This window comes from Halomonas sp. TH-94 (genome assembly GCF_057473365.1).
On the sequence record NZ_JBYCKL010000001.1, the window covers coordinates 1 to 56,067 of the forward strand.

Genomic DNA, 56,067 nt, shown 5'->3' on the forward strand with positions numbered 1-56,067 from the left:
GCCCTGCCCCAGGCCGAAGCCGACGCCTGGCCGGAGGCCGCGGGTCGGCGTATCGGTATTCCGCGACGCTGAGGAGGTTCCGACGCGTTCCACCCGAGCAGCCCATACAAACACTACTGAACATCAAATTGACACAAGTGTACATATCCATCTACTGTGGCCTAAGTCACACCAGATGGAGGCCTGGGCATGGCCAACGACCCGCTGCTGCAACCCTTTCAGCTCAAGCACCTGACCCTCAGAAACCGGCTCATGATGACTGCCCACGAGCCGGCCTATCCCGAGGACGGAATGCCCAAGGCGCTTTATCGTGAGTATCACGTCGAGCGAGCCCGGGCCGGCCTGGGCCTGACCATGACTGCAGGATCAGCAGCGGTAGCCAAGGACAGCCCCCCGGTGTTCAACAACATCCTCGCCTACAAGGACGAGGTGGTGCCCTGGATGCGTGAGCTCACCGACGCCTGCCATGAGCACGGCACCGCAGTGATGATCCAGCTGACACATCTGGGCCGGCGCACCCGCTGGGACAAGGGCGATTGGCTACCGGCGGTCTCGGCTTCTCATCGCCGCGAGGCTTCACACCGCGCCTTTCCCAAGCAGGTCGAGGAGTGGGACATCGAGCGCCTGATCCGCGACTACGCCGATGCCGCCGAGCGCATGCACGCCGCCGGCCTCGACGGCATCGAGCTGCAGGCCTACGGCCACCTGATGGATCAGTTCTGGTCGCCGCTGACCAATACCCTCGAGGGGCCTTACGGGGGCGATCTCGACAACCGGCTGCGCTTCACCTTCGACGTGCTGCGTGCCATTCGCCAGCGGGTCGGCGAAGCGTTCATCGTCGGGGTGCGCTATACCGGCGACGAGATGCTGCCGGGTGGGCTCACGGCAAGCGACGGGATGGCGATCTCGCGGCGCCTGAAGGAGAGCGGCCTGGTCGACTTCCTCAACGTGGTGCGCGGGCATATCGACACCGACGCCGGGCTCACCGACGTGATCCCCATCCAGGGCATGCCGAGCGCCCCACACCTCGACTTCGCCGGGGAAATCAAACGCCAGGTGGACTTCCCCACCTTCCATGGCGCCAAGATCCAGGACGTCGCCACCGCCCGCCATGCCATCGCCTCGGGCAAGGTCGACATGATCGGCATGACCCGCGCCCATATGGCCGATCCGCACATCGTGCGCAAGATCATGGAAGGCCGCGAGGAAGAGATCCGCCCCTGCGTCGGCGCCAATTACTGCCTCGACCGCATCTACCAGGGCGGCGCCGCCTACTGCATCCACAACGCCGCCACCGGGCGCGAAACCAGCATGCCCCACACCATCCCCACGGCCGCGAAAAAGCGCCGGGTGGTAATCGTCGGCGCCGGCCCCGCGGGGCTTGAGGCCGCTCGAGTCGCCGGCGAGCGGGGTCATGACGTCGTGGTGCTGGAAGCCGCCAGCGACGCCGGCGGGCAGGTGCGCCTCACGGCGCAGAGCAAGCGCCGCCGCGAGATGATGGGCATCGTCGACTGGCGCCTGGCGCGCTGCGAGGCACTCGGCGTCGAGATCCGCTACAACGTCTGGGCCGAGGTCGGGGACGTGCTCGCCGAGAAGCCGGACGTGGTGATCGTGGCCACCGGCGGCTACCCCATGGAAGACCAGCCTGAGGTCGGCCGCGACCTGGTGGTCAACACCTGGGACATCCTCTCCGGCCACGTGGCGCCGGGAAGCCGGGTATTGCTGTTCGACGATGCCGGCGATCATGCCGCCATGCAGGCGGCGGAGATCATCGCCGCCACCGGGGCCCAGCTCGAGATCATGACGCCGGATCGCACCTTCTCGGCGGAAATCATGGCCATGAACCTGGTGCCCTACATGCGCGCCCTGCAGCGCCCCAACGTCACCTTCACCCCCACCTACCGGCTGAAGTCCGTGGAGCGGGACGGCAGCGAGATGCTCGCCAGGATAACCAGCGACTATGCCGTTCAGGATCAGTCGGACCTGGACCAGGAGCGGCGCATCGATCAGGTAGTGGTCAACTACGGCATCACGCCGATGGCCGACGTCTACTTCGATCTGAAGCCACATTCCAGCAACGGCGGCGAAGTGAACTACGACGATCTGATCGCCGGCCGGCCCCAGGCGGTTGTCCGCAACGCCAATGCCGGCTTCCAGCTGTTTCGCATCGGCGACGCCGTCGAGTCACGCAATACCCATGCGGCGATCTATGATGCCCTGCGGCTGGTGAAGGATATCTAGGCCCTCTACGAAAGTGCCTGCGCTTGCCCATACTGCGTTAAAAATCGACTTAAAGTACTCATTTACACCACGTAAACTCCGTCTTTTCGCCGATTTTTGCCTTGTCTGGCCTGCGCTCGACGACTTTTCGTACAAGGCCTAGTGAACGGAGACATCAGCTGATGCCGAGTGGCAGTGAACACGACACCAAATGGAAAGGCTCCCGCGATGCCTGGCTCGACGCCGCCTTCGAACTGCTGCTCGATTCCGGCGTGGATAGTGTACGCATCCTGCCCTTGGCCAAGCGGCTCGACGTCTCGCGAACCAGCTTCTACTGGTTCTTCAAGGATCGCGAGGCGCTGCTGGAGGCCCTGGTCGAGCGCTGGCGGGAGCAGAACACCCAGGGCCTGGTGCGCCAGACCGAAGCCTACGCCGAGAGCATTACCGAGGCGATCCTCAACGTCTTCGACTGCTGGCTGAAGCCCGAACTCTTCGACTCCCCGCTGGAATTCTCCATGCGCAGCTGGGCACTGCAGTCGGAAGCGGTGGCCAAGGAGATCGACAAGGCCGACGAGGTGCGCATCGAGGCGCTAACCCGCATGTTCGAGCGCTTCGGCTACGCGCCGCTGGCCGCCAACGTGCGCGGCCGCACCATCTACCTCACCCAGATCGGCTATATCTCGATGAAAACCCAGGAAGCGATCGAGGTACGCATGCAGCGCATCCCCGCCTACGTCGAGATCTTCACCGGGCAGGCACCGCAGACCCGCGAGCTGCAGCGCTTCCAGGCTAGGCATGGTTATGTGTGGGAAGCCATCTCCTAGTTACACCCCCGCCCATCAACTGCTGCCCAAGAAAGCTGAACGCCAGGGCCTGCATATGGGCGCGCTGACGGTTGTCGGCCGCCCCACCGTGGCCGCCCTCGATATTCTCGTAGTAGAGCACCTCATGCCCCTGCTCATGCATGCGTGCCATCATCTTGCGTGCATGGCCCGGGTGAACGCGGTCGTCGCGGGTGCTGGTCATCAGCAGCAGTGGCGGGTAATCGGCGCCCGAGTCGAGGTTGTGGTAGGGCGAGTAATCGCGCAGGAACTGCCAGTCGTCGCTATCCGGGTCGCCGTACTCGGCCATCCAGGAAGCGCCGGCCAGCAACAGGTGGTAGCGGCGCATGTCGAGCAGCGGCACCTGGCACACCACGGCGCCCAGCAGGTGCGGATAGCGGGTGAGCATGTTGCCTACCAGCAGGCCGCCATTGGAGCCACCCTGGATGCCCAGCCGCTGCGGTGTGGTGACGCCACGCGCGATCAGATCTTCGGCCACCGCGGCGAAGTCCTCGAAGGCCTTGTGGCGCCTCTCGCGCAGCGCGGCCTGGTGCCAGCGCGGGCCGTATTCGCCGCCGCCGCGGATATTGGCCACCACGTAGACGCCGCCCTGAGCAAGCCAGGCGCGCCCCACACCTGGGCTGTAGCCGGGCAGCAGCGGCACTTCGAAGCCACCGTAACCGTAGAGCAGCGTCGCATGCTCGCCGTTCGGCTCCAGGTCGCGCCGTGCCACCTGAAAGTAGGGAATCGGCGTGCCGTCCTGGCTGGTGGCGAAGTGCTGGGTAACCTCCAGCCCTTCGGCGTCGAACAGCGCCGGAGCCTGCTTGAGAACTTCCATTTCCCCGCCGATATGACCGAGCAGCAGGGTGGTGGGCGTCAGGTAGTCGCTGACGATGACGAACACCTCGTCGCTCTCTTCGTCGTCCACCGCGCTCACGCTGACGCTACCCAGCGTCGGTACGCCGGCAAGCGGCTCTGGCTGCCACTGCCCCGCTTCGGGAGTCAGCACGTAGAGCCGATGCTTGACGTCGTCGAGCACGTTGAGAATCAGGTGGCGGCGGGTCCAGGTGGCATCGGAGAGCGAGGTGCGTTCGGTGGGGGTGAACAGTACGCGCAGAGCGCGCTCGCCGCCCATGAAGGCTTCGAAGTTGGCGATCAACAGGGCACCGGCGGGATGCGTAGTGCCATCCACCTCCCACGGCTCGCGCAGCTCGATCATCAGCCACTCGCGGTGAACGTGCTTTTGCGCCGAGTTGGGCACCTCGATGCGGCCCAGGCTGCCGTCGGCTTCGCGCAGGTAGAGCTCGTTGTCGTAGAAGGCCCGGGCGCGGCTGACGAAATCGCGCTCGAAGCCCGGCGTCGAGTCGTGCATGGCTCCCGCAGCCATATCGTCGGGCTCGGCCTCGAAGATCGTCTCGGCATCGGCCATGGGCGTACCGCGTCGCCACTGTTTGACGATGCGCGGGTATCCGGAGCTCGTCATCGAGCCCTCGCCGAAGTCGGTCTGGACATAGACCGTATCGCGGTCGATCCAGCCCAGGCTGCCCTTGGCCTCGGGGCGGTGAAAGCCCTCTTCGACCCAGCGCTTCTCCACCAGATCGAACTCACGGGTGACGTCGGCGTCCGCCCCGCCGCGGGAGAGCGACACCAGGCAGTGGCGCCAGGGCTCGCCGGGCGACTCAGGACGCAGGCAGTGGGCGCCGTGCCACACCCAGTTCTCGCCCTCCTCGGCGTTGAGCGCATCGAGGTCGATCAGCACCTCCCACTCGGGCCTCACCTTGCGGTACTCCTCGAGCGTAGTGCGCCGCCACAGCCCGCGGGGGTGGTCGCGGTCCTGCCAGAAGTTGTAGAAGTGCTCGCCGCGCTTGACCACGAAGGGTATGCGGTCGTCGGCCTCGAGGATCGCCTGAAGATCGTCGCGCAGTTCAGCGAAGCCGGGCGAGTCGGCCAGCCGCGCCTGACTCTCGGCGTTGCGTTCCGTCACCCAGGCCAGGGCGCGTTCGCCCTCGATCTCTTCCAGCCAGAGATGGGGGTCGTGCTCGTCGTGTGGGGCAGCCATGCGAATCTCCCGGTGGGCGTGGTTTGCCCCACCAAGCTAGCCTGCCCCGGCCGCCGGCTCAATGACATCGAGCCGCGGGGGGTAAATCAGCGTTCGAAGATCACCGTGCGACTGGCGTGCAGGAAGACGCGCCGCTCCACGTGCAGCGCCACCGCACGCGCGAGGGTGAGGCACTCGATGTCGCGGCCCTTGGCAACCAGGTCCTCCGGATAGTCGGTATGGCTAACCGGGGCCACGCCCTGGGTGATGATCGGCCCCTCGTCAAGATCGTCGTTGATGTAGTGCGCGGTGGCACCGACCAGTTTGACGCCCTTCTCATAGGCCTGATGGTAGGGGCGCGCGCCCTTGAAGCCTGGCAGCAGCGAGTGGTGAATGTTGATTGCACGGCCGGACAGCCTGGCGCACATCTCGCTCGAGAGTACCTGCATGTAGCGGGCCAGAATCACCAGCTCCGCCCCGCTCGCATCGATGACCCGGCGCACCTGAGCCTCCTGCTCGGGCTTGGTGTCGGCCGTGATCGGGAAGTGGTGATAGGTTATGCCGTGCCACTCCGCCAGCGACGCCAGGTCGGGGTGATTGGAGACGATGGCGCGAATCTCGATCGGAAGCTGGCCGGTGCGATAGCGGTAAAGCAGGTCGTTGAGGCAGTGGTCGGCCTTGGAGACCATGATCACCACCGGGAGGCGCCGCCCCGGCGGCGTCAGTTCGAACGCCATCTCGAACTCGTCGGCGCGCTCGGCGAAGCCGGCCTGGAAGGCTTCGGCATCGAAGTCATGCGCTTCGGGACGGAACTCGGTACGGATGAAGAAGCGCCCGCTCGGCTCGTCATCGAAGGAGTGCTGCTCGGTGATGTAGCAGCGCTGCTCCTTGAGAAAGCGGGTTACCACCTCGACGGTGCCGAGCCGGCTCGGGCACTGGGCGGTCATGATCCAACGGTTGTTCTTGTCTTGCATGTCTGCTCTCTCCCGGATGGGGCCGGCTGACGCCGGCCCCATGCTGTCAGGCCTCGACACCGATGGCGTACTCTTCACCGGCGTCCAGCAGCCAGCGATAGAGATAATCGGCGAAGCTACGGCGTATCACCAGCTCCCAGCGCGTTTCGTCGGGCCGCCGCAGTATCAGACTGCTCTTGGCGAATACCGTGGTGACACCCTTGCCCACCGGGAAGGCATCGGGGTGCACGTCGTAGATCGTCGATTTCATCAGCAACTCGCGAGCCTTTTCCCCCGATAGCTCGAGCAGCGTCTGACCGCCGCTGACATTGACGATGGCGAAGTGAGCATCGCCCAGCGCCCCACGCAGGCGTTGTTCGAGAGCGAACTCCTCACCGCCGGGCACGATCATCAACCACTCGTCCGGCGACAGCCACTGGATCGAGCGCTCGCCGCTCTCGTCCCGACTCAACGTATTGGGTCGTGCCGGCAGGCCGAAGCCGAGCACCTGGCGCACCGCCTCATCGAGAACGATGGCACCGCCGCGCAGGATCAGGTGGCCGAGCATGGCCCGCTCCCGCAGCACGACGCGGCTGGCGGTGCCGACGCTCGGGCGACCGCTGTGGTGGTATGACCAGGCCAGCGAAGACTCCGCCGCCACCTCGGTTTCGGGGCGCACGTCGTAGACGTTGGCCCAGGTCGCAGTGTGATCAGACATGCTGGCGCTCTCCCTTGGGGTCGACGAAGATCGGACTAACGATTTCGGCCTCATGAATCTGGCCGTCGGCCATGGGCAGATAGACGGTCTCGCCCATCTTCTGATGACCGCCCTTGACCACGGCCAGGGCGAAGCCACTGTCCAGAACCGGGCTGTAGTAGCTAGAGGTCACGTGGCCCACCATGGGCATGGGAATGGCGTGCTTCGGATCGAAGACGATCTGGGCGCCCTCTTCCAGCACCACTTTCGGATCCTTGGGCTTGAGGCCTACCAACTGCTTGCGGTCAGTGCGCTGGGTGTCGGTGCGCGACAGCGCACGCTTGCCGATCCACGAGTAGGGCTTGTCGTAGCCGACCGCCCACTGCATGCCCAGGTCTTCCGGGGTGACCGATCCATCGGTGTCCTGGCCGACGATGATGAAGCCCTTCTCCGCCCGCAGCACGTGCATGGTCTCGGTGCCGTAGGGCGTCAGGCCGTACTTGTCGCCATGCTTGAACAGGGTTTTCCAGACGTGCATGGCGTAGTTGGCCTGGACGTTGATCTCGTAGGTCAGCTCGCCGGTGAAGGAGATGCGGAACACCCGCGCCGGCACGCCGGCTACCTGACCTTCGCGCCAGTCCATGAACTTGAACGTGTCGCGATCGAGGTCGATATCGGTTATCTCGGCCAGCAGATTGCGCGCCTCGGGCCCGGTAATCGTCATGGTCGCCCAGTGGTCGGTCACCGAGGTGAAGGTCACGTTCAGTTCGGGCCATTCGGTCTGATGCCACAGCTCCAGCCACTCCAGTACCGCGGCGGCGCCACCGGTGGTGGTGGTCATCAGAAAGTGATTCTCGGCCAGACAGCTGGTCACACCGTCGTCGGTGACCATGCCGTCGTCCTTGCACATCAGCCCGTAGCGGCACTTGCCGACGGCCAGCTTCTCCCACTTGTTGGTGTAGACACGACCCAGGAACTCACGGGCGTCGGGGCCCTGGATGTCGATCTTGCCGAGGGTCGAGGCGTCGAGGATGCCAACCTTCTCGCGCACCGCCAGGCACTCGCGGGCCACCGCCTCGTGCATGGTTTCCCGCTTGCCGTTCACGCTCCGCGGAAAGTACCAGGGACGCTTCCACTGTCCGACGTCCTCGAACTCGGCGCCGTTCTCCATGTGCCACTGGTGCAGCGCGGTATAGCGTTCGGGGTCGAACAGCTCACGGCAGTGACGACCGACGATGGCACCGAAGGTGACCGGCGTGTAGTTGGGGCGGAACACGGTGGTTCCCACCTCGGGAATCGTCTTGCCCAGGCAGCGCGCGGCGATGGCCATCCCGTTGATGTTGCCGAGCTTGCCCTGGTCGGTGCCGAAGCCCATGGCGGTGTAGCGCTTGACGTGCTCGATGGACTCGAAGCCTTCACGGGTGGCGATTTCGATGGCCGCCGCGGTGACGTCGTTCTGCAGATCGACGAACTGCTTGGGCGCGCGCAGGGTCCGCTTCTCGTGAGGCACCTGATAGAGCGCGCAGGCGGCACCTTCGCGGCGGGCGTCGACCTGCGGCAGCTTTATCTCACCGGCGCTCATGCCGATAGCCTCGAGGGCTCGTGCCGCCATGGCCACACCATCGGCCAGCCCTTCGGCCAGCGCATGAATGCCGCGGGCGCTACCGGCGGCGTGCACGCCCTTCACCAGGCTCGGCACGAAACCGAGGATCGTGTCGCTCCAGGTCGGCCGCGCACCGGTGTGGGAGGCCAGGTGGATGACCGGGCTATAACCACCTGAGCTGGCGACGGTGTCGCAGGCCAGGGTCTCGGCCTGACCGGTAACCTTGAATGCCGCAGCATCGATGGTCGCGACACGGGCCCCGCTGACACGGTTGCTGCCCTTGGCCTCGAGCACGGCACTGCCGGTGATGATGCGAATTCCACGGGCGCGGGCCTGCTCGACCCATTCGCCGTCGGGGGCTTGGCGGGCATCGACGATGGCCACCACCTCACGGCCGGCCTCGTGCCAGTCCAGGGCGGCGCGGTAGGCATAGTCGTTGCTGGTGGAAAGAACCAGCTTATTCCCGGGCACCACGCCGTAGCGGCGGATATAGGTGGAAACTGCACCGGCCAGCAGATTGCCCGGAATGTCGTTGCCCGCATAAACCAGCGGCCGCTCGTGGGCACCAGTGGCCAGAATGACCTGGCCGGCACGCACCCGATGCATTCGCGAACGAGCCGGACGATGGCCGCCGACCGACGGCGCCGTCTCGCCGAGATGTTCGGTGCGCCGCTCGTGCAGCGTCACGAAGTTGTGGTCGTGATAGCCATTGGCGGTGGTACGTGGCAGCAAGGTGACGTTGTCGAGCCCGGCGAGTTCCGCCAGCACCTGCTCGGCCCATTGGCTGGCAGGCTGACCATTCAGCAGATCGCGACCGTCCAGCAGCGAGCCGCCCATCTCCTCCTGCTCGTCGCAAAGTATGACCCGGGCGCCGCTGCGTGCCGCCGTAAGCGCTGCCGCCAGACCGGCCGGCCCGGCACCGATGACCAGTACCTCACAATGCTGATGAAGGTGGTCGTAGGTATCCGGATCAGCTTCCATGGGGCTGCGACCGAGCCCTGCGCCCTTGCGGATGTACTTTTCGTAGGTCATCCACATGGAGGCCGGAGCCATGAACGTCTTGTAGTAGAACCCCGGCGGCATCAGGTTGCCGCCCAGCTTGCCGATCATGCCCATCACATCGCGCTGCACGTTGGGCCAGCCGTTGGTGCTGCGTGCCACCAGGCCGTCGAACAGTGCCTGCTGAGTGGCGCGTACGTTGGGCACCTGGGCCGCCTCGGTGCTGCCCAGCTGAACCAGCGCATTGGGCTCCTCGGCGCCGGCGGCCACGATGCCGCGCGGACGCGAGTACTTGAAGCTGCGGTTGACGATATCCACCCCATTGGCCAGCAGCGCCGACGCCAGGGTATCGCCGGCATGGCCCTGATAGCGCTTGCCGTTGAAGGTGAAGCCAAGCTCGCGCGAGCGGTCGATGCGACCCCCTGCCTTGAGGCGGTTCGGCTGTTTCAAGGTCTTGCTCATGCTTGCTCTCCCTTGGCTGCTACCTCAGCGGCTCTGCTGGCACCCACGGTCTGTTGGCCGCCATCGGCGACCTGCACGCCACCCTGCTTTTCCTGATTCGCCAGGCTCTCGGCAGTGATACGGGGCTGCTCACCCATCTTGTAGGTTTCGAGGATCTCGTAGGTCACGGTGTTGCGCGTGGCATTGAAGAACTTGCGGCAGCCCACGGCGTGTACCCACAGCTCATGGTGGATGCCGCGCGGGTTGTCGCGGAAGAACAGGTAATCGCCCCACTCCTCGTCGCTGCAGGCCTCGGGGTCCGCCGGTCGGATGATGTGCGCTTGGCCCTTGGGGTGAAACTCCTCTTCCTCGCGGAGCTCCTCGCAGTAGGGGCAGTAGATATGAAACATGGTATTGCCTCCTTAGTGCGCCACGCCGGCGGCGCCGTGCTCATCGACCAGCGCTCCGCTATGGAAACGGTCGATGGAAAAGGGCGCCGCAATGGGATGGGCCTGACCCTTGGCCAGGGTCCAGGCGAACACGTTGCCCGAACCCGGGGTAGCCTTGAAGCCGCCGGTCCCCCAGCCGCAGTTGAAGAACAGACCCTTCACCGGTGTGGCCGAGAGAATCGGGCAGGCGTCCGGACAGGTATCGACGATGCCTCCCCACTGCCGGTTCATGCGTACCCGCGAGAAGATCGGGAACATCTCGACGATGGCCTGCAGGGTGTGCTCCACGGTAGGGTAGCTGCCGCGCTGGCCGTAGCCGTTGTAGCCGTCGATACCGGCGCCGATGACCAGGTCGCCCTTGTCGGTCTGGCTGATATAGCCGTGCACATGGTTGGACATCACCACGGTGTCGAGAATCGGCTTGAGCGGCTCGGAGACCAGCGCCTGCAGCGGATGGGATTCCAGCGGCAGGCGAAAGCCGGCCATCTTCGCCAGCACGCCGGAGTTGCCCGCCGCCACGCAGCCGACGGTCTTGGCCTCGATGTCGCCGCGGTTGGTGTGCACCCCGTAGACGCGGCCGTCGCGAATCTTGAAGCCGGTCACCTCGGTGTTTTGCAGCAGGTCCACGCCCAGCGCATCGGCGGCACGGGCGAAGCCCCAGGCCACGGCATCGTGGCGTGCCACCCCCGCTCGCGGCTGCCAGGACGCCCCAAGAATCGGATAGCGCGCATTTTTCGAGCAGTCCATGATCGGCACGATTTCCTGGATCTGCGCGGGGGTGAGCACCTCGCCGTCAATACCATTGAGCCGATTGGCGTTGACCCGACGCTGGATGTCGCGCATGTCCTGCAGGGTGTGACCGAGGTTCATCACCCCTCGCTGGGAGAACATGACGTTGTAGTTGAGGTCCTGGGAGAGCCCTTCCCACAGCTTCATCGAGTGCTCGTAGAGCGCCGCCGCCTCGTCCCACAGGTAGTTGGAACGCACGATGGTAGTGTTGCGTGCGGTGTTGCCGCCGCCCAGCCAGCCCTTCTCGACCACCGCCACGTTGGTGATGCCGTGCTCCTTGGCCAGGTAATAAGCCGTAGCCAGGCCGTGGCCGCCGCCGCCGACGATGATCACGTCGTACTGCTTCTTCGGCGTGGGGTTGCGCCACTGGCGCTCCCAATTCTCGTGGTGGCTGAGGGCGTGCTTGGCCAGCCCGAAACCTGAATAGCGTTGCATGTTCTCTCTCCTCGACCGGCCCCGCCGAACAGGGCCGGACAATGGGTTCAGGCGATGGCGGGTGCGTCTGCCTTTGCCGAAGCGTCGCCATACACGGGATGCCGCTCGCAAAGCTCGGCGACCTTCGCACGCACCTCGGTCTCCACGGCATCGCTGTTGCCTTGCTCGGCCAGCACGTCGAGGATGTCGCAGATCCAGCCGGCCAGCGCTTCGCAGTCGTCCACACCGAAGCCACGCGAGGTCACCGCGGGGGTGCCGATACGCAGGCCGGAGGTGACGAAGGGGCTTTGCGGATCGTTGGGCACGGCGTTCTTGTTGACGGTGATGTGCGCCCGGCCCAAGGCGGCATCGGCATCCTTGCCGGTCACGCCCTGGCGGATCAGCGAAACCAGGAAGAGATGGTCGTCGGTGCCGCCGGACACCACGTCGTAGCCGCGCGCGACGAACACCCCGGCCATGCCGCGGGCGTTGTCGATGACCCGCTGCTGGTACTTGACGAACTCCTGGCTCATCGCCTCCTTGAAAGCCACCGCCTTGGCGGCGATGACGTGCATCAGCGGGCCGCCCTGCTGGCCGGGGAATACGGCGCCATTGAGTTTCTTGTAGAGATCCGCATCGCCGTGGGCCGAGAGGATCAGGCCGCCACGCGGGCCGCGCAGGGTCTTGTGGGTGGTGGTGGTGACCACGTGAGCATGAGGAATCGGGCTCGGGTAGAGCCCGGCAGCGATAAGCCCCGCCACGTGCGCCATGTCGACCATGAACCAGGCACCGACCTCGTCGGCGATGTCGCGGAAGCGCCGCCAGTCCACCACGCGGGAGTAGGCGGAGAAACCGGCGATGATCAGCTTCGGCTGGTGCTCGCGGGCCAGGCGCTCGACCTCTTCGTAGTCGATCTCGCCGGTCTCGGGGTTCAGGCCGTACTGCACGGCGTGGTAGTGCTTGCCGGAAAAGTTGGGCGCCGCACCGTGGGTCAGGTGGCCGCCGTGAGCCAGGCTCATGCCGAGCACGGTATCGCCCGGCTTGACCAGCGCCATGAAGGCGGCGGCATTGGCCTGGGCACCGGAGTGGGGCTGAACGTTGGCGTAGTCGGCGCCGAACAGATCGCAGGCACGGTCGATGGCCAACTGCTCGACCACATCGACGTGCTCACAGCCGCCGTAGTAACGCTTGCCCGGATAGCCCTCGGCATACTTGTTGGTCAGTTGGGTGCCCTGGGCCTCCATCACCGCACGGCTGGCGTAGTTTTCCGAGGCGATCAGTTCGACATGCGCCTCCTGGCGAGCGACTTCGTCGGCGATGGCGGCGGCAACCTGAGAATCGAATGCGGCGAGACCGACCTGGTTCATGACTGACTCCTATTGTTGTCGGATATGGCAGGGGTTGCCTCGAATCTATCGGCTACCTGCCCAGGTGAAAAATTTGAAATCCTTATGCTTGGATTAAAGGCAACCGGGAGCAGGAAAGATTGAACAAATGCGACAGGCTTGCTGAATGCCCGAGTCGGGACGGCCGCCCAGGCATATTGGCTCGGGCTGGTGAAGCACGCGCGAGGAGATGCGCTCAAAGCCGCATGAGGCGGATGGGTGGAGCAGGCCGGCTCAGAGCGCCGGACGGCCCTCGACGTGCAGAAAGAAGGGATCGACCCGGGCGCCTCCCGGCTCGCTGACGCTCTTGCGCATTTCCGACGGCGTCATGTCGAAGGCGCTGCGAAAGTGACGCGAGAAGTGGGCGGTATCGGCGAAGCCGCAGCGCTCGCCGATTTCTGTGATGCTTTTGCCGGTATAGTGCAGCAGCCACACGCCGTAGCGCAGGCGCAGGTCGCGGGAGAACTTCTGCGGGCTGACGCCGAGCGTCTCCTTGAAGCGGCGCTCCAGATTACGCCGTGAGGTACCGACCCGCTCGGCGAGCACCTCCATGGAGATCATCTCCCCCAGGTGCTGCTCGAGCAGTGCAATGGCCTTGCGCACCACGCGATCCTCGATCTTGCCGAACACCACCGGCTGAGGCTGGGGGTGAATCCCCGTTCGCGCCTCGTCGAGCAGCATGATGTGCAGGCTCTTCATCGCCCAGGCCTTGCCCAAGTGACGCTCGATCAGATAGGCGGCCAGGTCCGCTCCCGCCGCACCGCCGGCACAGGTGAGACGGTCGCCGTCGTCGATGAACAAACGATCGGCAACGGGCTCGATGGCAGGAAAGCGATGGATCATGTCGCGGTGGTGATACCAGCTCACGCAGCAACGGCGTCCCTTCATCAGCCCCGCCTGAATCAGCGCAAAGACCCCGGTGCACAGCCCTACCAGCGGCACCCCGGCATCCGCCGAGCGACGCAGATAGGCCAGCGCCGTGGAGTCCACGCGGTCGCGCTCGTCCTGCACCCCGCCGATCACCACGATGTAATCGAAGCTCACCGGATCGCGGAAGGTCTCGCAGGGCGAGATCGCCGCCCCGCAGCTGGAAGTGGCCTGCTCCCCCGTGCTGGTCATGAAGGTCCAGTGGCAGCGCAGCTGGCGGCTGCGGTCACCCTCGTCGGCCGCCAGACGCAGGCAGTCGACGAAGGCCGCAAACGGCAGCAGCGTGAAGCGGTGCAGCAGGACGAAGCCGACCGAGAGGGGCTCGCCCCTGAGAGGAAGATTCATGACAACTCCTGCATCGCGAAGGGCACCGGGGGACGAACCAAGCCCGTCGCCTCGACTCTATCGGATTTCACGTGGCAGGCAAGGGGCAGCGCCGTGAACCCGGACCAACGTCTCCGACAATGAGCCGGAGACGTTGGCAGTCTCAGGAGAGTCCCTGGCTTAAGGAAAACTGCCGCGCCATGAGAGAGACGCCGACATAACAAACCGACGAGGCCACGCATCCTGTCAGCGGCCCGATCAGCCAACCTACATCGGCGAACAGCATCATGTAGCCGCTGGTAAAGAACCCCACCAGCATGGCGATGAGAGCGCCCCAGGCACTGCCTTGCCAGAAAGTGGAGATGAATACCGGCCCGATCATACTAGCTAAGAGGGTGCCGGAGCCCAGAATACCCAGCCAGGAGAGCATAAATGGCGGGGCGTAGAGCATCATCAACAGGGCTAGCAGCCCGAGAGCCACCACTGCGGCCCGGTTGATCGCCAAGGCCAGGCGTTCGCTGGAGACCGGCCCAAACAGCGAGAGACGCAGGTCATGCGAGGTCGCCGAGGCTACCGTGTGGAGCAACGAGTTGGCCGTGGATTTCATGGCAAAGATGATGAAGAGCGTGATGATGCCCTGAATGGCCGGATGCATAAACTGCTCGAGATAGACCGGCATGGCCATGTCAGGGTCAGCCAAATCCGGTACGTGCATGCGAACGTAGAGCCCGACGATGGGGATCAGGCTTAGCAACGCTCCGAGAATGGCGACGTAGACTCCCACCTTGTGTAGCTTGACGTCAGGTCTCATGGCCATGAAGCGGATCGCCATATAGGGCAGGACGGCGGCAAACAGGAAAGCGTAAGGCAACACCAGGAAAACGGTTGCGATGGAGTCGCCATAGTGCGCACCCGTCGTAGGATTGAGCAACTCGGGGTCGATAGCGTTCAGCGAAGCTTCCCAAGTGCCAAGATCCACAGAGGTCAGAATCTGTACGAGGATGATGACGGCGGCCAGCGCCATGCCACAGACCATGACGGTATCGGTCCAGGCGACGGCTGCCAAGCCGCCAAGCATGGTGTAGACGATGATCACCGACACCATCAAGAAAGCGCTCTGGTTGAGCTCAATCCCCAGCCAGCTGGCCCCCAGCAGCCCTACCGCCTTGATTTGGCTGATCAAGAACACTAGCAACAGCAGGATTGTGATGAACGCGGCCACGCCCTGCAGCACCCGCCCCATCGAACCGCCACCGTGGCGCTGGGCGATATACTCAGGGATGGTATTGCTGCCCATTTCAAGGGCACGGCGCTGCAGGAAGCGTGCGAAGTAAAGCACGGCTATCATCATTGCAGGAGCGAAGAAAAAATTGCCAAGCACCTCGATGGCACCAAACTGATAGGTTACACCGGGTGAACCCATGAAACCCCAGCCGCTGAAGCCGGTTGCGACGATGGTCCCTGCCGCCACGAAGGCACCCAGCGAGCGGCCCGCTACCAAGAAGCCACCCTCATCGCTCTTGTTCATGTAGCGCGATGAGAGGTAGCCCAGATAGATCAGCAGGCCGAAGGTTAGAAAAAGCAGGCCCCAGTTGAACAACTTGTAAGCGTCCACGGCTATCTCCTCAATGAGCTATTGCTTGAATTTCGCTTGAGTTCTCTTCGGAGATAGACCGCACCTGAATGTATAATCATATAGCAGGTCAGCACCAGAAAGGTGCTCAGTACCCAGGAATTCATTTGCACACCTCTTTGTTCTTGGTTTGGCAGAAATGCATCCCTGCCTACGAGCTAGCATCCTTGATTAACTCAAGATATTTTAGGCTCTATAAAGCTGCCAATTTGTAACTCAAATACCTCCATAAACCACAACAATGGCTTGCTGCATGAAGAACATACCAACAGATCTTCTACGCACCTTCGTCACCATAAGAGACCTCGGCGGATTCACCAGTGCCGGCGAATTGCTTGGCCGCTCACAGCCTGCCATAAGCTTGCAGATAAAGAAGCTGGAGGCCTTGCTGGATACCAAGATTTTCCTGCGAGGAACAAGTCTGGATCTCACTGAAGATGGGGAGCATCTCTATCAGGCCGCCAAACAGATCCTGGAAATCAATGACAGAGTCGTAGCTCGGATCAGCGGAGAAAATGTCTCTGGACGTGTCAGGCTTGGGATTCCAAATGATTTCGAGCTCGCCTTTCTGCCAAAAGCATTGCGCAACCTGGCGAGAACATACCCCAATATCACGGTCGAAGTAGACTGTGACATCAGCAAGGTGATTACCCAACGCTTTCAGAAGCACCTTTACGACGTATGCCTGGTCATGGAACCTGAGAAACAAGGAGAAGATCGAGATATTCGAGACTATAGGAACGATCAGTTAACCTGGGTAATGAGTCATGGCAACCTCACCGAGACGGAAATCCTTCCTTTGGTTACCTACCCTCAAGGCTGCATTTACCGGGCGATGCTTGAACGCTCCTTGGCGCAGGCGGGAAAGCCCTACCGTATCGCCTATACCAGTCCCAGTCTGCTGGGAATCATGTCGGCGGTTGAGGAAGGGCTTGGGCTGACGGCAATGGCTTCATCGGTGGCGCCCCCTCATCTCTCGAAGGCGATCGAAACAGAGCACCTGCCAAGACTCGGATCTGTCAGCATTGGCCTTTATTACCGCGAGCGGGATCTTAGCGTGGCAACCCGGCACGTTCTCGATTTCCTGCGTGCCGGGCTGGCCAATCTGACGCCGCACCTCATGCTAGATGGTCGCTAACCTCGTATACAGTCACCTGACGATGTTGTGCTCCGGCCCATACGGGAAGCCGGTGATGTTCTCGGCCCCGTGCTCGTTGACGACGAGAATATCGTGCTCGCGATAGCCACCGGCGCCCGGACGACCTTCCGGCACCATGATCATCGGTTCCATGGAGACCACCATGTTGGGCTCGAGCACGGTCTCGATGTCCTCACGCAGCTCGAGGCCTGTCTCACGGCCGTAGTAGTGGCTCAGGGTGCCGAAGGAGTGGCCGTAGCCGAAAGTGCGATACTGCAGCAGATCGTGCTTGGCAAAGATCTCGTTGAGCTCGTGGGCTATGTCGCAGCAGCGCACACCAGGCTTGATCAGCTCCTGGCCGCGACGGTGGACCTCGCAGTTGGCCTCCCACAAGCGCAGGTGCTCGTCAGAGGCGTGCTCGCAGAACAGGGTGCGCTCCAGCGCCGTGTAGTAGCCTGAGATCATCGGAAAGGTGTTTAGGCTAAGGATGTCCCCAGGCTGCACGCGGCGGCTGGTCACCGGGTTGTGGGCACCGTCGGTGTTGATCCCCGACTGGAACCAGACCCAGGTGTCCATCAGCTCACTGTTGGGGTAAGTCTTGGCGATTTCACGCACCATGGCGGCTTGGCCGGCCAGCGCCACTTCGTATTCCGGCACACCTGCCTTGATGGCATCGCGCACGGCCACGCCGCCCACGTCGGCGATGCGCGCGCCCTGGCGGATCAGGGCAATCTCTTCGGACGACTTGATCATGCGCATCTGCATGGTCGGCACGCCGATATCGGTGAGTTCCACCTCGCCGAGTGCGGAGAGCAGTTTCTGCTGGTTCTGCAGCGTGAGGTGGTCAAACTCGACGCCGACGCGCCGCTTCCCTTCACAGAGCTGCTTTACCGCCTTGAAGAAGTTGTCCTTCTGCCAGTCGGTGTAGACGACGTTGTCGCCCAGGCGATTGCGCCGATAGGGCTGGCCCCCGTCGATGTTGGCGGTGACGGTGGTAAAGCGATCCTGGGTGACGACCAAGCCATAATCGCGCCCGAACTTGCAGTAAACAAAATCACTGAAATAATTGATATTGTGGTACGAGGTCAGCACAACGGCGTCGACGCCATTGGCCGCCATGTAGTCCCGAAGTCGCCTCAGACGCCTCTGCATTTCGGCATCGGAAAATGTCGGCATAACCTTGTCGCCATTGGGGATCTCGATCAGCGATGGAAGTTGCATCTTGTTGTCTCCTTCGTCTTTTCACGCGACACATGTCGCAGATTGGGAACCGACCTTTACTGTCACGCCAGGCTCATCGGTATCACCAAGTTCACTGAACTGCATAATCGAAAGGCGGTATCTGGTTTCCAGAATCTTCACTAGACACATGATGTGATTGAACTCGTCGTCTTCGGCCAGGAAGTCGATGCCGAACATGTTGATGCCGAGGCAGGCCACTTCGTAGGTTTTATTCACGCGTAGAAACGCGCTGGCATTGCGCCTCAATTCACCGGCGTCCTGTAACACCATCGAGTCGGAAGCCACTCTCAGTACCAGTCGCCAATGTTTCATTTTCGCGTTCTCCAGCCGTCTGAAATGACTATGGCCAGCACGGCTCAGCAACACCAATGACTAGTGCAAATAGGGCCATTGACGACAGCAATGCCGACAGCGAGGCCGCGGCATGCCGCAGCGCGGGGCGAGTGAAAACAGGGCGGGGGAAGGCAAGCAGACCACAGCGGCAGCCTGGCGGCTGCCGGGTCATAGGCGAACGAAGGGATAGTCAGGGGTTAGGGTCAGCCCCCGGTCATGTTCATGAAGCGCACCACCTGTACATCGCCGTCGGTGGTGAAGTGGTGGCGCTCGGGTTTTTTCTGCATGGCGGCGACGATGGCGGCCTTGAGCCGTTCGAGGTCGCCGGGGTGGCGGCGCATCACCGCACGCAGGTCGACGGAGTGCTCGTTGCCCAGGCACAGCAGCAGGCGGCCCTCGGCGGTGACCCGTACGCGGTTGCAGGCGGCGCAGAAGTTGTGGCTGTGGGGCGAGATGAAGCCGATGCGCGAGTCGCTGTCGCTCATGCGGTAGTAACGCGAGGGCCCCAGGGTATTCTCGGTGGTGGGCAGCAGCGTGTGGCGCGCTTCGATGGCGGCGCGCACGTCGTCGCTGGAACAGAAGGTCTCCGCGCGGTCGTGGCTCATGTTCTGGCCCAGCGGCATCTCCTCGATGAAGCTGATGTCGACGCCTTCGGCGCGGGCGAACTCCACCAGGTCGAGCACCTCGTCGTCGTTGCGCCCCTTGAGGATCACCGCGTTGAGCTTGATGCGCGTAAAGCCGGCGTCACGAGCGGCGCGAATGCCGTCGATCACCCTGGCCAGGTCGCCGGTACGGGTCAGGGCCCGGAAGCGCTCGGGGTCGAGCGAGTCGAGGCTGACGTTGAGCCGCTGGAGCCCGCCCTCACGCAGGGCACGGGCGTGCTTGACCAGCCCGGCGCCGTTGGTGGTCATGCCGAAGTCGCGCAGGCCCGGCAGCGCGCCTAGCTTGCCGACCAATTCCTCGATGCCGCGACGCACCAGCGGCTCGCCGCCGGTCAGACGGATCTTCTCCACGCCGAGCTCGACGAAGGCCCGCGACAGCGTGGCGATCTCCTCCAGGGTCAACAGCCTGGCCCGAGGCAGGAAGGTCATCTCCTCGGCCATGCAGTAGACGCAGCGGAAGTCGCAGCGGTCGGTGACCGACAAGCGGACGTAGCGCACGCTGCGGCCGAAGCCATCGATCAGACTCATGCGTTCTCCTCGGTTCTTGCTTCGACATGGGCCGCGGCGCCCATCGGCAGTCGGGCTATCAGCTCGCCGACCTGTTCGGCCACCTCGTTGACGGTCTCGTCGTCGTAACTCTGGCCGCGACGCTTGCGAAAACCTTGTTCGTAGAGCTTGACGTGTGCGGTGGCCTTCACCCCGGCCGTGGCCAGGCAGTGGGTCACACAGTGCATCTGACAGCCGTCGATGGCGACGATGGGACGGCCGGAGCGTGCGATGCGTACCAGCCCGGGCACACCGCCACCTACGCCTGAGATGCAGGACATCTCGGCAATACCGGTGTGATCGAGCCTCACCGCTACATCGTTGGCCAGTTGCGCCACGTCGGAGCAGCCGGAACAGGAGTAGACCAGGGTACGAGGCTTGTTGGCGGTTCGGGGCATAGCGTCTCCCAACTTCCATCAGCGCTAACGCTCACCACGAAACGGTGGTGAGGATCAGTCGTCTGCCAGCATGGCGTCGCGCAGCTTCTGCTCGTCGAGCACCGTCAGCCGCTGGCGGTCGATGCCGATCACACCGCCGTCGCGCAGCTTGGCCAGCAGCCGTGACAGCGTTTCCGGCGTCATGGCGAGCTGGGCGGCGAGCCAGCGCTTGGGGATAGACAGGCGCACGACGCGTGGAGTACGGCTGCGCCCGGAAGGCAGTTGGCGCAGGATATAGCTGACCAGCCGCGACATGGCGTCGGCCTGGGTCAGCAGGGCCAGGTCCTCGAGCCGCTCGGTGAGCTCCAGCGCCAGTCGACTCATGAACTCGGCACGGCAGCTCGGCTGGCGGTCCATGATCTCGCGACAGCGCTGGGCGGGAATCGCCAGCACGTGGGTACGCCGCAGCGCCTCGGCGGAATAGAGATAGACACCGGCGCTGGAGACCATGCTCAGCTCGCCCAGGGTGCCGCCGCGCTCGACGCAGCGTATGGTGGCCAGGCGACCGTCACCGGCGCTGCGCGCCAGGCGTACCGCACCGTTGATGACGATGTAGAGCCAGTGGGCCGGGGCGTCCTGACGGAACAGCCATTCGCGGGTCTTCAGCGACTGCAGCTCGGAATCCTGCAGCAGCGCCGTGACCTCTTCCTCATCCAGCTCGCTCAGCCACGGCACGCCGTTGACCAGTTCGCGCAGCTGCTTGGGCTTGAACAGTAAGTCAGTCGACGAACTGTCCGGCGGGTAGATAGGGGTATTCATGACCTTCCTCCACGTCGGTATCGGCGGCCATCATCAGATAGCCCTGCGCCTGGCTGGCTGCATGCAGCATATGGGAGCCCTGCCCGCCGGCCAGCAAGGCTACCGGATGGCCGCCTTGCCAGTCGATAACGACGCGTAACAGCTCGCGCCGCCCCGGGCTTCCCCGCCGCGAGAAGCCGGCGTGGACGCGATATTGTTGTAGTGGCCCGACGGTGCGCCCCTGGCAGCCCTGCACGAAGGGTCTGGCCAACAGGTGCCAACCCACCAGCGAGGCCACCGGATTTCCCGGTAGCCCCAGCAGCGGCACGCCTTCCGGGGAGCCGTCATCCAGGTAGCCAAAGGCGAACGGCTTGCCCGGCTTCATCGCCACGCCATGAAACAGAAGACCGCCCAGCTCATCCAGCACGGGCCGCACGTGATCCTCCTCGCCCACCGATACCCCGCCGGTGCACACCACCAGGTCGGCACCGTCCCGGGCGGCGATGAAGGCCTGCCGCAGGGCGGCGGGATCGTCGGCGATGATGCCGAGATCGAGCACGTCGCAGTCGTCCTGCTCCAGCAGCGTCTTCAGCATCACCCGGTTGCTGTTGTACACCAGCCCGCCAGCGAACGGCTCGCCCGGCTCGATCAGCTCGTCGCCGGTGGAGATCAGCGCTACCTTGAGGCGCGGCAATACCGGCACTTCGGCGATGCCCTGGCTCGCCAGCAGCGCCAGCGCCGCGGCATTCAGCGTCCATCCCGCCGACAGCAGCGGCGCGCCCTCGCGATACTCCTCACCACGACGGCGAATGTTGGCGCCGAACTTCGCTTCGCCGACGACGTGCATTCGCCCCGCCTCGTCGAGACGCACCCGCTCCTGGGGCACCACGCAATCGGCCCCTTGCGGAACCGGTGCGCCGGTGAAGATACGTGCACAGCCACCCTCGGGAAGAGCCGCCGTGCCGGCCCCCGCCGGTATCCGCATGACCACCGGCAGGCCGGCTTCGGAGAGTTCCGCCAGGCGCAGGGCATAGCCGTCCATAGCGCTGTTGTCGACGCCGGGCATGTCGAGCCGCGCGCTCAGATCGCGAGCCAACACGCGTCCGGCAGCCAGTTCCAGCGCCACGAGTTCCTCCCCCTGTACCGGTTCGGCCGCGGCGATCATGCGTGCTCTTGCCACGTCCAGATCGAGCAGTCCCTTGGCAAGGGTGGCACAGCTCATGCGCGTGCTCCTTGACCATGGTCAGGCACTTTCGGTAACTCCCGAGTGCCGCACGCCTGCTGCTCGGGCATGACCATGGCGACGAAGTTGCAGGGCCGGGTCCGTGCATCGAGCTGGTTTTCGAGGATGCCGTCCCAGGCCGTGGCACAGGCCTTGGGCGAGCCGGGCATGGCAAAGATGAGAGTGCGATTGGCGACCCCGCCCACGGCCCGCGACTGAATGGTAGAGGTGCCGATACTTTCGAAGGAGAGCTGGCGGAACAGCTCGCCGTAGCCATCCACCGAGCGGTCGAACAACGGCGTGAGCGCTTCGGGCGTGGTATCGCGCACGGTGAAGCCGGTGCCGCCATTGACCAGGACGACCTGCACGTCATCGCGCACCACCCACTTGGAAACCACCGCGCGGATACGGTAGATGTCGTCGGGCACGATGCGACGCTCCACCAGCGCATGGCCGGCCTCGGACAGACGCTCGCTGAGCAGGTCTCCGCTGCCGTCCTGGTCGAAGCCGCGAGTATCGGAGACTGTCAGGATGGCGATGCCGAGCGGCACGAAACGGGCGTTGGCGTGAACATGGGCCATGAAAATCTCTCCTATTGCATCAGGCTTCCGGCAGCATCGTCGTCGAGCTCTATCCCCTCGACACCGATCTCGGTTTCCAGCGCCAGCAGGTAGTGGCGCAGGGCGCGGCGAGTCGCCTGTTCGCGCAGGGTATGGCGTACTCGCTCGGCGACCTGTTCGAACGGCAGGCGCTCGCCGCCGGCGCGCTCGTCGATGCTCACCACGTGCCAGCCATAGCGCGAAGCCAGCGGCCGGTCGTGCAGCCCTTCGGGAAGGTGTTGCAGGGCACGGTCCAGCTCGGCCACGGTCTGTCCCGGCGCCAGCCAGCCCAGCTCGCCGCCTTCGCTCTTCGAGGGACAGGCGGAATGGCGCATGGCGAACTCGGTGAAGCGCTCGGGGATGCGTCCGAGTTCTTCGAGCAGCGTCTCGGCCAACTGATATTGAGCATCGCGCCCTTCGGTATCGTCGGGTGCGGCGGCCAGCAGAATATGGCGAACGGCCATGCGGGTCGGTGCGCTGAAGCGCTCGGGGTCGGCGTCGAAGTAGCGACGGCAGGCTTCCTCGTTCGGCTCGGGCACCTCCAGCTCCTGCTCCAGCAGGGCGGCGATGGCGACGTCGTTGTCGCCTTCGTCGGCGGCATCGGCCGTCACCAGGCCAAGCTCCACGGCGCGCTGACGCAGCAATTCGCGAACGACCAGTGCGCGTGCGGCCTGAAGCTGCGCCTCGTCGGCGGTGGCCGCCGGGTGATACTGCATCTCCCTGGCGATGCTCTCTTCATCGATGGCCTTGGCTCCGACCTTGATGGGCGGCGGAGCGGCGCGTCCGGGCAGCTGTTCGATCTCGATCATTTGCATGTCATTCACCTCGATTGATCCTGCTGGAACCTGCGCTCGCTAAGCTGAGCGAGCGCAGCCAGCTTTTACCTCAAGCCCTGCGGCGGACGATCTGGTAGCGCCTAGTCACGTAGCCGAACGGCACGCTCCAGACGTGAACCAGCCGCGTGAAGGGGAACAGCAGGATGATGGTCAGGCCCACGAAGATATGCAGCTTGTAGATCCAGGAGACCTCTTCCATGTAGTAGGCAGCGCCGCCGCCGAAGAAGACGATCGCCTGCGCCCAGCTGGCCAGGGTGACCATCATCTCGCCGTCCATGTGGCCCAGCGAGAAGAGGATGGTGACCATACCCAGCGCCGCCTGAAACACGATCAGACCGAGGATGGCGGTATCCATGACGCTGGAAGAGGCACGCACGCGAGCGTTGGTGATACGGCGATGCAGCAGCATGGCGCCCCCCACCAGGCACATGGCACCGGCGATGCCGCCCACCACGATGGCCAGAAGCTGCTTGGTGCTGGGGTCGAGGAAGCGGTCGTACATCCAGTGCGGCGTCAGCATGCCGAACAGGTGGCCGAAGAAGATCACGATGATGCCGACATGGAACAGGTTGCTGGCCAGCCGCATGTTCTTGGTCGTCAGCATCTGGCTCGAGCCGGTCTTCCAGGTGAACTGGCCATGGTCGTAGCGCATCAGGCTGCCGATCAGGAATACGGTGCCCACCAGGTACGGGTAGTAGCCGTAGATCAGGTGGTTGAAGTAGGTGGAAATGGCGTCAAACATGACAGGTCTCCTGTTAACCGTTCACACGAGGTGCATTCGCCTCGGGTGACATGATCCGCACCGTCTGGCTCGGGGTCTGCCGCTTGCGCTCGGCCAGTCGCCGCCCTTCGGCGGACTGCAGCGCGCAATCCTCGTCGGATTTGGCGGAGAAACGCACCGCCTCCTCCTCCCATACCGCGTCCAACGCTTCGGGGGTGTCGTCGCGCTTCTCGCCGACCACCGCCTCGCGCTGCGCCTCGACGTCGTCTTCGGCATCGATCAACGCCAGCAGGGCACGGGTGACCAGGGCCTGGTCGGCGCCGCGCTCCTCGAGGCGTGCGGTGAGCAGCGCCAGGATGTGGCGTATCTCGCCCAGCCAGCGGCCGATCTCTTCATCGCTGCGGGTGGAGAGATACTCCAGGAACAGCGGCAGATAGTCGGGCAGCTCGCGAGCGTCGAGCTCGAAGCCGGCGGCCTTGTACTCGTCGATCAGGTCGACCATGGCCTGGCCGCGGTCGCGGGATTCGCCGTGGACGTGTTCGAACAGCAGCAGCGAGTGGGCGCGGCCCTTGTCGAACAGCGCCACGTACTCGGACTGCAGCTCCAGCAGATCGGCCTCGGAGAGGCGCTGACACCAGCTCATCAGGTCGGCCTTGAGCGCCGCCGGCAGGCGGCGCTCGACGTAGAGCGCTTCGATCAGCTCGTCCACGGCGCCCTGCAGCGCCTCGGTGGGGTAGTCCAGCAGGCGGGCCAGCACGCGCAGGCTGCGCATGCCAAGCTCGGGCTGAACGGCGATATCGGCGGACAGTTGCAGCGCTGCATCAGCCATTGTGAGTCTCCTTGGTACCAGTTTTCGGGTCGAAGACGTCGACCGGCTTCACCAGCGAGCTGGTCTGCTTGCGGCCGTTGAACAGGCTCGGTTTGCTCTCGCCGTGGCAGCCATCGCCGAAGCTGAAGCCGCAGCCGCCGCGCTCGGGGAACGCTTCGGTGGCCATTTCGCGGTGGCTGGTGGGGATCACGAAGCGATCCTCGTAGTTGGCAATGGCCAGATAGCGGTACATCTCCTCCACCTGGGCTTCGCTCAGGCCGACGGCGTCGAGCACCTCGGTGTCGTGCTTGCCTTCGACGTGACGGTTGCGCATGAACACGCGCATCGCCATCAGCCGCTTGAGCGCCAGCACCACGGGCTCTTCCTCACCGGCGGTGAGCATGTTGGCGAGGTACTGCACCGGGATGCGCAGCGACTCGATCTTGGGCAGCACGCCTTCGTACTCGACCTTGCCGGCCTCGGCGGCCGACTGGATCGGCGACAGGGGCGGCACGTACCAGACCATCGGCAGGGTGCGATACTCGGGGTGCAGCGGCAGCGCCAGCCCCCAGTCCATGGCCATCTTGTAGACCGGGCTCTCCTGGGCGGCCTTGATCACGTTGTCGGCAATGCCGTCACGCTTGGCCTGGGCGATCACCTCGGGGTCGTTGGGGTCGAGGAAGATCTCGCGCTGGCGGTGGTAGAGGTCGCGCACGTCCGGCGAGCTCGCCACTTCCTCGATACGGTCGGCGTCATAGAGCAGTACGCCGAGGTAACGAATGCGGCCCACGCAGGTCTCGGAGCACACGGTCGGCATGCCCGCTTCGATGCGCGGGTAGCAGAAGATGCACTTCTCGGACTTGCCGGTCTTCCAGTTGTAGTAGATCTTCTTGTACGGGCAGCCGGAGATACACATCCGCCAGCCGCGACACTTGTCCTGGTCGATCAGGACGATGCCGTCCTCTTCGCGCTTGTAGATCGCGCCGCTGGGGCACGAGGCCACGCACGTCGGATTCAAGCAGTGCTCGCACAGGCGCGGCAGGTACATCATGAAGGTGTTTTCGAACTGACCGTAGATGTCGGCCTGCACCTTCTCGAAGTTCTTGTCCTTGCGCCGCTTGGCAAACTCGGTGCCGAGGATCTCCTCCCAGTTGGGGCCCCATTCGATCTTCTTCATGCGCTCGCCGGAGATCAGCGAGCGGGGGCGCGCCACCGGCTGGTGATCGCCCTGCTTGGCGGTGTGCAGGTGCTGATAGTCGAAGTCGAACGGCTCGTAGTATTCGTCGATCACGGGCAGGTCGGGGTTGGCGAAGATGTTCGCCAGCACCCGCCACTTGCCACCGATACGCGGCTCGATCTTGCCGTCGGGGCGACGCAGCCAGCCGCCCTTCCACTTGTCCTGGTTCTCCCACTCCTTGGGATAGCCGATACCGGGCTTGGTTTCGACGTTGTTGAACCAGGCGTATTCCATGCCTTCACGGCTGGTCCAGACGTTCTTGCAGGTGACCGAGCAGGTGTGACAGCCGATGCACTTGTCGAGGTTGAGGACCATGCCTACCTGGGAACGAATCTTCATTTCACGGTCTCCTGCACGCTGTCGTTGCCTTCGCCATCCAGCCAGTCGATGTTCTTCATCTTGCGGATGAGGACGAATTCATCGCGGTTGGAGCCAACGGTGCCGTAGTAGTTGAAGCTGTAAGAGAGCTGCGCGTAGCCGCCGATCATGTGGGTCGGCTTCGGGCACACCCGGGTCACGGAGTTGTGCATGCCGCCACGGGTCTTGGTGACCTCGGAGCCCGGCACGTTCACCTGGCGCTCCTGGGCGTGATACATCATCACCATGCCGTCCTTGACCCGCTGACTGACGATGGCTCGCGCCGTGATCGCGCCGTTGGCGTTGAACAGCTCGATCCAGTCGTTGTCCTCGATGCCGATCTCCTGGGCGTCGTTCTCCGACATCCAGACCACCGGGCCGCCGCGGTTGAGGGTCAGCATCAGCAGGTTGTCGCTGTAGGTGGAGTGGATGCCCCACTTCTGGTGCGGCGTGATCCAGTTCAGCGCCTTGGTCGGGTTGCCGTTGTCCTCCGGCATGGTGAAGCCGGTGATCGTCTTGGTGTTGATCGGCGGACGATAGGTCAGCAGGCTCTCGCCGAAGGCACGCATCCAGGGGTGATCCTGGTAGAACTGTTGGCGGCCGCTCACGGTGCGCCATGGAATCAGCTCGTGCACGTTGGTGTAGCCGGCGTTGTAGGAGACGTGCTCGTCTTCCAGTCCGGACCAGGTCGGGCTCGAGATGATCTTGCGCGGCTGGGCCACGATGTCGCGGAAGCGGATCTTCTCTTCGTGCTTGGGCGTGGCCAGGTGGGTGTGGTCGCGTCCGGTGATCTTGGACAGCGCGTCCCACGCCTTGACCGCTACCGCACCGTTGGTTTCCGGCGCCAGGGTCAGGATCATCTCGGCGGCGTCGATGGCCGTCTCGATCTTCGGTCTGCCCTTGTGCGGCCCTTCGGTCTTGCGATAGTTCAGCTTGCCGAGCAGCTCGACCTCGGACTCGGTGTTCCAGGCGATGCCCTTGCCGCCGTTGCCGATGGTCTCGAGCAGCGGCCCGATGGAGGTGAAGCGCTCGTAGGTTTCCGGGTAGTTGCGCTTGACCTCGATCAGTGCCGGCATGGTCTTGCCGGGGATCGGCTCGCACTCGCCCTTCTTCCAATCCTTCACTTCAGGCTGGGCCAGCTCCGCCGGGGAGTCGTGCTGGTGCGGCAGGGTGACCAGATCGGTCTCCTCGCCCAGATGGCCCACGCACACCTCGGAGAACGCCTTGGCGATGCCCTTGTAGATATCCCAGTCGCTGCGCGACTCCCACGCCGGGTCGGTGGCCGCGGTCAGCGGGTGGATGAACGGGTGCATGTCCGAGGTGTTGAGGTCGTTCTTCTCGTACCAGGTCGCCGTCGGCAGCACCACGTCGGAGTAGAGACAGGTGGATGACATGCGGAAGTCCAGCGTGACCACCAGGTCGAGCTTGCCTTCCGGCGCCTCGTCGTGCCACTTCACCTCTTCCGGCTTCTGGCCGCCCACCTCGCCCAGGTCCTTGCCCTGGATGCCGTGGCGGGTACCCAGCAGGTACTTGAGCATGTACTCGTGGCCTTTTCCCGAGCTGCCCAGCAGGTTGGAGCGCCACACGAAGAGGTTGCGCGGGAAGTTCTGCTCGTTGTCCGGATCCTCGGCGGCAAACGCCAGCTCGCCGCTCTTGAGCTGCTGGACGGCGTAGTCCTTGGTCGACATGCCGGCGGCCTCGGCGGCCTTGGCCAGGCGCAGCGGGTTGGTACCGAGCTGCGGCGCGGAGGGCAGCCAGCCCATGCGCTCGGAGCGCACGTTGAAGTCGATCAGGCTGCCGCTGTAGTCGGCCGGGTTGGCCAGCGGCGAGAGGATTTCCTTGATCTCGAGCTTCTCGTAGCGCCACTGGGAAGAGTGGTTGTAGAAGAACGAGGTGGAGTTCATGTGGCGCGGCGGACGCTGCCAGTCGAGGCCGAAGGCCAGCGGGGTCCAGCCGGTCTGCGGGCGCAGCTTCTCCTGGCCGACATAGTGGGCCCAGCCGCCGCCGCTCTGACCGATACAGCCGCACATGATCAGCATGTTGATCAGGCCGCGGTAGTTCATGTCCATGTGGTACCAGTGGTTCATCGCGGCACCCACGATGACCATGGAGCGACCCTGGGTCTTGTCGGCGTTGTCGGCGAACTCACGGGCGATACGGGCGACCTGCTCGGCAGGTACGCCGGTGATCTTTTCCTGCCAGGCCGGCGTGTAGGGACGGATCTGGTCGTAGGAGGTGGCGCCGTCGTCTTCGCCTTCCTTGCCGAAGCCACGGTCGATGCCGTAGTTGGCGCACATCAGGTCGAATACGGTGACGGCCAGGATCTCAGTGCCGTCGGCCTTGGTCAGGCGCTTGGCCGGCAGGCTGTGGAACAGCAGCTCATTGCCCGCCACGTGGTCGAAGTGCTCGTGGGCGATGCCGCCGAAGTAGGGGAAGGCCACCCGAGCCACATCGTCGTGGCTCTCGGCCAGGGTCAGCAGCGGCTTGATCTCTTCGCCACTGGCATCACGCTCTTCGAGGTTCCACTTGCCCTGGTTCTCTTCCTTCTCGCCCCAGCGGAAACCGATGGAGCCATTGGGCACGACGAGGCGGTCGGACAGCTCGTCCCACGCCACGGTCTTCCACTCGGGGTTGTTTTCCTGACCCAGGTTGTCGGCAAAGTCGCTGGTACGCAGCTGCTTGCCGGGCACGAAGCTGCCGTCCTCGCGGGCTTCGAGTTCGACCAGGAAAGGCATGTCGGAGTACTTGCGCACGTACTCGGTGAAGTAGGTGCTGGGCTTGTCGAGGTGGAATTCCTTGAGGATCACATGGCCCATGGCCATGCCGAGCGCGGCGTCGGTACCCTGCTTGACCGACAGCCACTCGTCGGTGAGCTTGGAGACTTCGGCGTAATCCGGGGTGATCGAGACGGTCTTGGTACCCTTGTAGCGCACTTCGGTGAAGAAGTGGGCGTCCGGGGTACGGGTCTGGGGCACGTTGGAACCCCAGGCGATGATGTAGCCGGAGTTGTACCAGTCGGCCGATTCCGGCACGTCGGTCTGCTCGCCCCAGGTCTGCGGGCTGGCCGGCGGCAGGTCGCAGTACCAGTCGTAGAAGCTCATGCACACGCCGCCGATCAGCGACAGGTAGCGGCTGCCCGCGGCGTAGCTGACCATCGACATGGCGGGGATCGGCGAGAAGCCGATGATGCGGTCCGGGCCGTACTGCTTGGCGGTGTAGACGTTGGACGCAGCGACCAGCTCGTTGAGCTCGTCCCAGTTGGCACGTACGAAGCCGCCCATGCCGCGGGCACGCTTGTACTGCTTGGTCTTGGCCGGGTCGGAAACGATGGAGGCCCAGGCGTCGACCGGGTCGCCGTGCTGCTGCTTGGCTTCGCGCCACAGCTTGAGCAGCGGCTTGCGGATCAGCGGGTACTTGAGGCGGTTGGCGCTGTACATGTACCAGGAGTAGCTGGCGCCACGCGGGCAGCCACGCGGCTCATGGTTGGGCAGGTCAGGACGGGTGCGCGGGTAGTCGGTCTGCTGGGTTTCCCAGGTGACCAGGCCGTTCTTGACGTAGATCTTCCAGCTGCAGGAGCCGGTGCAGTTCACGCCGTGGGTGGAACGCACGACCTTGTCGTGCTGCCAGCGCTGACGGTAGCCGTCTTCCCAGCCACGGGACTCCTCGCGGGTCTCGCCATGGTCGTTGGCAAAGGGCTCGCGCGCCTTGCGGAAGAAATTCAGCCGATCTAAGAAGTGACTCATGGTCGTCTCCAGGCTTCTTGAAGTATTGCGTGGCACCCGGGCCACCCTGCCTGCCATGTCGTGCGACGTGTTCCACACGACCGCCGGGGCAGGTTCTTGAAGCGAATTCTGGAGCAACGAAAAGCGGATTACTGCCAGGTTACCTCTATATACACCCCCTCTACCCACAAGGTGATAGACGCACCGATGAAAGGGGGTTAGCCCGCCTGGGCACGTACGCCATCCCACAGCATGACCAGCATGCACACCGCCAGCGCGGCGTAGAGGAACATGAAACCGGCGGTGCGCAGGCCGACCCACTCGTTGCCGAACACGAACATCAGCGGCAACAGTGCGGCGAACAGCCCGCCCAGGGCCAGCGCCAGCCCGCCCGAGCGCACCATGTCGTCGCCGTGTTCGCGATACAGCAAGCACATCAGGCTGCCCTTGCCGATACCCATGGCCAGCCCCATGACGGCCAGCAGCACGATGAAGCCGGCCAGCGGCATGGAGAAGCGCAGCGCAATGTCGCCATGCACGCCGTGGATCTGCATGGTGAAATCTGGGTAGGAGAGCAGGAACAGGCAGGCCATCACGCAGGCGCTGACCCACCAGCGCAGATCGAGAAAGCCATGCCGGTCGGCCAGTGCCCCACCGACGATCTGACCGACTCCACCCGACAAGGTAAACACCAGTGCCCAGAGCGCCGCCTGCTTGAGCGACAGGCCATACTGGGCGGCGAGGTAGCCCGGCAGCCACAGCGCCAGCGCCACGAAGGCGCCATAGAAAAAGCTGTAGTAGAGCGCCAGACGGCAAACCGCGGGGGGTGGCAGCCAGCGGCGGGCAGGCGTGTCGCCCCTGCCACCGGCCTCGAGTTCGTCCCAGCCGTTATCCGGTTCGGTTCGCGACACCCTGGGCGCATCATCGGCAAACACCCATAACAGCAGTGCCACCAGCAAAACCGGCAACAGAAACAGCTTTGGCGCCATGGGCCAGCCATAGGCCTGGCTGATCAAGGGCAGCAAGAAGTAGGTAAGCCCGGCGCCCAACATACCGGCGCCGTAAAGCCCCAGTGCCAGCCCGGCATGGCGCCGCGGGCACAGCGAGGCCACGTAGACCAGGCCGGCGGCCAGCGAACCGGCCCCCAGCCCCAGCCCCGCCCCGGCCAGCAGAAATTCCAGGTACACATCCGAGTGCGCGATGGCCCACAGCAAGGGGCAGATCAGCAGCAGGCAGCCGATCATCACCCGCCGACCGCCGACCCGGCGCGCCAACGCAGCCATGGGCAAGGCCGCCAGCGCCCCGGTGAACATGGGCATGGCCAGCAGCAGGGCAAACTGCACTTCACCGAAATGCAGCACCTGCTTGAGCTCGACGCCCAGCACGGCAAAGATGGTCCAACTGGCAAATACCAGTGCAAAGGCCAATGGGGAAAGCAGAACGACCACCAGCGCGCGATAGTCGACCTGCGGATCCAGCACGGAAGCTTCGACGGCAGGCTGCATGAACGGAAAGTCTCAGGGTGTGGTCGAAGAGATTCTCGTTCGCGCCCCATGTCAGGTCAAAAGGGCAAGCGAGGTACCTCTTTGGTAGCAGCCCGCCCAATCGCCCGGTAGGATGCCCCACCCTCCCCTGGGGTATAGTGGCGACAGGAGATATAGTGCCGCCATACCCTGCGACTTTGCTGGAGACGCCCACCGTCAATGAAACTGCTGCAACGTTCCCTCGTGGCCCGCATCGTCGCTTCGCTGCTGGCGATCAGCGCCATGGCCCTGATCAGCATCGTGGTTACCATGGCCGTCGCCGGCGGCAGTCGTGGCGATGCCGCGGCGATCAACGTCGCCGGCTCACTGCGCATGAATACCTACCAGATCGTGGCCGCCCTGCAGCGTTACGAGCGTATTCCTTCGCTTGAAAACCGCGCAGAGGTCTATGTTCTCAAGCGTCGCTTCGAGGAGCGCCTGGCCAGCGATGAACTGACCGGTGCCATTCCCGTTTCCGAGGCCCACGAGCTGCGTCGCCAGTACCGCTTGATCCTGGGGCGCTGGCACAACGAACTGGCGCCTCAGGTCAGCGAGGCAGTAGCCAGCCAGTACGTGCCTATCGATCCGCTCAACCACACCTTGGACGGCCTTGTGGGCGACATCGACAGCATGGTCAAGCAGCTCGAGCACAATACCGAAGCCAAGATTCGCCTGCTCAGCGCCCTGCAGATCCTGTTCCTCGGGTTGACGGCCGTGGTCGTCGCCATCGCGCTCTACGATATTCGCCACAACCTGGTAGCGCCGCTGCGCCAACTGATGGTGCTGGCCCGTGAAGCCGCCCGCCACAACTTCTCGCTGCGTACCCAGCTCAAGGGAAACGACGAGCTGGCCATGCTCGGCAAGACCTTCGATACCATGTCCGAGGAGCTGGGCTCCAGCTATGCCGAACTCGAGGCTCACGTGAAGCGCAAGACCCGTGAGCTCGAGCGCAGCAGCGAGGTAATGCAGATTCTTCACGACGGCAGCCGCTCGCTCTACGGCGGCGGCAACGACCTGTGCACCAGCGCCGCGCCCATGCTGCGGCGGGTGGCGGAGCTGCTCGACATCGGACCCATACGGCTGTCGCTCAACGACCCCCATGCCGACCGCCAGGTGCCGATACTCGCCACCCATGCGGCGCGCCGTCCGGACTACTGCCGCGACCACGACTGCCATGCCTGCCTGATCTCGCCCAAGGCCGTGCGCCTGACCGACACCGAAGACGGCGACTGCCTGCTGCTGCCGGTAAGCGTGGGCGACGAGATGCTCGGCACGCTGGAAATCTGGCACCCAAAGGATGAGCGCCTTTCCGAAAGCGTGCGCCGCCTGCTCAACGCCCTGGCCGACCAGTTGGCCACGGCGGTGTATCTGCAACGGCGCATCGAGGAGGAGCAGCAGATCTCGCTGATGAACGAACGCACCATCATCGCCCGCGAGCTGCACGACTCCCTGGCCCAGTCGCTCTCCTATCTCAAGATGCAGGTGGCACGGCTGGAGCGCATGCAAGCGAAGGAGGCTCCCCGGGAGATGCAGGCGGCGGTATTCGACGAGCTGCGCACCGGCCTCAACAGCGCCTATCGTCAGTTGCGTGAGCTGCTCACGACGTTTCGCCTCAAGCTGGAAGGGCCGGGCCTGCAGTCGGCCTTGCAGCAGACCACCGCAGAGTTCGCCGAGCGAATGGTGGCACCGGTGGAGCTGCACTACGACGTGCCGCCCCACCTGCTCAACCCCAACGAGGAGATCCACGTGCTGCAGATCGCCCGCGAGGCGCTGAGCAACACGCACAAGCACGCCCAGGCGCACTGGGCCGCCGTTACGGTGGCCTTCATCAACGCCCGCATCGTGCTGCGCATCGAGGACGACGGCGTGGGCCTCGAGAACGACGACTCGCCGCCCATGCACTACGGGCTGATCATCATGCGCGACCGGGCCCATACCCTGAGCGGAGAGCTCAAGCTCTCCAACCGCGCCGAGGGCGGCACCTGCGTGGAAGTGGTCTTCACACCGCAGACAGCGCGCCTGATCACCCGCCAGCCGGCAACCGAACCCACCCTTCACGACCAAGGAAACTGAGACATCATGGGCCAGTCAGCCAACGAGACCCCCGCCAGTATCCTGATCATCGACGACCATCCGCTGCTGCGCCGCGGCGTGGCCCAACTGCTGGAGTTGGAGGACGACCTCCAGCTCATCGGCGACACCGGCGAGCCGCAGCAGGGCGTGCGCCTTGCCGCCGAGCTGGACCCGGACCTGATCCTGCTCGACCTCAACATGCCGGGCATGGACGGTATCCAGACGCTGAAGGCGCTGCGCGAATCGGGCTATGCCGGGCGTATCGTCATGTTCACCGTGTCCGATCATGAGGATGACTTGCTGGCTGCACTTCGCGGCGGTGCCGATGGGTACCTGCTCAAGGACATGGAGCCCGAGGAGATGGTGCGCCAGCTGCGTCAGGCGGCGCTGGGCCGCATGGTGGTGAGCGAGAGCCTCACCGCGCTGCTGGCCGAGGCCCTGCGCAACCAGCGCTCGGCACCGGCCACCCCCGACATTCACAGCCTGACCCAGCGCGAGCGCGAGATCCTGCGCGAACTGGCCGCCGGGCTTTCCAACAAGCTGATCGCCCGCAAGCTCGACATCTCCGAGGGCACGGTCAAGGTTCACGTCAAGCATCTGCTGAAGAAGCTCAATCTGCGCTCGCGGGTAGAGGCGGCGGTGTGGGCCGTGCAGGAAGGCATCGATAGGTAGAAAGCCGGGGGGATACCCCGGTTCTGTGTGGATACCCCCAAAGAACCCAAGGCGCCGGCAAGGCGCCTTTTTTTGTCTTCTCTTTTTGTGCAAAGCAAGAAAAAACACAGACTTACACCAATACCACCGCTACCCCTCAAGAGGTATTTCCCTGATTTTACGGCATTTTCAGCCGGTTTCGCCGCTCTTTCCCCAGGCGTATCTTTGCCTCAACCGAACCTGAATTGATCCCGGTCAGGACGGATGTCGCAAGGCGGGATCAGTGGAAACTCAAGGGGAAACGTCATGGCAAAATCGAGCGCCGATATCGGCAAGCTCGGCGCCGGCAGACCGAAGAATGCCGACATCGAGCACTGGGATATCGAAAACGAACAGTTCTGGGAGCAGGAGGGCAAGAAAGTCGCCTCCCGCAACCTGTGGATCTCCATCCCCAGCCTGCTGATGGGCTTCGCGGTGTGGATGATGTGGGGAATGATCACCACCCAGATGCAGAACCTGGGCTTCCCCTTCGCCGTCGATCAGCTCTTCATGCTGACCGCCATCGCCGGTCTGGCCGGCGCCACCCTGCGTATTCCCGCCTCGTTCATGATCCGCATCGCCGGCGGGCGCAATACCGTATTCCTGACCACCTCACTGCTGATGATCCCCGCCTTCGGCACCGGGGTGGCGCTGATGAACCCCGACACGCCCTTCTGGGTCTTCCAGATGCTGGCGCTGCTCTCGGGCATCGGCGGCGGCAACTTCGCCGCCTCCATGAGCAACATTTCCACTTTCTTCCCCAAGAAGCAGCAGGGCTACGCCCTGGGCATGAACGCCGGCCTGGGTAATTTCGGCGTCACCTCCATGCAGATCCTGATCCCGCTGGTCATGACCGTGGGAATCTTCGGCGCCATCGCCGGCGGCTCGATGGAGCTACAGAGTTCCAGCGGCACCCTGATCGGCCGCATCGAGGCCGGCACCGAGACCTGGATCCAGAACGCCGGCTTCATCTGGCTGGTTTTCCTCATCCCGCTGGCCTTCCTCGGCTGGTTCGGCATGAACAACCTGCGCACCATCACCCCCAACCCCGGCACGCCGCTGCAAGCCTTCGGCAAGATCCTCGGCCTCTACGGCGTGGGCATCGTCGCCACCGTGGTGGGTATCGTCACGCTGCAGTGGCTGGGCATGTGGGTCGCCCTGCCGGTCACCATCCTGCTGACCCTGGGCCTGATGCGCATGATTCCCGGCGACATCAAGCCCAACATCCAGAAGCAGTTCGCCATCTTCTCGAACAAGCACACCTGGTCGATGACGGTGCTCTACATCCTGACCTTCGGTTCGTTCATCGGCTTCTCCGCGGCACTGCCGCTGTCGATCAACGTCATCTTCGGCAACATGATGGAAGTGGCCGCCGACGGCAGCGTGACTCGCGTGGTCAACCCCGACGGCCCCAGCGCCCTGACCTGGGCCTGGATCGGGCCCTTCGTCGGCGCCCTGATCCGCCCCTTCGGCGGCTGGATCTCCGACAAGGTGGGCGGTTCCATCGTCACTCAGGTGATCTCGGTGGTCATGGTGGTGGCATCGGCGGTGACCGGCTACGTGATGATGCTGGCCTACAACTCCACCGACCCCAACAGCTACTTCGCCCTGTTCATGCTGCTGTTCGTGATCCTGTTCGCCGCCAGCGGTATCGGCAACGGCTCCACCTTCCGCAGCATCGGCGTGATCTTCGACGCCCAGCAGAAGGGCCCGGTACTGGGCTGGACCTCCGCCGTGGCCGCCTACGGCGCCTTCATCGCCCCGGTGGTGATGGGCGGCCAGATCCGTGCCGGCACCCCCGAGCTCGCCATGTACGGCTTCGCGATCTTCTACGCGGTGTGTCTGGTGATCAACTGGTGGTTCTACCTGCGCTCTGGCGCCGACATCAAAAATCCCTGACGCCGTCGTCCGTGCTTCGGCAACACGCCGAAGCACACCCCTTACCTTGCCTTCTGCGGAGGGATGTCATGAAAGTCATGATCGCTTATGACGGCTCGCGTAACGCCAAGCTGGCCCTGGCACAGACCGTCAGCCTGTTTCGCTGCAATGCCCCCACGCTGATTCTGGTCGGCGTGGCGGAAAACCCCGGCGACTCCACCGATGCCAACGAGTCGCTCTTTCAGCAGGGCTACGAAGAGATGAAGGCCGCGCTCAAGGAGGGCGCCGACTTCGCCCACCAGGAGGGCTTCGAGGTCGACTGGGTACTGGCCGAAGGCGATGCCCGCAAGATGCTGCTGCGCGCCACCCAGAAACATGAGCCCGACGTGCTGGTCATCGCCCGCCACAGCAGCAAGCCCGACGGCGGCATCATCGCCCAGTCGCTGAGCTATTTCGTCGACGAACTCGATTACATGACCTTCGGCAAGGTCAGCTCGTTTCTGGCCCGGCGCGTCGAGTGTCCGCTGCTTATCCTGCCCAGCCCCTGACGGCGACTCCGTCACGCGTGGCTAATTTCGCTTTCTCTTCAGGATGATACGACCATGAAAGTGTCCGCCGTCTTCAAGTTCCGCAGTCCGGAGATCAGGGCCCTGCACCTGACCTGGATTGCGTTCTTCATCACCTTCTACGTGTGGTTCAACATGGCGCCCTTGGCATCGAGCATGCTCAAGAGCGTCGACTGGCTGACCCGCGACGATATCCGCCTGTTCGCCATCGTCAACGTGGCGCTGACCATACCGGCACGTATCATCGTCGGCATGGCGCTCGACCGCTTCGGCCCGCGCCGGGTGTTCTCGGTGCTGATGGTCTCCATGGCGGTTCCGGCGCTGGTGTTCGCCTTCGGCAACACCATGTCGCAGCTGCTGATCTCACGCCTGATCCTCAGCTCCATCGGTGCCAGCTTCGTGGTCGGCATTCACATGACCGCGCTGTGGTTCAAGCCCAAGGACATCGGCTTCGCCGAGGGCTTCTACGCCGGCTGGGGCAACTTCGGCTCCGCCGTGGCCGCCATGACCCTGCCCACCATTGCCCTGACCATGTTCGGCGGCGCCGACGGCTGGCGCTACGCCATCGGCATCAGCGCGCTGGTGATGGCGGCCTACGGTGTCTTCTACTGGTTCGCCATCACCGACGGCCCCGATGCCCGCGCTCACCGCAAGTCGCGCAAGGCCATGGCCATGGAAGTGAGCTCCTGGCGCGACATGATCATGCTGATCCTGTGGACCATCCCGCTGGTGGGCTGTCTGGCCATTCTGGTGTGGCGCATCGAGGGCATGGGCTACCTCTCTTCAACCGGCGCGCTGATCTGCTACCTGGTCATCGCCGCAGTGGTCATCTATCAAGTCGTGCAGATCCTGCGGGTCAATATTCCCATCCTCAAGAAGGGCGTGCCGGAGGACGACAAGTACTCCTTCAGCAGCGTGGCCGCGCTCAACAGCACCTACTTCGCCAACTTCGGCGCCGAGCTGGCGGTAGTCTCGATGCTGCCGATGTTCTTCGAGGAAACCTGGGGGCTGACCGCCGCCGCCGCAGGCCTGATCGCCGCCTCGTTCGCCTTCGTCAACCTGGTGGCGCGCCCCATGGGCGGCCTGGTATCGGACCGCATGGGCAACCGCCGCTTCGTCATGCTCAGCTACATGTTCGGCATCGGTATCGGCTTCGTGCTGATGGCCCTGCTCAACTCCAACTGGCCGCTGATCATCGCCATTGCCATCACCATCTTCACCTCCTTCTTCGTGCAGGGGGCGGAGGGTGCCACCTTCGGCATCATCCCCTCGATCAAGCGCCGCATCACCGGGCAGATCTCGGGCATGGCCGGCGCCTACGGCAACGTGGGGGCGGTGGTCTACCTGACCATCTTCACCTTCGTCACCCCGACCCAGTTCTTCTACATCATCGCCGGCGGCGCCTTCCTCAGCTGGCTGATCTGCCTGATCTGGCTGAAGGAGCCGGAAGGCGCGTTCGACGAGGAGTACTACGTCTCCTCGGTAGACCGCATGATCGAAGAGCAGGAACTGGCCGCAACCCAGGCCAAGCCGCAGCAGGGTTGAGCCGGCTGGGTTTATGTTAGGCTTCATCAAAGGGCGGCGACTTCGGTCGCCGCTTTTTTTGGTGGGGTGTTGTCAGGGCTAGGCTTTATTGAGCGTGACGCTCGAGTTCATGCAGCGCAGCACGGGCCAGGAAGCCGGAACGGCTCTTGTAATCGCCGTGCTTCGCTACGGTGCTGTCGATGCGCTTGATCAGCAGATCGGGCAGGGTAACGTTGATCTTGTGACTCTTACCCAGATAGGGAGTCATGTCGATCTCGACCGCGGCCCACACCCACCCGGCGAAGTCGGGATTCTCCAGATGCTGCTGAATGGCGGTAGCGGTGGGAATGGGGTCGCCGTGCTCCGAAAGGCTTTCGAGATGCCCTTCTATGGCGGGGCTGGCAAATACCGCACCGAACCGGCCCCGCTTTGACCCAAGGCAAGGACTGCCAGTACCGCTCGGGGCATAGTGCCCATAACAGTCAGCACGAATACTTCTTTCAATCGACACACCCAACGGGAGGGAGCGATGTCCACCATCTCGTACCCCAATGCACAAACCGATGCGACCGACGCACGACACGATACGCGAGGCCGCAGCCTGGCGGCAGTGGTCTATGTGCTCTATCTGGGTAGCATCATGGCGGTGGTCACCGCGCCCATCGGCGTGCTAATCGCCCACTTTCGCCGCCGCCGCAATGCCGACTGGGTGGAAAGCCATCTGCTGTTCCAGATCCGCACCTTTTGGTTGGGCGCCCTGGGTGGTGCCGCGGCGCTTGCCGCCTGGTACCTGCTGGGGCTGATCGGTGCGCCTGCCTGGGCTTCCTGGGTGCTGGGTTACGGTTTCTTCACCGCCTGCCTGGCTTGGACCATCGGCCGCAGCGGAGTGGGCATCAACCGCCTGCTGAACGACCGCGCCATCGACGACCCACGCAGCCTGCTGTTCGGCGGCGCCAAGGTGTCGCTGGAAGACTGAATACGGGAGTACGCCCATGAACACCGCCACTTCGACCCTGCGCTTGCCGCCTTCTCGGTCGGTTGCTGTCACCGGTCTCGCCTGGGGCTTCATCGCTTTCTCTGCCCTGGTTCTGGCTTTGGTCACGCTACCGCTGCTGCCGGGTGATGCGCTGGTCGCTTCGCTCGGCGTGGAAACCGGCAGCGGCGGGCTCACCGGCGGCGTGGCCTGGCTGGTCGAGCGCAGCAATACCGTGGCCGGTCTGCTGATGGTGGGTGCCGCCATTACTCTGGCGCTTTCCGTAGCCCTGTTGCAGCGCCGCCGCTGGGCCAGGCCGGCCTTCATCGGCCTGGTAGGTGCCGGCTTTGTCGGCGTGCTGGGCGGCGCCGCCTTGACGCCGCTGACCTTCGGCTTCATGGCCGATGCCGCAGGCAACCTGACCGGCCCCGAAGACCCGGTGGCAGGCCTGATCGGCGCCCTGGCGCTGTTGATCATGGTCGCCACGGTGCTGGTGGTGCTGTTCGCCTGGGTCGGCTGGAAGCTCACCACCCCAGCCGTTCGCGCCGAGTTCGAGGGCGCTTCCCACCCCACGGTGGGCTGAGTGTCGCATCGTCAGGAGACGGCTCAACCGCGGCCGCTGCCCAACCCGGGCTGGGGGCCGCTTTCGGCCCTGCCCGGAAACCCGCTCATGTGGGTGCTGATCCTCAGTGAAATGGTGGTATTCGCCGCCTTCTTCGGGCTGTTCGCCTGGCTGCGTGTGGGCGAGCGCGAGGTCTTCGATGCCTCCCAGCAGCTGCTAGATCCGGTGGCCGGCGGCATCAACACCCTGGTACTGCTGACAAGCGGGCTGTTCGCCGCCCTGGCGGTGCAGGCCATCACCCAAGGCAAGATACACCGTTGCCGCCAGTGGCTGGGGGCGGCCTTCGCCCTGGGCGTGGTGTTCTGCGTGGTCAAGGTGGTGGAATACGCCGACAAGCTCGGCCAGGGGCTGATGCCCGAGACCAACACCTTCTTCACCTTCTACTACCTGCTGACCGGATTCCACTTCGCCCACGTGCTGTTCGGCCTGGGGCTGATCGCCCTGGTGGCCTGGCGCATTTCCCACGACAACGTGGAGACCGCCGCGGCCTTCTGGCACATGGTCGATCTGATCTGGATCCTGCTCTACCCGATCATCTACCTGCTGAGGTGAGCCCATGCGCGCCATGCAAGACGCCTTTCGCGACGCCGCCACCCGCCGGCTGCTGATTACCTGGGCGGTGCTGATGGGGCTGACGCTGGTCGCCATGCTCTCCGCCCGGCTCGGCGGCGATGCCCGTCTGGCCGCCCTGCCGCTGTGGTCGGCGGGCCTGCTGCTGGCCACTACCTTCTTCAAGGCGCACCGGGTGCTGATGGTCTACCTGGGCCTGGCCGACGCCTCGCCCGCCTGGCGCGGCGCCTTCGTCGGGCTGGTGCTGGCGACCCTGGCGCTGGTGGCATCCGGCTATCTTGTCGCCCAGTTAGCCTAGCCTTCGTCCTCGAGAGAAATGAACGAAACGGCGCCGCTATCGAGGATAGCGGCGCCGTTTGCGTGGTAGTGACGGCGGAATCAGTAGGTGGGAGGAGGTGGTCCTACCCCAGCCCACTCGGCCAGCCGCCGGGCCAGGCGGATCAGTCCGTACACCGCGAAAGGTGCGACGAACATCATCAGGATGCCCCAGTCCTGGGTGTTGATCACCCAGGCCAGCGGGGTGATCACCGCGAAGGCGGCCAGCAGGCCGAGGGCAAGTGCGATAGCGGGACGGTTAACTGTCATCTTCACTCCCTCCCTAATTACCGATGATCTGGCGATATATACCCGGCAACGCCAGCGACAGGTGCTCCGGCCGGTTGACGATGGCATAGCTGCCGCGGCCGAACAGGTGCGATACGTACTGGTGAGCCTCGCTGTCGATGGTCACGCCGAACACCCGCACCTCGTGCTGGCGCGCTTCGAGTACCGCCCGGCGGGTGTCCTCGATGCCGTAGCGGCCCTCGTAGTAATCGGTGTCGTTGGGCTTGCCGTCGGTGAGCAGCAGCAGCAGCCGATGCCGGTTGGGGCGTTCGGAAAGCTCCTTGGTCACGTGGCGGATCGCCGGCCCCATGCGGGTGTAGTGCCCGGGCTTGAGCGCCGAGACGCGCCGCGATACCCGCTCGCTCATGGGCTCGTCGAAGGTCTTCAGGGTGTTGACCCACACCTTGTGGCGCCGGTGCGAGGTGAAGCAGTGAATGCTGTAGTCGTCGCCGCAGCCGGCCAGGCCATGGCCCAGCACCAGCAGCGCCTCCTTGGCCACGTCGAGCACGCGACGGTCCTCGAGCCAGGCATCGGTGGAGAGCGACACGTCGACCAGAATCGATACCGCGAGGTCGCGGGCCTGCTGGCGGGTGGCCTGATAGAGCCGGTCGCTGGACTCGCCGGTGGCGGCCAGATCGCAGCGTGAGCGGATCACCGCGTCCATGTCGAGTTCGCTGCCGTCGTACTGGCCACGTAGGGTCTCGCGGCGCGGACGCAGCGCCTCGAATTCACGGCGTACGCGGCGGATGCGCCGGTGAGTGGCGGCATCGGGCTGCCATTGCTCGCCCTCCTCGCTCGCAAGCTCGGTATGCACCAGGCAGTGGTCGGGCAGGTAGATCTGCTTGCGGTAGTTCCATTCCGGATAGGTATGCTTGCCGCGCAGTCGCTCACCCATCGCTTCGTCCGGCGGCAGGTCGAGGTCGACCTTGATGCGCGTCGCTGCTCGCTGCTTGTGCGGACTGAGGATGATCTCCTCCATCTGCTCGGCGGCGCGCTTGGCTTCCTCGTCTTCGTTGTCCTCGACCAGGCGGTTGAGGTTCACCATCTCGGTCCAGGAGAGCATCTTCTCGAAGCGATTGGCGATCAGCGGGTCGTCGCGCTCGGTCTGGTCCTGGCGCTTGCGCTCGGCCTTGCGCTTGCCGTCACTGACGGTCTGCGCGCTGTTGGTTTCCCCTTCCTCGGGGTCTTCCTGGCTCTCGTCGCGCCCCGCGCCGGTACCCAGCGCGACCACCTGGCCCCACAGCGGCACCGGCAGCGGCGGGCGATAACCTCGCGGGGCGGTAATTCCCTGCAGGCAGGGCTCGGAGTCGACCACGGCGCGATGCATGGCTGCCGCCCAGCCTTCGAGCTCCTGCTCTTCGCCGAGCAGCACACGCAGGGTCTGCTCCAATGCCAGCTCCATGGGTGGCAACCGGCGCCGGGCAGGACGCACCAGCAGCAGCGCAAGGCTCAAACGCCGGTAGCGTTCGGCAAGCCCGGGGAAACGGGCCAGCGCTGCGTCACGGGCGCGCACCGCCTCGCGCAAGCGGGACAGGTCGTCACGCAACGGGTCCCGCTGAGGCACCGGCTTGCGCGCCACCGCCAGGTAAGCGACCAGCCAGAAGTAGAGGTCGCGATTCAGCTCGGCATCGGGAAACAGGTCGATCCGCGGCGGCAGCAGCAGGTTCTCTTCGTCGCGCCGCGCCTGATCGATGGCCTCGTCGTCGAAGCCCAGCTTCTGGCGCAGCGAGAGGCGGTGATGGGAGCTGCGCGCAATGATGGCCGCCACCTCCACGCCCGCTTCGCCGCCGCTGGCACGGAAGAACACGCCGAGCACGTGGCGCATCTGCTCCATGGACACGGCCGCTTCCGGATAGCGCTGATAGCTGGCCGCGCTGGAGGCCCAGCGATGCCAGTGGCGACCGACGAACTCTTCGAGCTCGAGAAATTGCATGGTCATACTCCTGGAAGGGGCGCTAGGCTCTGTGAGCGCAGCCAGTGTGGTTGAACTCAGCCGAACGTGGCGCGAATCGACTCGATCAAGCCTTCCTGCACGTCCAGGTCGTCCGTAAGCGGTTCGACCAGGGTGGCGCGGGTGGCTTCGAGGATCGGCATGCCGGCGTTGATCAGGGTGGCGCAGTAGACCAGCAAGCGGGTGGAGACACCCTCTTCCAGGTCCTGGCCCTTGAGTTCACGCAGGCGACCGGCCAGGTTGACCAGGGCGGCGCAGCGCTCATGCGACAGGCCGCTTTCGCGCGCCACGATATCGCACTCCACCCGGGGCGGCGGGAAGTCGAACGACATCGCCACGAAGCGCTGACGGGTACTTGGCTTGAGCGACTTGAGAATGTGCTGATAGCCGGGGTTATAGGAGACCACCAGCATGAAATCGGCCGGCGCCTCGAGCAGCTCGCCGGTACGTTCCAGCGGCAGCATGCGACGGTCGTCGGTAAGGGGGTGCATCACCACGGTGACGTCCTTGCGTGCCTCGACCACTTCGTCGAGGTAGCAGATGCCGCCTTCGCGCACGGCGCGGGTCAACGGCCCGTCGACCCAGCGGGTCTCGCCGCCTTGCAGCAGGTAGCGGCCGGTGAGATCGGCGGCGGTCAGGTCATCGTGGCAGGAAACGGTGAACAGCGGACGGCCCAGCTTGGCCGCCATGTGGCTGACGAAACGGGTCTTGCCGCAGCCGGTCGGTCCCTTGAGCAGCAGCGGCAGACGCTGCCGGTACGCCTGCTCGAACAGCGCGCACTCGTTGCCGACCGGTTCGTAGTAGGGCAGGTCCCGCTCGAGGTCATGAACGGCTGCAGTGGCGGTAGCGGTATGCGACATGGCGAAAACTCCAGGGGGGAGAATAGGACGGGGCGGCAGGCCGCCCCGTCACTGGCTCACTCGGTGGCAACGATGGAGGGCTGCTTGACGTGTGCAGACACCTGCTGGCGCGCCGGACCGAAGACCGCGTAGAAGAACATGGCGGCGGCGATGGCAACGAAGATGCCGGTGCCGAAGCGCATCACGTAGAACAGCTCGAGCTGCGCCTGGACCTGCATGAAGTTCATGCCCAATACCCGCTGCAGGTGAGTCTGGACGACACCGGCAAAGGTCAGGGTGAAGGTCATGAACCACATGGCCGACGTCATGATCCAGAAGGCCCACATGTTGAGCACCTGGTTGTAGGGCTGCACGCGACGCATCTGCGGCATGGCGTAGGTGATGATACCCATGATCAACATCACGTAGGCGCCGTAGAAGGCCAGGTGGCCGTGGGCCGCGGTGATCTGGGTGCCGTGGGTGTAGTAGTTGATCCACGACAGGGTGTGCATGAAGCCCCACACGCCGGCGCCGAAGAACGCCACGGCGGCACAGCCCAGGGTCCACAGCATGGCGGCCTTGTTGGGGTGGTTACGGCTGCCCTTCCAGAACATGTAGAAGGCGAACACCACCATGGCGAAGAACGGGATCACTTCCAGCGTGGAGAAGATGCTGCCGATCGGCTGCCAGTAGCCGGGGGTGCCGATCCAGTAGTAGTGGTGGCCGGTGCCCAGCAGGCCGGAGAACAGCGCCAGGCCGACGATGACGTAGAGCCACTTCTCGATGATCTCGCGGTCGACACCGGTCATCTTGATCAACAGGTAGCCGAGCAGCGAAGCCATGATCAGCTCCCACACGCCTTCGACCCAGATGTGCACGATCCACCACCACCACAGCTTGTCGAGCGCCAGGTTGTCGGGGTTGTAGAAGGCGAACAGCCAGAATACCGCCGCCAGCCACAGGCCCAGCATCAGCACCATGTTGATGGCGGTCTTGCGGCCCCTGAGCATGGTCAGGCTGGTGTTGAACAGGAACATCAGGAACGAGATGGTAATCAACAGCTTCGACCACAGCGGCTGCTCGAGATAGTGACGCCCCTCGTGAATGCCGAACTGGTAGCTGATCAGCGCGCCGGCGCCGGCAATGGCGAACAGCAGCAGCTGGAAGTAGGCCAGCTTGGGGCTGTAGATCTCGTTCTCGGCTTCTTCGGGCATCAGGTAGTAGGTGCTACCCATGAAGCCGATCAAGAGCCAAACGATCAAGAGGTTGGTGTGACTGGTACGGGTGATGTTGAAGGGCATCGCCTCGGACATGAAGTGCGGCCACACATAGGCTGCCGCTGCCGCTAGCCCGAAGATGATCTGTAGAGCGAATAGTGCCATTGCCAGCATGAAGAACGGCAAGGCCACCTTCTGCGTTTCGTATTTCATGGTTCGACTCCTTGGTTCCTGGAACGCGGATCAGCCTGCCGGGTGCGGCGGCCAGCCCTGGGTGTCGATGGAATCGGTCCACTCCAGGAAATCGATCAGCGCCGCCATTTCTTCGTCGTTGATGTCGTGTGCCGGCATCTGACGACGGCCGGGCGCGCCGGTGGGCTGGGCATTCATCCAAGCCGTCAGCGCCATGCGAGCGGCCTCGGGGTTGTCGCGCCCGCCGAAACGGGTCCAGACGTTCCCGACTTCGGGAGCGAAATAGGAGCCTTCGCCGAGAATGGTGTGACAGTTGATGCAGTTGTGCTCTTCCCATACGTGCTTGCCCAGGCGAACGGTGTCCGTCAAGGGCTGGGTCGAGGTGTTGACGATATAGAAATGACTGTGAGCCGTGAGAGCGGCAAACAGCAGGAAAAAGAATAGCGAGCCGCCGTAAAAGATATTACGGGCCGCCGCCTTGGTGAGGCCTTCGGTCATGGGCCTTTCCCCCTCGCTGGTGACACTTCAGGGACCTGCGACCGAAGTCGGCGAGCCCCACCCCTAAAACAAGCATCTTCAATGCATGTTAAGAGTACAACTCAGGGATGAGAGCGGCATTGACCCTCGTCAAATCGCGGGTAAAGAACGGTGGGAACAGCGGGATTTCAAGGGCGGTGGAGAGTGGCGGAATGTCGCATGGCGGGCCGCAGCAGGCCCGCCCGCAGTCGTTTACTTCTTGGCGTCGGTGATGTCCTCGATCCAGGTCAACGCCGCCACGCCCGCCGGCAGCCCCAGGGTAGGAATCGCCAGCATCGCAACCTGCTTCAAGGCTTCGGGTTCGATGCCCTCATCCATGGCGCGACGCATGTGGGAATGCACCGCGCCTTCCGAACCGCCACCCACGGCCAGGGCCAGCTTGACCAGGCGCCGCGTGCGATCGTCCAGCGGGCCGGCTTCGGCACACGCCTTCCCCAGCGAGGCGAAGGCCCGCCACACGTCGGGATATTCATCCGCCACCTTGCCGGCGCCGGAGGGAAGATCTTGATTGGCCATGCGGTTTTCCTCTTTCTCGTGAATGTCTTCTCGGGCCTTCAGTATAGAAGCTCGACACGCCGGGAAAAGCCCACCGTCCAGGCGCCTATCGGAGCATCACGAAAAACAGGGGGTCCTTGGTCATCGCCGTACCCATGATGTAGACGAACACGACGATGGCGGCCAAGGCGGCCAGGCCCCGCGTCATCGGGGTACGCCCGCGCTTGATCGCCACGGTGCCGAGCAGAATGTAGCCCAGCAGACCCAGCAGCTTGGCGGCCAGCCACGGATGCTGATGCGGCCACATGGAGAGCATGGTCATCAAGGTAATGCCCAGCAGCAGCAGCAGGGTATCGTTGACGTGGGGCAGGACCCTGACCCAGCGCCGCTGCAGCAGCGTGATCTCGCGCACCGACCACCAGGCGCGGACGATGAAGAAAAGAATACTCAGTACCGCCGTGGTCATGTGCAGGTGCTTGATCAATGAATAGTGCTCGATCATCGGGTGGCTCCGGTCATCCCTCTTGGCCGTCTACGCGGGCGCTCAATAGCGGCAGCGTATAGTGAAACAGGAAGATGAGATAGGCGATACACCAGAAGATGATGCTCAGGTTGTAGGTCCAGTGGGTGATCTGCGGGAAAACGGCCAGCACCGGCGCACGCAGCAGGGCGCCGGCAAACATCAGCGCAAGCCCCACGCCGATCCCCGGCAGTGTGCGAATTTCCCGGCCGGTGTGCCCCAGCGACACCCGCGCCATCATGGCCAGCATCATCGCGGCGATGCCGCCGATGGCCAGCGCATGCAGGGCCAGTTCGACGCGGAAGGCGCCGAACAGCGCCATCGCCCACATCGTCAGACCGAGCGGCACGAAGGCGTAGCTGAGGTGCAGGCCCCACAGCAGCGGCTCGCGCAGAGTGAGATGGCCTTCCCAGCGCGCCAGACGCACCAGGCTGGTCGCTGCCGCCACCAGCATGACGACAGCCAGCAGCGCAGCGGGTACGGCCACACCCAGCAGCACTGCCAACTGCAGCAGCACTACGGCGGCCATCGACAGCACGGTCACCTTCTCCAATAGGGGAATCGGGGCCGGCTGCGGCCGCCCCAGCTTGCGCGAGGTGAAGAAGGGAATCACGCGCCCACCCAGCAGCACCATCAGCACCGCGATCAGCAGCACGCCGAGATAGCCACCTTCACGGATAAGCTCGAACCTGCCCAGCGCCACGCCAAGGTGCATGGCCAGGTTGGCCCCGGTCAGCAGCAGCAGCACCGGCACGAACATCAGATTGCGCCACAGCTTCGCTGCCAGCACCAGGCGCGCCATGATCAAGGCCGCCAGCGGCAGAAACGCCACGTCCAGGGCGATCAACAACCATGTCGGTAGCCCCACGGGAAATGCCAGCAGAAGCCGGGCCGCCAACCACAGCGCCACCAGGGCGAGCAGCGGTGCACCGCTCACGCTCTTCCTGCCGGTCCAGTTCTGTACCGCGGTAAGCAGGAAACCGACCACCACGGCGGCGCCGAAACCGAAGATCATCTCGTGCTGGTGCCACCACATCAGCCCGCCGTGGGGGCGCAGCAGGATATCGCCGTGCCAGAACGCGAACCACACCACCATCGCCAGCACGCTGAACAGCGATGCCAGCAGGAAGAAGGGGCGAAACGCCAACCGCGCCAAGGGGAGGCGCGATTGACGAGGAGCGGGAGAAGCGTTGTTCATGGCGGCATACCCGACTTGAATGGTTGGACGAATCCATTATGGCGATTCGCGCCGGGCGCCTTCATGACCCGTATCAAGAATGCTTCTTTTTAATGGCCACCAAGCCAATGCTTACTAATGGCTGGTGCCTTCTTCGTATTGGGTCTTGTTCCACACGTTGTACTTGCCCGAGGGACGCTTCATCGGCATGCGGCCCAGCTCTTCCAAGGTGTTGGCATCGAGCCACAGCAGGTAGCCGTCGTCGTCCCAGATGCTTAGCAGCAGGGTCTCGCCGCGGCGGTCGAACTCCACGTGGGCGGCGGTCTTGCCCGGTTCGGGGATCAGCGTCTCGACGATCTCCAGCGTTTGCTTGTCGATCACGTGGATGCGGTCGTGATTGGGGCCGAAGAAGACGTCCACCCAGGCGTAGGGCGAGTTTTCGTGGCTACGCATGAAGAAGCCGGGGCCGTCGGTCTCGATATGGGTGATCAGCGACCAGTCGGTCATGTCGAATACCGAGACCTGTCCCTTGTCGATGTGCGGGATCGCCATCACCCGGCGGCCGTCCAGCTCCCAGGTGATACCGGCACCCAGGTGCGGCATGCCCTCCAGCGGCAGGTCGGCAACCTTGACCTCATCGTCCATGTCGAACACCTGGCCGCCCTGGCCCCCGCGAGCGGCACCCACCAGGTAGCGGTACTCCATGTCGAAGAAGAAATCGTCGAGATAGTCCGGCGCCTCCATGCGGTGCAGGGCAAAATCGCCGACGATGGTCTCGTCGCCGTCGGCCCGCTCCTCGGGCCAGCGGATCTCCCACACCTCGGGAATGTCGCGCAGGGCGGCGACGAAGCTGTTACGCGGCGGCGCGGTGTACACGGCGCTGACCCGCGAGGTGTCACCGTTGAGGCCTTCCACCGGGATACTGGCGATGAGCTCGAGGTTACGCGCATCCAGCAACACCAGCGTATGGGGCAGGTAATTGCCGGCGAGCACGTAGTTGCCGTCGGCGGAGACGGCGATATTGCGCATGTTGATACCGGCGCGAACCTCGGCGGTGACCTCGAGGTTGTAGATGTCGTACTTGGTGACCCAGCCGTCGCGGGAGCCGAAGAACACGTAGCGGCCGTCCGGGGTGTACTTGGGCCCGCCGTGCAGCGCATAGCGGCTGGGGAAGCGAGTGATGCGCTCGAACCTGTCGCCGTCGAGCAGGCTGACGTGGTGATCGCCGATCTCCACCACCAGGAACAGATTCTTGAGATCCTCGACCTCGAATACCGGTTCGTCAGGCAGTGAGCCGTAGGCGTGGTTGACCACGTGGCTGGCCAGGATGTCCTCGTCGGTCCAGCTCGGTTCGACGTCCGGCGCCTCGAATATCCACTCGGCCAGGGCGGCGATCTCGGCTTCGCCGAGCAGCTCCCCGTATGCCGGCATCTGGGTTGCCACGCGGCCATCGCGGATCACCTCGATGGCCTCGCCGCGCTTGAGCCGCGAAAGGTTGTCCGGTAACAGCGCCGGACCGATGCCACCCAGCCGGCTCACGCCGTGGCAGATGGCACAGTGGTGGTTGTAGAGCACGTTGGCATCGGGCTCGTCGGCAAGCGCCGGCAGGGCGGGCATGGACAGGCCGAGCAGAGCGCCGAGAAGCAGTCTGGTGGTTTTCACAGTGCCACCCTCCCCATCGCCAAAGCGGGCTCCATATCGACATCGGTACGGGAGAGGCGCGTCATGCCGGGGGCCAGTGTGTCGGCCAGGCGTACCACTTCGCCCACCACGATCAGGGTCGGCGGCTTGAGCGCCTCGCGTTCGATCGTTTCCACCAGGTCGCCCAGGGTGGCGAAGACGTTGCGCTGTCCCGGGGTGGTGCCACGCTCCACCAGTGCCACGGGATGATCCGCCGGCAGGCCGTGGCGCTGCAGCTCGCGGCTGATCAGCGTCGCATTGGCCAGGCCCATGTAGAACACCGCCGTATGGTGGGGCACCGCAAGGGCGGCCCAATCCAGCGTCAGCTCACCGTCGGCCTTGGCGTGACCGGTGACGAAGGTCACGCTCTGGGCGTAATCGCGGTGGGTGAGCGGGAAGCCTGCATAGCTGGAGCAGCCCGAGGCCGAAGTGATGCCCGGCACCACACGAAAGCCGACGCCGTATTCGATCAGGTACTCGGCTTCTTCGCCGCCACGGCCGAAGATGTAGGGGTCGCCGCCCTTGAGCCGCAGCACGCGCCGGCCTTCCTGCGCCAGCCTCACCAGCAGGGCATTGGTCTCCTCCTGGGGCAGCGAATGATGGCTCGAGGCCTTGCCCACGTAGTAGCGTTCCGCCTCGGGGCGGGCCAGCGCCAGCACTTCCTCGGATACCAGGCGGTCGAAGACCAGACAGTCGGCCTGCTGCAACAGCGACAGGGCGCGCAGGGTCAGCAGACCGGGATCGCCGGGGCCGGCGCCGACGATGGCGACTTCGCCGGGCGCCAGCGGCGCCTCGTCGAGGTCGAAGCTCATATGTCTCGATTGACGGTGTGTTGTCATGGTCGGCCTCTCCCCGAAGCGTCACTCATTTGAATTATGTTGTCGGCCTAGAGCTCGACGCTCTGGATGGCGTCATAGGCTGCCGCCACGCGCCGCTGTCGGCTCTTGTCCACACCGATCTCCTCGTTGCTGAGGTAGCAGCCGGGGTCCTCTTCCCAGGGGTCGCCAGTGACTTTCCACGCGCGTACCCGGGTATTGCCGTTACAAATGGCCAGATAACGGCAATCGCCGCAGCGCCCCTTGAGCGGACGCGGGCGCTGGCGGAAGCCCTGCATCAGCGCATCCTGGGTGTTGCTCCATATTTCGGAGAACGGCTGCTGACGCACGTTGCCGAGGTCGTGGTCCCACCAGAAGGTGTCCGGGTGCACCGTGCCCAGGTTGTCGATGTTGGCGATGTGTTCACCCGAGGCGTTGCCGCCCCAGTTGATCAGGCGGCGTTCCAGCTCCTCGGCCTGATCGGGAAAGTGCTCGCGAGCCCACATCAGCAGGAAGGGGCCATCGGCATCGTTGTTACCGGTGACGTATTCACGCTCCACGCCGCGCTCGAGCTCGGCCCGGCAGTGGTCGAACAGCCGGGTCATGGCATCGCGGGTCATCTGATACCAGGCGTCCTGCTTGCGGTGGCGATGGCCGCGTCCGCCGTAGTTGAGGTGAGAGAGGTAGAACTTGTCGACGTCGTGCTCGTCGATCAGCGCCAGGATGTCGTCGAGCTGCTCGTAGTTCTGCTGCGTCAGGGTGAAGCGCAGCCCCACCTTGATGCCGTGCTGCTTGCACAGCTTGACGGCGTGCATCGACTCGCGGAACGCCCCTTTGCGGCGACGGAACTCATCATGGGTGGCTTCGAGGCCGTCAATGCTGATGCCTACGTAGTCGTAGCCGCACTCGGCGATCTGCGCGATGTTGCTCTCGTCGATCAGTGTGCCGTTGGTGGAGAGCCCGGTGTAGATGCCGAGCTCCCGAGCACGCTGGGATATCTCGAAGATGTCCGGGCGCATCAGCGGCTCGCCGCCGGAAAGAATCAGCGCCGGCACCCGGAACCGCTTGAGGTCGTCGAGAACGGTGAAGACCTCCTCGGTTGTGAGCTCGCCCTTGAAGTCGATGTCCGCCGACACCGTGTAGCAGTGCTTGCAGGTCAGGTTGCAGCGCCGAATCAGATTCCAGATCACCACCGGCCCGGGGGGCTTGTGGGCCGGTGGCACTGGCGTGGGCTCCAGCAGCGACTTGACGTAGCGGGTAACGCGGAACATAAGAAACCTCCTCTGGCGCGGCGCAGGCTCAGCGCGGCGGACCGGGCCGGCGTGCAAGCCGCAGGCCGGTCTTCTTGAGAATGCGGGAGCTGTAAAGAATGCGGTGGTCGCGGCAGGCGTCGCCGAGGAGTTCACGCAGCGATTCGGCCTGACGCTCGACCTCGGCCTGGCTGCGCCCATGCAGCATCACGAACAGGTTGTAAGGCCATTCAGGCAGGTGGCGCGGGCGTCGGTAGCAGTGGCTGACGCCGGGGATGGCCGCCACTTCGCGTCCCAGCCGCTGGATGTGGGCGTCGTCCACGTCCCATACGGTCATGCCGTTGGCCACGTAGCCGAGCCGGTAGTGATTGGGCACCGCAGCGACACGGCGGATCACCCCGCTCGCCTGCATGCGCTGCATGCGCAGGCGTACCTCGTTGCCATCGAGGCCAAGGGGCTTGCCCACCGCACCCCAGGGGTCCGGCACCAGCGGCAAGCCCGCCTGGGTGGCGACGATGAGGGCGCGGTCGAGATCGTCCAGACCATCGGAGTCGACGGTGGCTTCCCGCGGCTCAGACGGGCAGGTGGAGACGGACATGGAATTCCTCCTGCTTGGGCATGTTGAATACCGTAAGGCCGGTGGCGGCCTCGATCGCCGCGATCACTTCACCGATACGTTCGGGGGTCTCGGTGGCCAGCACGAACCACATGTTGAGGCGGTGTTCGCGACGGTAGTTGTGGGCCACCTCGGGAAAGGCGTTGACCGCCGCGGTGACTCGCTCGAAATCGGCCTCCGGGACTTCCAGCGCAGCCAGGGTCAGCCCGCCGCCCAACCGCTCGGCGTGGTACATGGGGCCGAATCGGCTCAGCACTCCGGCCTCCAGCAGACGCTCGAGGCGGTAGAGCAGCTCCCCTTCGGAAAGCGAAATCTCCGCAGCCACGGCGGCATAGGGCGACTCGACCAGCGGCAGCCCATCCTGCAGGCGGTTGATGATGCGCCGATCGGCGCTGTCCAACTCGGCCGGCTCGGGCCGCTGGGTCCGTGCAAGGCTCATGACTGCTCCTCCCGGGTGTAGCGTCCGCCGCACTGCTTGTAGGCCTTGAGGCTGAACAGCACACGGTGGGGTATCTGCTGCAGACCCTGACGTTGGACGATTTCGTCCAGCGACCGCAGCACGCGCTCGCGCCGGGTGCCGTGGATCATGCAGAACAGGTTGTAGGGCCAGTCGGGCAGGCGCCGCGGGCGCCGATAGCAGAGCGTCACCGCAGGCTCCTCGGCAAGGCGCCGCCCTACCTCGGCCACGACGTCATCGGGCAGGTCCCACACCACCATGGCATTGGCGCGAATGCCCAGGGCGTGGTGCTTGACCACCAGTCCCATGCGCTTGATCAGGCCTTCGCGCTGCCAGCGCTCGACCCAGGCCAGCACCTCGCCTTCGCTCATGCCGCACTGCTCGGCCAACGCCTGCCAGGGGCGTGCGGTCAGCGGCAGGCCGCGCTCCAGCAGCGCCCGAAGCCGCTGCGTAGCAGAATCTTCGTGGGGAGAGATGGAAGCCATCGAAAGGCTGTTCATGACGCCTCCAGTTCGGCCCAGGGGATGGGGAAGCCGAGGTCGATGTGAAACCCCTCGACCATGGGCAGGCGCAGCAGCGGAGCGCCCAGCTCCTCTTCCAGCGCCTCGAGCCGCGCCTCGAGCCGACGCTCGTCGGGGGCGGTCATCACGAACCAGAGGTTGTAGTCGTGTTCACGTGCATAGTTGTGATTGACCCCCGGCGAGCGATTGATCACCTCAGCCACGCGATCGCGTTCGGCCTCGGGTACCGCCACCGCCGCCAGCAGGCTGGCACCGGCCCGGGCATGGTCGAAGACCGGCCCTACCCGGCTCAGAACCTGACACTGCTGCAGGGCCTGAAGGCGCTCGATCACTTGCGCCTCGCTCGCTCCCACACGCTCGGCCATGGCGGCAAAGGGACGCTCGCAGAGCGGCAGGCCGCGCTGAAAGGCATCGATGAGGTGACGGTCGAGTTCGTCGAGTGCAGCCATGGGCGGTTTCCAGGCAGGACGTTGGAAGCATGATCTTAAGCGGTATCTTACATGCGACATCAGTCCTGAAAGCGGCCATCGGCACTGGCGTTGACGCAAGTCAAAAGAGGTATTTCCAAAATGCCTTTATGGTGCCCCCAGCGCCTCTACTTGCCGTGGCATTGACACTCGTCAAAACAACGGCGAGGTCAGGGCGCAACACTGCGTGAACGCTGCGCCCCGTTTGGGCACGGCAAACGCTTTCTTTCGCTGCATCGTGAGGCTTCTCATGCATCTGCCGGCCCTGCTCCTGCTTCTTGGCTTGCTACTCCCGGCCGCCGCCATGGCGGAGCCCGGCGAGGAAACCCTCGACCCCCAGCGGCAGGCCGAGCTGGAAACCCTGCTCTACCAGGACTGCGGTTCCTGCCACGGCATGACCCTGCGCGGCGGGCTCGGCCCGGCACTGCCGCGCGATCGCATGGAAGGCTTCAGCGTCGAGGCGCTCGCCCACATCATTCAATACGGTATCCCCGGCAGCGCCATGCCCGGCTGGAAGGCCCTGCTCAGCGACGCTGAAGCACGCTGGCTGGCGGAGCATCTGCGTACCGACAACCGCCTGAAGACGCTGCAACAGATTGATCCCGGAGACTCGTCATGCCTATTCCTTACTCGCTGAAGACACTGCTTGCCGCCGGCGCCCTGGCCCTGCTTTCCACCAGTCAGGCCCTGGCCGAGACCCCCGCCTTGAACGGGGAGCTGCGCGGAACCGGCGACCTCGGCGTGGTCATCGAGCGGGCCACCGGCAGCGTGGCGCTGGTCGATACCACCCACAAGTCGGTGCTGCGCCATATCGAAGGCTTCGGCGATCTCTCCCACGCCTCGGTGAAGTTCACCCGCGACGCGCGCCGCGCCTTCGTCTTCGGTCGCGACGGTGGCCTGACGCGCCTCGACCTGCTCACCGGCGAGATCGACGGACGCATCATCCAGGGCGGCAACAGCATTGGCGGCGCCATCTCTCAGGACGGCCGCTTCGTGGCGGTGGGCAATTACGAGCCGGGCGGGGTGAAGGTCTTCGACACCGAGACCATGGAGCTGGTGATCGACGTGCCGGCCACCTATGAACGTCCCGATGGCAGCAGCGCCCAGGCCAAGGTGGTGGGCGTGGTGGACGTACCGGGCAACGTCTTCGTTTTCAGCCTGTTCGAGGCGGGCGAAATCTGGACCCTGGACATGTCCACGCCTGAACCCGAGCTGACCAAGTACCGCGACGTGGGCAGCATGCCCTATGACGCCCTGATCACCGCCAATGGCCGCTACTATATTGCCGGCCTGTTCGGCGAGGACGGCATGGCCCTGCTCGACCTGTGGCACCCGGAAAACGGCGTACAGCGCATACTGCCCGACTATGGCCAGGGCGAGCAGCGCCTGCCGGTGTACAAGATGCCCCACCTCGAAGGCTGGGCCATGGCCGGCGACCAGGCCTTCTTCCCCGCTGTTGGACGCAACGAGGTACTGGTGGCAGATACCCGGGACTGGTCGCTGACCCAGCGTATCGAAGTGCACGGCCAGCCGATTTTCGTCATGAGCCGCCCCGACGAGCGCCAGGTGTGGGTGACCTTCGCCCACCCGCTCAATGACAAAGTGCAGGTGATCGATACCCAGACCTTGGAGGTGATCCAGACCCTGTCGCCGGGCGAATCGATCCTGCACAAGGAGTTCACTCCCCGTGGCGAGCACATCTGGATCTCCGCCCGCGACAGCAACCAGGTGGTGGTCTACGACACGCGCACCTTCGAGGAACTGGCGCGATTGCCGGCGCAGTCGCCCAGCGGCATATTCTTCACCAATCGGGCGCATCGCATCGGCCTCTGAGCGCGCGATCTTGACAGGCTCTCGCCTCGCGGCTAAACCAAGGAAAATTATAATATTTTCCCTGACGCGAGAGCCCCTTGATGGACATCAACCATATCCTGCAACTGCCCTTCACCCATGAGGGCGGTTGGCAGCAGCTGCGGCGTCAGCGCCCTTCCCTCAATGCCCTGATCCTGCGTGTGGTGCT

At 64.3% G+C, this 56,067-nt stretch carries 53 protein-coding genes (1 of these 53 only partly in view); 15 read left to right on the forward strand and 38 right to left on the reverse strand.

Annotated features, from left to right (window positions below):
* Nucleotides 1–189: 189 nt before the first annotated feature.
* Complete coding sequence (locus AC2VNO_RS00005; RefSeq protein WP_486932220.1) at nt 190–2,241, forward strand: oxidoreductase; 2,052 nt, start codon at nt 190–192, stop codon at nt 2,239–2,241.
* A 161-nt stretch (nt 2,242–2,402) separates the two neighbouring features.
* Nucleotides 2,403–3,044 carry a TetR/AcrR family transcriptional regulator gene (locus AC2VNO_RS00010; protein ID WP_486932221.1) on the forward strand — a complete coding sequence of 214 codons (642 nt, stop codon included), beginning with the start codon at nt 2,403–2,405 and terminating at the stop codon, nt 3,042–3,044.
* Here AC2VNO_RS00010 and AC2VNO_RS00015 read toward each other — a convergent pair.
* The 9 genes from AC2VNO_RS00015 to AC2VNO_RS00055 all read right to left on the reverse strand — a co-directional run bounded on the left by AC2VNO_RS00015 (nt 3,010) and on the right by AC2VNO_RS00055 (nt 15,675).
* The gene (locus tag AC2VNO_RS00015; RefSeq protein ID WP_486932222.1) at nt 3,010–5,100 is read right to left on the reverse strand and encodes a prolyl oligopeptidase family serine peptidase; all 2,091 of its coding nucleotides are present in this window, start codon (nt 5,098–5,100) and stop codon (nt 3,010–3,012) included. The genes AC2VNO_RS00010 and AC2VNO_RS00015 overlap by 35 nt on opposite strands.
* Before the next feature lie 86 nt (nt 5,101–5,186).
* Nucleotides 5,187–6,053, reverse strand: coding sequence for a formyltetrahydrofolate deformylase (purU, locus tag AC2VNO_RS00020; protein ID WP_486932223.1), 867 nt, complete (start codon nt 6,051–6,053; stop codon nt 5,187–5,189).
* Between the two features lie 46 nt (nt 6,054–6,099).
* Nucleotides 6,100–6,750 carry a sarcosine oxidase subunit gamma gene (locus AC2VNO_RS00025; protein WP_486932224.1) on the reverse strand — a complete coding sequence of 217 codons (651 nt, stop codon included), beginning with the start codon at nt 6,748–6,750 and terminating at the stop codon, nt 6,100–6,102.
* Nucleotides 6,743–9,793 (reverse strand): sarcosine oxidase subunit alpha, encoded by a 3,051-nt coding sequence (locus tag AC2VNO_RS00030; RefSeq protein WP_486932225.1) that lies wholly within the window; start codon nt 9,791–9,793, stop codon nt 6,743–6,745. Before AC2VNO_RS00030 ends, AC2VNO_RS00025 begins: the two co-directional genes overlap by 8 nt.
* Complete coding sequence (locus AC2VNO_RS00035) at nt 9,790–10,182, reverse strand: sarcosine oxidase subunit delta (RefSeq protein ID WP_486932226.1); 393 nt, start codon at nt 10,180–10,182, stop codon at nt 9,790–9,792. Before AC2VNO_RS00035 ends, AC2VNO_RS00030 begins: the two co-directional genes overlap by 4 nt.
* A gap of 12 nt (nt 10,183–10,194) precedes the next feature.
* Nucleotides 10,195–11,445: a sarcosine oxidase subunit beta family protein gene (locus AC2VNO_RS00040; protein WP_228580080.1), complete on the reverse strand. Its 1,251-nt coding sequence runs from the start codon at nt 11,443–11,445 to the stop codon at nt 10,195–10,197.
* A gap of 47 nt (nt 11,446–11,492) precedes the next feature.
* Nucleotides 11,493–12,791, reverse strand: coding sequence for a serine hydroxymethyltransferase (gene glyA, locus AC2VNO_RS00045; RefSeq protein ID WP_486932227.1), 1,299 nt, complete (start codon nt 12,789–12,791; stop codon nt 11,493–11,495).
* A gap of 252 nt (nt 12,792–13,043) precedes the next feature.
* Nucleotides 13,044–14,081 carry a GlxA family transcriptional regulator gene (locus tag AC2VNO_RS00050; RefSeq protein ID WP_486932228.1) on the reverse strand — a complete coding sequence of 346 codons (1,038 nt, stop codon included), beginning with the start codon at nt 14,079–14,081 and terminating at the stop codon, nt 13,044–13,046.
* 142 nt (nt 14,082–14,223) lie between these two features.
* On the reverse strand, nt 14,224–15,675 hold the full coding sequence (locus tag AC2VNO_RS00055; RefSeq protein ID WP_486932229.1) for a sodium:solute symporter family protein: 1,452 nt from the start codon (nt 15,673–15,675) through the stop codon (nt 14,224–14,226).
* 271 nt (nt 15,676–15,946) lie between these two features.
* Between AC2VNO_RS00055 and AC2VNO_RS00060 the strand changes: the two genes are divergently transcribed.
* On the forward strand, nt 15,947–16,831 hold the full coding sequence (locus AC2VNO_RS00060) for a LysR family transcriptional regulator (protein ID WP_486932230.1): 885 nt from the start codon (nt 15,947–15,949) through the stop codon (nt 16,829–16,831).
* 12 nt (nt 16,832–16,843) lie between these two features.
* Here AC2VNO_RS00060 and AC2VNO_RS00065 read toward each other — a convergent pair whose 3' ends face one another.
* The 13 genes from AC2VNO_RS00065 to AC2VNO_RS00125 all read right to left on the reverse strand — a co-directional run bounded on the left by AC2VNO_RS00065 (nt 16,844) and on the right by AC2VNO_RS00125 (nt 31,796).
* Nucleotides 16,844–18,052 carry a M24 family metallopeptidase gene (locus AC2VNO_RS00065; protein ID WP_486932231.1) on the reverse strand — a complete coding sequence of 403 codons (1,209 nt, stop codon included), beginning with the start codon at nt 18,050–18,052 and terminating at the stop codon, nt 16,844–16,846.
* A 21-nt stretch (nt 18,053–18,073) separates the two neighbouring features.
* Nucleotides 18,074–18,385 (reverse strand): hypothetical protein, encoded by a 312-nt coding sequence (locus tag AC2VNO_RS00070; RefSeq protein WP_486932232.1) that lies wholly within the window; start codon nt 18,383–18,385, stop codon nt 18,074–18,076.
* A 224-nt stretch (nt 18,386–18,609) separates the two neighbouring features.
* Nucleotides 18,610–19,596, reverse strand: a complete 987-nt coding sequence (gene moaA, locus AC2VNO_RS00075) for a GTP 3',8-cyclase MoaA (protein WP_486932233.1) — start codon at nt 19,594–19,596, stop codon at nt 18,610–18,612.
* Nucleotides 19,593–20,012 carry a putative zinc-binding protein gene (locus AC2VNO_RS00080; protein ID WP_486932234.1) on the reverse strand — a complete coding sequence of 140 codons (420 nt, stop codon included), beginning with the start codon at nt 20,010–20,012 and terminating at the stop codon, nt 19,593–19,595. Before AC2VNO_RS00080 ends, moaA begins: the two co-directional genes overlap by 4 nt.
* A gap of 54 nt (nt 20,013–20,066) precedes the next feature.
* Entirely contained in the window at nt 20,067–20,810 is a 744-nt protein-coding gene (locus AC2VNO_RS00085) for a Crp/Fnr family transcriptional regulator (RefSeq protein ID WP_228576825.1), read from the reverse strand.
* Entirely contained in the window at nt 20,770–22,011 is a 1,242-nt protein-coding gene (locus AC2VNO_RS00090; RefSeq protein WP_486932235.1) for a molybdopterin molybdotransferase MoeA, read from the reverse strand. The genes AC2VNO_RS00085 and AC2VNO_RS00090 overlap by 41 nt, the downstream gene beginning before the upstream one ends.
* Nucleotides 22,008–22,592 (reverse strand): molybdenum cofactor biosynthesis protein B, encoded by a 585-nt coding sequence (moaB, locus tag AC2VNO_RS00095; protein WP_486932236.1) that lies wholly within the window; start codon nt 22,590–22,592, stop codon nt 22,008–22,010. The genes AC2VNO_RS00090 and moaB overlap by 4 nt, the downstream gene beginning before the upstream one ends.
* 11 nt (nt 22,593–22,603) lie before the next feature.
* Nucleotides 22,604–23,425 carry a peptidylprolyl isomerase gene (locus AC2VNO_RS00100; protein WP_486932237.1) on the reverse strand — a complete coding sequence of 274 codons (822 nt, stop codon included), beginning with the start codon at nt 23,423–23,425 and terminating at the stop codon, nt 22,604–22,606.
* A gap of 70 nt (nt 23,426–23,495) precedes the next feature.
* Nucleotides 23,496–24,188 (reverse strand): respiratory nitrate reductase subunit gamma, encoded by a 693-nt coding sequence (narI, locus tag AC2VNO_RS00105; RefSeq protein WP_486932238.1) that lies wholly within the window; start codon nt 24,186–24,188, stop codon nt 23,496–23,498.
* 13 nt (nt 24,189–24,201) lie between these two features.
* A complete protein-coding gene (gene narJ / locus AC2VNO_RS00110) occupies nt 24,202–24,996 on the reverse strand; it encodes a nitrate reductase molybdenum cofactor assembly chaperone (protein ID WP_486932239.1) in 795 nt (264 codons plus the stop codon).
* Nucleotides 24,989–26,551, reverse strand: coding sequence for a nitrate reductase subunit beta (narH, locus tag AC2VNO_RS00115; RefSeq protein WP_486932240.1), 1,563 nt, complete (start codon nt 26,549–26,551; stop codon nt 24,989–24,991). The genes narJ and narH overlap by 8 nt, the downstream gene beginning before the upstream one ends.
* A complete protein-coding gene (locus tag AC2VNO_RS00120) occupies nt 26,548–30,312 on the reverse strand; it encodes a nitrate reductase subunit alpha (RefSeq protein ID WP_486932241.1) in 3,765 nt (1,254 codons plus the stop codon). Before AC2VNO_RS00120 ends, narH begins: the two co-directional genes overlap by 4 nt.
* A 197-nt stretch (nt 30,313–30,509) precedes the next feature.
* Nucleotides 30,510–31,796 (reverse strand): MFS transporter, encoded by a 1,287-nt coding sequence (locus AC2VNO_RS00125; protein WP_486932242.1) that lies wholly within the window; start codon nt 31,794–31,796, stop codon nt 30,510–30,512.
* Nucleotides 31,797–31,994: 198 nt separating this feature from the next.
* On the opposite strand from AC2VNO_RS00125, the gene AC2VNO_RS00130 reads away from it, so the two are divergent.
* The 5 genes from AC2VNO_RS00130 (at nt 31,995) to AC2VNO_RS00150 (ending at nt 38,566) form a co-directional block, all read left to right on the forward strand.
* Nucleotides 31,995–33,887, forward strand: coding sequence for a histidine kinase (locus AC2VNO_RS00130; RefSeq protein ID WP_486932243.1), 1,893 nt, complete (start codon nt 31,995–31,997; stop codon nt 33,885–33,887).
* A 6-nt stretch (nt 33,888–33,893) separates the two neighbouring features.
* Nucleotides 33,894–34,559 (forward strand): two-component system response regulator NarL, encoded by a 666-nt coding sequence (gene narL / locus AC2VNO_RS00135; RefSeq protein ID WP_486932244.1) that lies wholly within the window; start codon nt 33,894–33,896, stop codon nt 34,557–34,559.
* 285 nt (nt 34,560–34,844) lie between these two features.
* A complete protein-coding gene (locus tag AC2VNO_RS00140) occupies nt 34,845–36,476 on the forward strand; it encodes an MFS transporter (protein ID WP_486932245.1) in 1,632 nt (543 codons plus the stop codon).
* A 68-nt stretch (nt 36,477–36,544) separates the two neighbouring features.
* Nucleotides 36,545–37,003 (forward strand): universal stress protein, encoded by a 459-nt coding sequence (locus AC2VNO_RS00145; RefSeq protein ID WP_228576849.1) that lies wholly within the window; start codon nt 36,545–36,547, stop codon nt 37,001–37,003.
* Between the two features lie 54 nt (nt 37,004–37,057).
* Nucleotides 37,058–38,566, forward strand: coding sequence for an MFS transporter (locus AC2VNO_RS00150; RefSeq protein WP_486932246.1), 1,509 nt, complete (start codon nt 37,058–37,060; stop codon nt 38,564–38,566).
* 85 nt (nt 38,567–38,651) lie between these two features.
* Here AC2VNO_RS00150 and AC2VNO_RS00155 read toward each other — a convergent pair whose 3' ends face one another.
* Nucleotides 38,652–39,128 (reverse strand): type II toxin-antitoxin system HicB family antitoxin, encoded by a 477-nt coding sequence (locus tag AC2VNO_RS00155; protein ID WP_486932247.1) that lies wholly within the window; start codon nt 39,126–39,128, stop codon nt 38,652–38,654.
* Here AC2VNO_RS00155 and AC2VNO_RS00160 point away from each other — a divergent pair.
* Genes AC2VNO_RS00160 through AC2VNO_RS00175 form a run of 4 tightly spaced genes read left to right on the forward strand, consistent with a single transcriptional unit; the run spans nt 39,075 to nt 41,008 of the window.
* The gene (locus AC2VNO_RS00160; protein ID WP_486932248.1) at nt 39,075–39,521 is read left to right on the forward strand and encodes a DUF4870 family protein; all 447 of its coding nucleotides are present in this window, start codon (nt 39,075–39,077) and stop codon (nt 39,519–39,521) included. The genes AC2VNO_RS00155 and AC2VNO_RS00160 overlap by 54 nt on opposite strands.
* Before the next feature lie 16 nt (nt 39,522–39,537).
* Nucleotides 39,538–40,101, forward strand: coding sequence for a hypothetical protein (locus AC2VNO_RS00165; protein ID WP_486932249.1), 564 nt, complete (start codon nt 39,538–39,540; stop codon nt 40,099–40,101).
* Nucleotides 40,102–40,692, forward strand: coding sequence for a cytochrome c oxidase subunit 3 family protein (locus tag AC2VNO_RS00170; protein WP_486932250.1), 591 nt, complete (start codon nt 40,102–40,104; stop codon nt 40,690–40,692).
* Nucleotides 40,693–40,696: 4 nt separating this feature from the next.
* Nucleotides 40,697–41,008 carry a cytochrome C oxidase subunit IV family protein gene (locus tag AC2VNO_RS00175; RefSeq protein WP_486932251.1) on the forward strand — a complete coding sequence of 104 codons (312 nt, stop codon included), beginning with the start codon at nt 40,697–40,699 and terminating at the stop codon, nt 41,006–41,008.
* Nucleotides 41,009–41,088: 80 nt separating this feature from the next.
* Here the strand turns inward: AC2VNO_RS00175 and AC2VNO_RS00180 are convergent, their stop codons facing one another.
* The 15 genes from AC2VNO_RS00180 to AC2VNO_RS00250 all read right to left on the reverse strand — a co-directional run bounded on the left by AC2VNO_RS00180 (nt 41,089) and on the right by AC2VNO_RS00250 (nt 54,029).
* Nucleotides 41,089–41,295, reverse strand: a complete 207-nt coding sequence (locus tag AC2VNO_RS00180; RefSeq protein ID WP_234251235.1) for a hypothetical protein — start codon at nt 41,293–41,295, stop codon at nt 41,089–41,091.
* A 13-nt stretch (nt 41,296–41,308) separates the two neighbouring features.
* Nucleotides 41,309–43,246 (reverse strand): nitric oxide reductase activation protein NorD, encoded by a 1,938-nt coding sequence (locus tag AC2VNO_RS00185; RefSeq protein ID WP_486932252.1) that lies wholly within the window; start codon nt 43,244–43,246, stop codon nt 41,309–41,311.
* Nucleotides 43,247–43,302: 56 nt separating this feature from the next.
* Entirely contained in the window at nt 43,303–44,124 is an 822-nt protein-coding gene (locus AC2VNO_RS00190) for a CbbQ/NirQ/NorQ/GpvN family protein (RefSeq protein WP_228576865.1), read from the reverse strand.
* Nucleotides 44,125–44,180: 56 nt separating this feature from the next.
* Entirely contained in the window at nt 44,181–45,533 is a 1,353-nt protein-coding gene (locus tag AC2VNO_RS00195; protein WP_486932253.1) for a cbb3-type cytochrome c oxidase subunit I, read from the reverse strand.
* Nucleotides 45,534–45,563: 30 nt separating this feature from the next.
* A complete protein-coding gene (locus AC2VNO_RS00200; RefSeq protein WP_228576869.1) occupies nt 45,564–46,010 on the reverse strand; it encodes a c-type cytochrome in 447 nt (148 codons plus the stop codon).
* Between the two features lie 231 nt (nt 46,011–46,241).
* Nucleotides 46,242–46,565, reverse strand: coding sequence for a carboxymuconolactone decarboxylase family protein (locus tag AC2VNO_RS00205; protein WP_486932254.1), 324 nt, complete (start codon nt 46,563–46,565; stop codon nt 46,242–46,244).
* Nucleotides 46,566–46,650: 85 nt separating this feature from the next.
* Nucleotides 46,651–47,046: a SirB2 family protein gene (locus AC2VNO_RS00210; protein WP_486932255.1), complete on the reverse strand. Its 396-nt coding sequence runs from the start codon at nt 47,044–47,046 to the stop codon at nt 46,651–46,653.
* A gap of 13 nt (nt 47,047–47,059) precedes the next feature.
* Nucleotides 47,060–48,262 carry an NnrS family protein gene (locus AC2VNO_RS00215; RefSeq protein WP_486932256.1) on the reverse strand — a complete coding sequence of 401 codons (1,203 nt, stop codon included), beginning with the start codon at nt 48,260–48,262 and terminating at the stop codon, nt 47,060–47,062.
* A 114-nt stretch (nt 48,263–48,376) separates the two neighbouring features.
* Nucleotides 48,377–49,903, reverse strand: coding sequence for a cytochrome D1 domain-containing protein (locus AC2VNO_RS00220; RefSeq protein ID WP_486932257.1), 1,527 nt, complete (start codon nt 49,901–49,903; stop codon nt 48,377–48,379).
* The gene (cobA, locus tag AC2VNO_RS00225; protein WP_486932258.1) at nt 49,900–50,760 is read right to left on the reverse strand and encodes a uroporphyrinogen-III C-methyltransferase; all 861 of its coding nucleotides are present in this window, start codon (nt 50,758–50,760) and stop codon (nt 49,900–49,902) included. Before cobA ends, AC2VNO_RS00220 begins: the two co-directional genes overlap by 4 nt.
* Nucleotides 50,761–50,807: 47 nt before the next feature.
* Nucleotides 50,808–52,007, reverse strand: coding sequence for a heme d1 biosynthesis radical SAM protein NirJ (nirJ, locus tag AC2VNO_RS00230; protein WP_486932259.1), 1,200 nt, complete (start codon nt 52,005–52,007; stop codon nt 50,808–50,810).
* 28 nt (nt 52,008–52,035) lie between these two features.
* A complete protein-coding gene (ahbB, locus tag AC2VNO_RS00235) occupies nt 52,036–52,584 on the reverse strand; it encodes a siroheme decarboxylase subunit beta (protein ID WP_486932260.1) in 549 nt (182 codons plus the stop codon).
* A complete protein-coding gene (locus AC2VNO_RS00240) occupies nt 52,559–53,041 on the reverse strand; it encodes an Lrp/AsnC family transcriptional regulator (RefSeq protein WP_486932261.1) in 483 nt (160 codons plus the stop codon). Before AC2VNO_RS00240 ends, ahbB (AC2VNO_RS00235) begins: the two co-directional genes overlap by 26 nt.
* Entirely contained in the window at nt 53,038–53,559 is a 522-nt protein-coding gene (gene ahbB, locus AC2VNO_RS00245; RefSeq protein ID WP_486932262.1) for a siroheme decarboxylase subunit beta, read from the reverse strand. The genes AC2VNO_RS00240 and ahbB (AC2VNO_RS00245) overlap by 4 nt, the downstream gene beginning before the upstream one ends.
* The gene (locus tag AC2VNO_RS00250) at nt 53,556–54,029 is read right to left on the reverse strand and encodes an AsnC family transcriptional regulator (RefSeq protein ID WP_486932263.1); all 474 of its coding nucleotides are present in this window, start codon (nt 54,027–54,029) and stop codon (nt 53,556–53,558) included. The genes ahbB (AC2VNO_RS00245) and AC2VNO_RS00250 overlap by 4 nt, the downstream gene beginning before the upstream one ends.
* 268 nt (nt 54,030–54,297) lie before the next feature.
* Between AC2VNO_RS00250 and AC2VNO_RS00255 the strand changes: the two genes are divergently transcribed.
* The 3 genes from AC2VNO_RS00255 to AC2VNO_RS00265 all read left to right on the forward strand — a co-directional run.
* A complete protein-coding gene (locus AC2VNO_RS00255) occupies nt 54,298–54,684 on the forward strand; it encodes a c-type cytochrome (RefSeq protein WP_486932264.1) in 387 nt (128 codons plus the stop codon).
* Nucleotides 54,663–55,880, forward strand: a complete 1,218-nt coding sequence (locus AC2VNO_RS00260) for a cytochrome D1 domain-containing protein (protein ID WP_486932265.1) — start codon at nt 54,663–54,665, stop codon at nt 55,878–55,880. Before AC2VNO_RS00255 ends, AC2VNO_RS00260 begins: the two co-directional genes overlap by 22 nt.
* An 80-nt stretch (nt 55,881–55,960) precedes the next feature.
* On the forward strand, nt 55,961–56,067 hold the start of the coding sequence (locus AC2VNO_RS00265) for a YIP1 family protein (protein ID WP_486932266.1). 457 nt of this gene lie beyond the right edge of the window; 107 of the gene's 564 nt are visible here — the first part of the coding sequence; its start codon is at nt 55,961–55,963; the stop codon falls past the right edge of the window.

What these genes read in the sequence shown, in the direction of transcription:
- AC2VNO_RS00240 (WP_486932261.1), bottom strand. Translation starts at nt 53,041, where the DNA reads ATGAGCCTTGCACGGACCCAGCGGCCCGAGCCGGCCGAGTTGGACAGC.
- AC2VNO_RS00080 (WP_486932234.1), bottom strand. Translation starts at nt 20,012, where the DNA reads ATGCCCCGAACCGCCAACAAGCCTCGTACCCTGGTCTACTCCTGTTCC.
- AC2VNO_RS00250 (WP_486932263.1), bottom strand. Translation starts at nt 54,029, where the DNA reads ATGGCTGCACTCGACGAACTCGACCGTCACCTCATCGATGCCTTTCAG.
- AC2VNO_RS00200 (WP_228576869.1), bottom strand. Translation starts at nt 46,010, where the DNA reads ATGACCGAAGGCCTCACCAAGGCGGCGGCCCGTAATATCTTTTACGGC.
- AC2VNO_RS00040 (WP_228580080.1), bottom strand. Translation starts at nt 11,445, where the DNA reads ATGCAACGCTATTCAGGTTTCGGGCTGGCCAAGCACGCCCTCAGCCAC.
- AC2VNO_RS00150 (WP_486932246.1), top strand. Translation starts at nt 37,058, where the DNA reads ATGAAAGTGTCCGCCGTCTTCAAGTTCCGCAGTCCGGAGATCAGGGCC.
- narH (WP_486932240.1), bottom strand. Translation starts at nt 26,551, where the DNA reads ATGAAGATTCGTTCCCAGGTAGGCATGGTCCTCAACCTCGACAAGTGC.
- moaB (WP_486932236.1), bottom strand. Translation starts at nt 22,592, where the DNA reads ATGGCCCATGTTCACGCCAACGCCCGTTTCGTGCCGCTCGGCATCGCC.
- AC2VNO_RS00130 (WP_486932243.1), top strand. Translation starts at nt 31,995, where the DNA reads ATGAAACTGCTGCAACGTTCCCTCGTGGCCCGCATCGTCGCTTCGCTG.
- AC2VNO_RS00175 (WP_486932251.1), top strand. Translation starts at nt 40,697, where the DNA reads ATGCGCGCCATGCAAGACGCCTTTCGCGACGCCGCCACCCGCCGGCTG.
- AC2VNO_RS00190 (WP_228576865.1), bottom strand. Translation starts at nt 44,124, where the DNA reads ATGTCGCATACCGCTACCGCCACTGCAGCCGTTCATGACCTCGAGCGG.
- AC2VNO_RS00085 (WP_228576825.1), bottom strand. Translation starts at nt 20,810, where the DNA reads ATGAATACCCCTATCTACCCGCCGGACAGTTCGTCGACTGACTTACTG.
- AC2VNO_RS00015 (WP_486932222.1), bottom strand. Translation starts at nt 5,100, where the DNA reads ATGGCTGCCCCACACGACGAGCACGACCCCCATCTCTGGCTGGAAGAG.
- AC2VNO_RS00260 (WP_486932265.1), top strand. Translation starts at nt 54,663, where the DNA reads ATGCCTATTCCTTACTCGCTGAAGACACTGCTTGCCGCCGGCGCCCTG.
- AC2VNO_RS00145 (WP_228576849.1), top strand. Translation starts at nt 36,545, where the DNA reads ATGAAAGTCATGATCGCTTATGACGGCTCGCGTAACGCCAAGCTGGCC.
- nirJ (WP_486932259.1), bottom strand. Translation starts at nt 52,007, where the DNA reads ATGTTCCGCGTTACCCGCTACGTCAAGTCGCTGCTGGAGCCCACGCCA.
- AC2VNO_RS00120 (WP_486932241.1), bottom strand. Translation starts at nt 30,312, where the DNA reads ATGAGTCACTTCTTAGATCGGCTGAATTTCTTCCGCAAGGCGCGCGAG.
- narI (WP_486932238.1), bottom strand. Translation starts at nt 24,188, where the DNA reads ATGTTTGACGCCATTTCCACCTACTTCAACCACCTGATCTACGGCTAC.
- AC2VNO_RS00010 (WP_486932221.1), top strand. Translation starts at nt 2,403, where the DNA reads ATGCCGAGTGGCAGTGAACACGACACCAAATGGAAAGGCTCCCGCGAT.
- AC2VNO_RS00030 (WP_486932225.1), bottom strand. Translation starts at nt 9,793, where the DNA reads ATGAGCAAGACCTTGAAACAGCCGAACCGCCTCAAGGCAGGGGGTCGC.
- AC2VNO_RS00195 (WP_486932253.1), bottom strand. Translation starts at nt 45,533, where the DNA reads ATGAAATACGAAACGCAGAAGGTGGCCTTGCCGTTCTTCATGCTGGCA.
- ahbB (WP_486932262.1), bottom strand. Translation starts at nt 53,559, where the DNA reads ATGAACAGCCTTTCGATGGCTTCCATCTCTCCCCACGAAGATTCTGCT.
- AC2VNO_RS00160 (WP_486932248.1), top strand. Translation starts at nt 39,075, where the DNA reads ATGTCCACCATCTCGTACCCCAATGCACAAACCGATGCGACCGACGCA.
- AC2VNO_RS00060 (WP_486932230.1), top strand. Translation starts at nt 15,947, where the DNA reads ATGAAGAACATACCAACAGATCTTCTACGCACCTTCGTCACCATAAGA.
- AC2VNO_RS00005 (WP_486932220.1), top strand. Translation starts at nt 190, where the DNA reads ATGGCCAACGACCCGCTGCTGCAACCCTTTCAGCTCAAGCACCTGACC.
- AC2VNO_RS00090 (WP_486932235.1), bottom strand. Translation starts at nt 22,011, where the DNA reads ATGAGCTGTGCCACCCTTGCCAAGGGACTGCTCGATCTGGACGTGGCA.
- AC2VNO_RS00125 (WP_486932242.1), bottom strand. Translation starts at nt 31,796, where the DNA reads ATGCAGCCTGCCGTCGAAGCTTCCGTGCTGGATCCGCAGGTCGACTAT.
- AC2VNO_RS00255 (WP_486932264.1), top strand. Translation starts at nt 54,298, where the DNA reads ATGCATCTGCCGGCCCTGCTCCTGCTTCTTGGCTTGCTACTCCCGGCC.
- AC2VNO_RS00185 (WP_486932252.1), bottom strand. Translation starts at nt 43,246, where the DNA reads ATGCAATTTCTCGAGCTCGAAGAGTTCGTCGGTCGCCACTGGCATCGC.
- AC2VNO_RS00070 (WP_486932232.1), bottom strand. Translation starts at nt 18,385, where the DNA reads ATGAAACATTGGCGACTGGTACTGAGAGTGGCTTCCGACTCGATGGTG.
- moaA (WP_486932233.1), bottom strand. Translation starts at nt 19,596, where the DNA reads ATGAGTCTGATCGATGGCTTCGGCCGCAGCGTGCGCTACGTCCGCTTG.
- AC2VNO_RS00180 (WP_234251235.1), bottom strand. Translation starts at nt 41,295, where the DNA reads ATGACAGTTAACCGTCCCGCTATCGCACTTGCCCTCGGCCTGCTGGCC.
- AC2VNO_RS00165 (WP_486932249.1), top strand. Translation starts at nt 39,538, where the DNA reads ATGAACACCGCCACTTCGACCCTGCGCTTGCCGCCTTCTCGGTCGGTT.
- AC2VNO_RS00210 (WP_486932255.1), bottom strand. Translation starts at nt 47,046, where the DNA reads ATGATCGAGCACTATTCATTGATCAAGCACCTGCACATGACCACGGCG.
- AC2VNO_RS00065 (WP_486932231.1), bottom strand. Translation starts at nt 18,052, where the DNA reads ATGCAACTTCCATCGCTGATCGAGATCCCCAATGGCGACAAGGTTATG.
- AC2VNO_RS00205 (WP_486932254.1), bottom strand. Translation starts at nt 46,565, where the DNA reads ATGGCCAATCAAGATCTTCCCTCCGGCGCCGGCAAGGTGGCGGATGAA.
- AC2VNO_RS00035 (WP_486932226.1), bottom strand. Translation starts at nt 10,182, where the DNA reads ATGTTTCATATCTACTGCCCCTACTGCGAGGAGCTCCGCGAGGAAGAG.
- AC2VNO_RS00025 (WP_486932224.1), bottom strand. Translation starts at nt 6,750, where the DNA reads ATGTCTGATCACACTGCGACCTGGGCCAACGTCTACGACGTGCGCCCC.
- AC2VNO_RS00050 (WP_486932228.1), bottom strand. Translation starts at nt 14,081, where the DNA reads ATGAATCTTCCTCTCAGGGGCGAGCCCCTCTCGGTCGGCTTCGTCCTG.
- cobA (WP_486932258.1), bottom strand. Translation starts at nt 50,760, where the DNA reads ATGACAACACACCGTCAATCGAGACATATGAGCTTCGACCTCGACGAG.
- narL (WP_486932244.1), top strand. Translation starts at nt 33,894, where the DNA reads ATGGGCCAGTCAGCCAACGAGACCCCCGCCAGTATCCTGATCATCGAC.
- purU (WP_486932223.1), bottom strand. Translation starts at nt 6,053, where the DNA reads ATGCAAGACAAGAACAACCGTTGGATCATGACCGCCCAGTGCCCGAGC.
- narJ (WP_486932239.1), bottom strand. Translation starts at nt 24,996, where the DNA reads ATGGCTGATGCAGCGCTGCAACTGTCCGCCGATATCGCCGTTCAGCCC.
- AC2VNO_RS00215 (WP_486932256.1), bottom strand. Translation starts at nt 48,262, where the DNA reads ATGAACAACGCTTCTCCCGCTCCTCGTCAATCGCGCCTCCCCTTGGCG.
- glyA (WP_486932227.1), bottom strand. Translation starts at nt 12,791, where the DNA reads ATGAACCAGGTCGGTCTCGCCGCATTCGATTCTCAGGTTGCCGCCGCC.
- AC2VNO_RS00140 (WP_486932245.1), top strand. Translation starts at nt 34,845, where the DNA reads ATGGCAAAATCGAGCGCCGATATCGGCAAGCTCGGCGCCGGCAGACCG.
- AC2VNO_RS00100 (WP_486932237.1), bottom strand. Translation starts at nt 23,425, where the DNA reads ATGCAAATGATCGAGATCGAACAGCTGCCCGGACGCGCCGCTCCGCCG.
- ahbB (WP_486932260.1), bottom strand. Translation starts at nt 52,584, where the DNA reads ATGTCCGTCTCCACCTGCCCGTCTGAGCCGCGGGAAGCCACCGTCGAC.